General features: G+C 46.1%; 59 protein-coding genes, 6 riboswitches and 1 other annotated feature (2 of these 66 running past the window's edge). Of the genes, 21 read left to right on the top strand and 38 right to left on the bottom strand.

Annotation, left to right across the window (positions count from 1 at the left end; translation table 11 throughout):
* On the top strand, nucleotides 1–294 hold the final stretch of the coding sequence (gene motB, locus ICW23_RS02485) for a flagellar motor protein MotB (protein WP_095240808.1). It extends 492 nt beyond the left edge of the window; only the last 294 of its 786 coding nucleotides appear in the window; its start codon lies beyond the left edge, outside the window; the stop codon is at nucleotides 292–294.
* Between the two features lie 35 nt (nucleotides 295–329).
* On the opposite strand, the gene mhqR is transcribed toward motB, so the two are convergent.
* Nucleotides 330–776, bottom strand: a complete 447-nt coding sequence (mhqR, locus tag ICW23_RS02480) for a MarR family transcriptional regulator MhqR (RefSeq protein ID WP_016936351.1) — start codon at nucleotides 774–776, stop codon at nucleotides 330–332.
* A gap of 200 nt (nucleotides 777–976) precedes the next feature.
* On the opposite strand from mhqR, the gene ICW23_RS02475 reads away from it, so the two are divergent.
* Entirely contained in the window at nucleotides 977–2,494 is a 1,518-nt protein-coding gene (locus ICW23_RS02475) for a sporulation kinase KinD (RefSeq protein WP_188153995.1), read from the top strand.
* A gap of 207 nt (nucleotides 2,495–2,701) precedes the next feature.
* On the opposite strand, the gene spo0E is transcribed toward ICW23_RS02475, so the two are convergent.
* From spo0E to ICW23_RS02445, 6 genes are all read right to left on the bottom strand, one after another.
* Nucleotides 2,702–2,962 (bottom strand): aspartyl-phosphate phosphatase Spo0E, encoded by a 261-nt coding sequence (gene spo0E / locus ICW23_RS02470; RefSeq protein ID WP_188153994.1) that lies wholly within the window; start codon nucleotides 2,960–2,962, stop codon nucleotides 2,702–2,704.
* 270 nt (nucleotides 2,963–3,232) lie between these two features.
* The gene (locus ICW23_RS02465) at nucleotides 3,233–3,772 is read right to left on the bottom strand and encodes a 1,2-dihydroxy-3-keto-5-methylthiopentene dioxygenase (protein WP_188153993.1); all 540 of its coding nucleotides are present in this window, start codon (nucleotides 3,770–3,772) and stop codon (nucleotides 3,233–3,235) included.
* A 15-nt stretch (nucleotides 3,773–3,787) separates the two neighbouring features.
* Nucleotides 3,788–4,417, bottom strand: coding sequence for a methylthioribulose 1-phosphate dehydratase (locus ICW23_RS02460; RefSeq protein WP_188153992.1), 630 nt, complete (start codon nucleotides 4,415–4,417; stop codon nucleotides 3,788–3,790).
* Nucleotides 4,375–5,079, bottom strand: a complete 705-nt coding sequence (gene mtnX / locus ICW23_RS02455) for a 2-hydroxy-3-keto-5-methylthiopentenyl-1-phosphate phosphatase (RefSeq protein WP_064778814.1) — start codon at nucleotides 5,077–5,079, stop codon at nucleotides 4,375–4,377. Before mtnX ends, ICW23_RS02460 begins: the two co-directional genes overlap by 43 nt.
* Nucleotides 5,076–6,290 (bottom strand): 2,3-diketo-5-methylthiopentyl-1-phosphate enolase, encoded by a 1,215-nt coding sequence (mtnW, locus tag ICW23_RS02450; protein ID WP_188153991.1) that lies wholly within the window; start codon nucleotides 6,288–6,290, stop codon nucleotides 5,076–5,078. Before mtnW ends, mtnX begins: the two co-directional genes overlap by 4 nt.
* An 81-nt stretch (nucleotides 6,291–6,371) precedes the next feature.
* A riboswitch (SAM riboswitch) is annotated at nucleotides 6,372–6,471 on the bottom strand.
* A gap of 36 nt (nucleotides 6,472–6,507) precedes the next feature.
* The gene (locus tag ICW23_RS02445) at nucleotides 6,508–7,704 is read right to left on the bottom strand and encodes a pyridoxal phosphate-dependent aminotransferase (protein WP_049628367.1); all 1,197 of its coding nucleotides are present in this window, start codon (nucleotides 7,702–7,704) and stop codon (nucleotides 6,508–6,510) included.
* A gap of 92 nt (nucleotides 7,705–7,796) precedes the next feature.
* Here ICW23_RS02445 and ICW23_RS02440 point away from each other — a divergent pair, with 92 nt between their 5' ends.
* From ICW23_RS02440 to mtnA, 3 genes are all read left to right on the top strand, one after another.
* A complete protein-coding gene (locus ICW23_RS02440) occupies nucleotides 7,797–8,576 on the top strand; it encodes a carbon-nitrogen family hydrolase (RefSeq protein ID WP_188153990.1) in 780 nt (259 codons plus the stop codon).
* Nucleotides 8,577–8,668: 92 nt separating this feature from the next.
* Nucleotides 8,669–8,823, top strand: a riboswitch (SAM riboswitch).
* A gap of 109 nt (nucleotides 8,824–8,932) precedes the next feature.
* Nucleotides 8,933–10,117: an S-methyl-5-thioribose kinase gene (gene mtnK / locus ICW23_RS02435; RefSeq protein WP_016936360.1), complete on the top strand. Its 1,185-nt coding sequence runs from the start codon at nucleotides 8,933–8,935 to the stop codon at nucleotides 10,115–10,117.
* A 6-nt stretch (nucleotides 10,118–10,123) separates the two neighbouring features.
* Complete coding sequence (gene mtnA / locus ICW23_RS02430; protein ID WP_188153989.1) at nucleotides 10,124–11,185, top strand: S-methyl-5-thioribose-1-phosphate isomerase; 1,062 nt, start codon at nucleotides 10,124–10,126, stop codon at nucleotides 11,183–11,185.
* A gap of 241 nt (nucleotides 11,186–11,426) precedes the next feature.
* Here mtnA and ICW23_RS02425 read toward each other — a convergent pair whose 3' ends face one another.
* Together ICW23_RS02425 and ICW23_RS02420 are read right to left on the bottom strand one after the other, a co-directional pair.
* Nucleotides 11,427–11,924: a methylated-DNA--[protein]-cysteine S-methyltransferase gene (locus tag ICW23_RS02425; RefSeq protein WP_188153988.1), complete on the bottom strand. Its 498-nt coding sequence runs from the start codon at nucleotides 11,922–11,924 to the stop codon at nucleotides 11,427–11,429.
* Nucleotides 11,921–14,140, bottom strand: coding sequence for a PAS domain-containing sensor histidine kinase (locus tag ICW23_RS02420; RefSeq protein ID WP_047475326.1), 2,220 nt, complete (start codon nucleotides 14,138–14,140; stop codon nucleotides 11,921–11,923). Before ICW23_RS02420 ends, ICW23_RS02425 begins: the two co-directional genes overlap by 4 nt.
* A 255-nt stretch (nucleotides 14,141–14,395) precedes the next feature.
* On the opposite strand from ICW23_RS02420, the gene ICW23_RS02415 reads away from it, so the two are divergent.
* The gene (locus tag ICW23_RS02415) at nucleotides 14,396–15,418 is read left to right on the top strand and encodes an acyltransferase family protein (RefSeq protein ID WP_188153987.1); all 1,023 of its coding nucleotides are present in this window, start codon (nucleotides 14,396–14,398) and stop codon (nucleotides 15,416–15,418) included.
* Between the two features lie 41 nt (nucleotides 15,419–15,459).
* Here the strand turns inward: ICW23_RS02415 and ICW23_RS02410 are convergent, their stop codons facing one another.
* The 4 genes from ICW23_RS02410 to htpX all read right to left on the bottom strand — a co-directional run bounded on the left by ICW23_RS02410 (nucleotide 15,460) and on the right by htpX (nucleotide 18,807).
* Nucleotides 15,460–15,600, bottom strand: coding sequence for a hypothetical protein (locus ICW23_RS02410; RefSeq protein ID WP_095240833.1), 141 nt, complete (start codon nucleotides 15,598–15,600; stop codon nucleotides 15,460–15,462).
* 31 nt (nucleotides 15,601–15,631) lie between these two features.
* Complete coding sequence (locus ICW23_RS02405) at nucleotides 15,632–16,306, bottom strand: YetF domain-containing protein (RefSeq protein ID WP_188154201.1); 675 nt, start codon at nucleotides 16,304–16,306, stop codon at nucleotides 15,632–15,634.
* A 96-nt stretch (nucleotides 16,307–16,402) separates the two neighbouring features.
* Nucleotides 16,403–17,755 carry a TrkH family potassium uptake protein gene (locus ICW23_RS02400; protein WP_188153986.1) on the bottom strand — a complete coding sequence of 451 codons (1,353 nt, stop codon included), beginning with the start codon at nucleotides 17,753–17,755 and terminating at the stop codon, nucleotides 16,403–16,405.
* 158 nt (nucleotides 17,756–17,913) lie between these two features.
* Nucleotides 17,914–18,807: a protease HtpX gene (gene htpX / locus ICW23_RS02395; RefSeq protein WP_095240815.1), complete on the bottom strand. Its 894-nt coding sequence runs from the start codon at nucleotides 18,805–18,807 to the stop codon at nucleotides 17,914–17,916.
* A gap of 148 nt (nucleotides 18,808–18,955) precedes the next feature.
* On the opposite strand from htpX, the gene ICW23_RS02390 reads away from it, so the two are divergent.
* Nucleotides 18,956–19,657, top strand: a complete 702-nt coding sequence (locus ICW23_RS02390; protein WP_188153985.1) for a DUF1836 domain-containing protein — start codon at nucleotides 18,956–18,958, stop codon at nucleotides 19,655–19,657.
* A gap of 134 nt (nucleotides 19,658–19,791) precedes the next feature.
* Nucleotides 19,792–19,986, top strand: a complete 195-nt coding sequence (locus ICW23_RS02385; RefSeq protein WP_013352019.1) for an alpha/beta-type small acid-soluble spore protein — start codon at nucleotides 19,792–19,794, stop codon at nucleotides 19,984–19,986.
* A 6-nt stretch (nucleotides 19,987–19,992) separates the two neighbouring features.
* Here the strand turns inward: ICW23_RS02385 and ICW23_RS02380 are convergent, their stop codons facing one another.
* The 4 genes from ICW23_RS02380 to ICW23_RS02365 all read right to left on the bottom strand — a co-directional run bounded on the left by ICW23_RS02380 (nucleotide 19,993) and on the right by ICW23_RS02365 (nucleotide 23,852).
* Nucleotides 19,993–21,162 carry an anti-sigma-I factor RsgI family protein gene (locus ICW23_RS02380; protein ID WP_188153984.1) on the bottom strand — a complete coding sequence of 390 codons (1,170 nt, stop codon included), beginning with the start codon at nucleotides 21,160–21,162 and terminating at the stop codon, nucleotides 19,993–19,995.
* Nucleotides 21,159–21,914 carry an RNA polymerase sigma factor SigI gene (sigI, locus tag ICW23_RS02375; RefSeq protein WP_045925670.1) on the bottom strand — a complete coding sequence of 252 codons (756 nt, stop codon included), beginning with the start codon at nucleotides 21,912–21,914 and terminating at the stop codon, nucleotides 21,159–21,161. The genes ICW23_RS02380 and sigI overlap by 4 nt, the downstream gene beginning before the upstream one ends.
* Nucleotides 21,915–22,189: 275 nt before the next feature.
* Nucleotides 22,190–22,972, bottom strand: a complete 783-nt coding sequence (locus ICW23_RS02370) for a TerC family protein (RefSeq protein ID WP_045925671.1) — start codon at nucleotides 22,970–22,972, stop codon at nucleotides 22,190–22,192.
* Nucleotides 22,973–23,216: 244 nt separating this feature from the next.
* Nucleotides 23,217–23,852 carry a DedA family protein gene (locus ICW23_RS02365; RefSeq protein ID WP_395941032.1) on the bottom strand — a complete coding sequence of 212 codons (636 nt, stop codon included), beginning with the start codon at nucleotides 23,850–23,852 and terminating at the stop codon, nucleotides 23,217–23,219.
* A gap of 135 nt (nucleotides 23,853–23,987) precedes the next feature.
* Between ICW23_RS02365 and ICW23_RS02360 the strand changes: the two genes are divergently transcribed.
* Genes ICW23_RS02360 through ICW23_RS02350 form a run of 3 tightly spaced genes read left to right on the top strand, consistent with a single transcriptional unit; the run spans nucleotide 23,988 to nucleotide 29,172 of the window.
* Nucleotides 23,988–26,393, top strand: a complete 2,406-nt coding sequence (locus ICW23_RS02360; RefSeq protein WP_188153983.1) for a bifunctional diguanylate cyclase/phosphodiesterase — start codon at nucleotides 23,988–23,990, stop codon at nucleotides 26,391–26,393.
* 59 nt (nucleotides 26,394–26,452) lie between these two features.
* Complete coding sequence (ku, locus tag ICW23_RS02355) at nucleotides 26,453–27,334, top strand: non-homologous end joining protein Ku (protein ID WP_188153982.1); 882 nt, start codon at nucleotides 26,453–26,455, stop codon at nucleotides 27,332–27,334.
* A gap of 2 nt (nucleotides 27,335–27,336) precedes the next feature.
* Nucleotides 27,337–29,172, top strand: a complete 1,836-nt coding sequence (locus tag ICW23_RS02350; RefSeq protein ID WP_188153981.1) for a DNA ligase D — start codon at nucleotides 27,337–27,339, stop codon at nucleotides 29,170–29,172.
* Between the two features lie 9 nt (nucleotides 29,173–29,181).
* On the opposite strand, the gene ICW23_RS02345 is transcribed toward ICW23_RS02350, so the two are convergent.
* From ICW23_RS02345 to ICW23_RS02330, 4 genes are all read right to left on the bottom strand, one after another.
* A complete protein-coding gene (locus ICW23_RS02345; protein WP_047475340.1) occupies nucleotides 29,182–29,736 on the bottom strand; it encodes a YkoP family protein in 555 nt (184 codons plus the stop codon).
* Nucleotides 29,737–29,912: 176 nt separating this feature from the next.
* On the bottom strand, nucleotides 29,913–30,377 hold the full coding sequence (locus tag ICW23_RS02340; RefSeq protein ID WP_007610911.1) for a MarR family winged helix-turn-helix transcriptional regulator: 465 nt from the start codon (nucleotides 30,375–30,377) through the stop codon (nucleotides 29,913–29,915).
* Between the two features lie 142 nt (nucleotides 30,378–30,519).
* A complete protein-coding gene (gene fbpA, locus ICW23_RS02335) occupies nucleotides 30,520–30,702 on the bottom strand; it encodes a Fur-regulated basic protein FbpA (protein WP_016936380.1) in 183 nt (60 codons plus the stop codon).
* Nucleotides 30,703–30,791: 89 nt separating this feature from the next.
* The gene (locus tag ICW23_RS02330; protein ID WP_101605506.1) at nucleotides 30,792–30,947 is read right to left on the bottom strand and encodes a hypothetical protein; all 156 of its coding nucleotides are present in this window, start codon (nucleotides 30,945–30,947) and stop codon (nucleotides 30,792–30,794) included.
* 192 nt (nucleotides 30,948–31,139) lie between these two features.
* Between ICW23_RS02330 and ICW23_RS02325 the strand changes: the two genes are divergently transcribed.
* Complete coding sequence (locus ICW23_RS02325) at nucleotides 31,140–31,472, top strand: MerR family transcriptional regulator (protein ID WP_003154734.1); 333 nt, start codon at nucleotides 31,140–31,142, stop codon at nucleotides 31,470–31,472.
* 37 nt (nucleotides 31,473–31,509) lie between these two features.
* On the opposite strand, the gene mgtE is transcribed toward ICW23_RS02325, so the two are convergent.
* The 3 genes from mgtE to ICW23_RS02310 form a co-directional block, all read right to left on the bottom strand.
* On the bottom strand, nucleotides 31,510–32,865 hold the full coding sequence (mgtE, locus tag ICW23_RS02320; protein WP_045925675.1) for a magnesium transporter: 1,356 nt from the start codon (nucleotides 32,863–32,865) through the stop codon (nucleotides 31,510–31,512).
* Nucleotides 32,866–33,099: 234 nt separating this feature from the next.
* Nucleotides 33,100–33,265: riboswitch (M-box (ykoK) riboswitch) on the bottom strand.
* A 106-nt stretch (nucleotides 33,266–33,371) separates the two neighbouring features.
* Entirely contained in the window at nucleotides 33,372–33,509 is a 138-nt protein-coding gene (locus ICW23_RS19145; protein WP_116746191.1) for a transcriptional regulator SplA domain-containing protein, read from the bottom strand.
* Nucleotides 33,510–33,600: 91 nt separating this feature from the next.
* Nucleotides 33,601–34,863 (bottom strand): glycosyl hydrolase family 18 protein, encoded by a 1,263-nt coding sequence (locus ICW23_RS02310; protein ID WP_099744331.1) that lies wholly within the window; start codon nucleotides 34,861–34,863, stop codon nucleotides 33,601–33,603.
* A gap of 148 nt (nucleotides 34,864–35,011) precedes the next feature.
* Nucleotides 35,012–35,125: riboswitch (TPP riboswitch) on the top strand.
* Nucleotides 35,126–35,306: 181 nt separating this feature from the next.
* Here ICW23_RS02310 and ICW23_RS02305 point away from each other — a divergent pair.
* Genes ICW23_RS02305 through ICW23_RS02295 form a run of 3 tightly spaced genes read left to right on the top strand, consistent with a single transcriptional unit; the run spans nucleotide 35,307 to nucleotide 38,266 of the window.
* Entirely contained in the window at nucleotides 35,307–35,906 is a 600-nt protein-coding gene (locus ICW23_RS02305) for an ECF transporter S component (RefSeq protein WP_016936385.1), read from the top strand.
* A complete protein-coding gene (locus ICW23_RS02300) occupies nucleotides 35,893–37,530 on the top strand; it encodes an ABC transporter ATP-binding protein (protein ID WP_188153980.1) in 1,638 nt (545 codons plus the stop codon). The genes ICW23_RS02305 and ICW23_RS02300 overlap by 14 nt, the downstream gene beginning before the upstream one ends.
* A complete protein-coding gene (locus ICW23_RS02295) occupies nucleotides 37,505–38,266 on the top strand; it encodes an energy-coupling factor transporter transmembrane component T family protein (protein ID WP_188153979.1) in 762 nt (253 codons plus the stop codon). Before ICW23_RS02300 ends, ICW23_RS02295 begins: the two co-directional genes overlap by 26 nt.
* Nucleotides 38,267–38,311: 45 nt before the next feature.
* Here the strand turns inward: ICW23_RS02295 and ICW23_RS02290 are convergent, their stop codons facing one another.
* The gene (locus tag ICW23_RS02290) at nucleotides 38,312–39,145 is read right to left on the bottom strand and encodes an STAS domain-containing protein (protein ID WP_188153978.1); all 834 of its coding nucleotides are present in this window, start codon (nucleotides 39,143–39,145) and stop codon (nucleotides 38,312–38,314) included.
* Between the two features lie 219 nt (nucleotides 39,146–39,364).
* On the opposite strand from ICW23_RS02290, the gene ICW23_RS02285 reads away from it, so the two are divergent.
* On the top strand, nucleotides 39,365–40,324 hold the full coding sequence (locus ICW23_RS02285) for a S8 family peptidase (protein ID WP_016936389.1): 960 nt from the start codon (nucleotides 39,365–39,367) through the stop codon (nucleotides 40,322–40,324).
* 140 nt (nucleotides 40,325–40,464) lie between these two features.
* Nucleotides 40,465–40,619: riboswitch (SAM riboswitch) on the top strand.
* Between the two features lie 83 nt (nucleotides 40,620–40,702).
* The gene (gene metE, locus ICW23_RS02280; protein WP_188153977.1) at nucleotides 40,703–42,991 is read left to right on the top strand and encodes a 5-methyltetrahydropteroyltriglutamate--homocysteine S-methyltransferase; all 2,289 of its coding nucleotides are present in this window, start codon (nucleotides 40,703–40,705) and stop codon (nucleotides 42,989–42,991) included.
* A gap of 48 nt (nucleotides 42,992–43,039) precedes the next feature.
* Here the strand turns inward: metE and yeiL are convergent, their stop codons facing one another.
* Nucleotides 43,040–43,711, bottom strand: coding sequence for a transcriptional regulator YeiL (yeiL, locus tag ICW23_RS02275; RefSeq protein ID WP_188153976.1), 672 nt, complete (start codon nucleotides 43,709–43,711; stop codon nucleotides 43,040–43,042).
* Nucleotides 43,712–43,793: 82 nt separating this feature from the next.
* Between yeiL and ICW23_RS02270 the strand changes: the two genes are divergently transcribed.
* The 3 genes from ICW23_RS02270 to ICW23_RS02260 all read left to right on the top strand — a co-directional run bounded on the left by ICW23_RS02270 (nucleotide 43,794) and on the right by ICW23_RS02260 (nucleotide 46,625).
* Nucleotides 43,794–44,978 (top strand): MFS transporter, encoded by a 1,185-nt coding sequence (locus tag ICW23_RS02270; protein WP_188153975.1) that lies wholly within the window; start codon nucleotides 43,794–43,796, stop codon nucleotides 44,976–44,978.
* 120 nt (nucleotides 44,979–45,098) lie between these two features.
* A complete protein-coding gene (locus ICW23_RS02265; protein ID WP_188153974.1) occupies nucleotides 45,099–45,569 on the top strand; it encodes a nucleoside deaminase in 471 nt (156 codons plus the stop codon).
* A gap of 183 nt (nucleotides 45,570–45,752) precedes the next feature.
* A complete protein-coding gene (locus tag ICW23_RS02260) occupies nucleotides 45,753–46,625 on the top strand; it encodes a BclA C-terminal domain-containing protein (protein WP_188153973.1) in 873 nt (290 codons plus the stop codon).
* Between the two features lie 16 nt (nucleotides 46,626–46,641).
* On the opposite strand, the gene ICW23_RS02255 is transcribed toward ICW23_RS02260, so the two are convergent.
* The 4 genes from ICW23_RS02255 to ohrB all read right to left on the bottom strand — a co-directional run bounded on the left by ICW23_RS02255 (nucleotide 46,642) and on the right by ohrB (nucleotide 49,413).
* Nucleotides 46,642–47,769: a glycosyltransferase family 2 protein gene (locus ICW23_RS02255; protein WP_188153972.1), complete on the bottom strand. Its 1,128-nt coding sequence runs from the start codon at nucleotides 47,767–47,769 to the stop codon at nucleotides 46,642–46,644.
* Nucleotides 47,770–47,773: 4 nt separating this feature from the next.
* Nucleotides 47,774–48,241, bottom strand: coding sequence for a hypothetical protein (locus ICW23_RS02250; protein WP_188154199.1), 468 nt, complete (start codon nucleotides 48,239–48,241; stop codon nucleotides 47,774–47,776).
* A 21-nt stretch (nucleotides 48,242–48,262) separates the two neighbouring features.
* A complete protein-coding gene (locus ICW23_RS02245; protein WP_188153971.1) occupies nucleotides 48,263–48,862 on the bottom strand; it encodes an alpha-helical endospore appendage domain-containing protein in 600 nt (199 codons plus the stop codon).
* A gap of 140 nt (nucleotides 48,863–49,002) precedes the next feature.
* Complete coding sequence (gene ohrB / locus ICW23_RS02240) at nucleotides 49,003–49,413, bottom strand: organic hydroperoxide resistance protein OhrB (protein ID WP_188153970.1); 411 nt, start codon at nucleotides 49,411–49,413, stop codon at nucleotides 49,003–49,005.
* Between the two features lie 136 nt (nucleotides 49,414–49,549).
* Between ohrB and ICW23_RS02235 the strand changes: the two genes are divergently transcribed.
* Nucleotides 49,550–49,996, top strand: coding sequence for a MarR family winged helix-turn-helix transcriptional regulator (locus ICW23_RS02235; RefSeq protein WP_047475364.1), 447 nt, complete (start codon nucleotides 49,550–49,552; stop codon nucleotides 49,994–49,996).
* Between the two features lie 27 nt (nucleotides 49,997–50,023).
* On the opposite strand, the gene ICW23_RS02230 is transcribed toward ICW23_RS02235, so the two are convergent.
* The 8 genes from ICW23_RS02230 to ICW23_RS02195 all read right to left on the bottom strand — a co-directional run.
* A complete protein-coding gene (locus ICW23_RS02230; protein ID WP_049628340.1) occupies nucleotides 50,024–50,449 on the bottom strand; it encodes an organic hydroperoxide resistance protein in 426 nt (141 codons plus the stop codon).
* Nucleotides 50,450–50,563: 114 nt separating this feature from the next.
* Nucleotides 50,564–51,811, bottom strand: a complete 1,248-nt coding sequence (proA, locus tag ICW23_RS02225; protein ID WP_099744343.1) for a glutamate-5-semialdehyde dehydrogenase — start codon at nucleotides 51,809–51,811, stop codon at nucleotides 50,564–50,566.
* Nucleotides 51,808–52,920 (bottom strand): glutamate 5-kinase, encoded by a 1,113-nt coding sequence (gene proB / locus ICW23_RS02220; protein ID WP_188153969.1) that lies wholly within the window; start codon nucleotides 52,918–52,920, stop codon nucleotides 51,808–51,810. The genes proA and proB overlap by 4 nt, the downstream gene beginning before the upstream one ends.
* Nucleotides 52,921–52,989: 69 nt before the next feature.
* Nucleotides 52,990–53,203, bottom strand: a binding site (T-box leader).
* Nucleotides 53,204–53,288: 85 nt separating this feature from the next.
* A complete protein-coding gene (purU, locus tag ICW23_RS02215) occupies nucleotides 53,289–54,191 on the bottom strand; it encodes a formyltetrahydrofolate deformylase (protein ID WP_016936403.1) in 903 nt (300 codons plus the stop codon).
* 73 nt (nucleotides 54,192–54,264) lie between these two features.
* The gene (locus ICW23_RS02210; protein ID WP_016936404.1) at nucleotides 54,265–54,579 is read right to left on the bottom strand and encodes a DMT family transporter; all 315 of its coding nucleotides are present in this window, start codon (nucleotides 54,577–54,579) and stop codon (nucleotides 54,265–54,267) included.
* Entirely contained in the window at nucleotides 54,579–54,917 is a 339-nt protein-coding gene (locus tag ICW23_RS02205) for a DMT family transporter (protein ID WP_029575216.1), read from the bottom strand. The genes ICW23_RS02210 and ICW23_RS02205 overlap by 1 nt, the downstream gene beginning before the upstream one ends.
* A gap of 66 nt (nucleotides 54,918–54,983) precedes the next feature.
* A riboswitch (guanidine-I (ykkC/yxkD leader) is annotated at nucleotides 54,984–55,093 on the bottom strand.
* A gap of 12 nt (nucleotides 55,094–55,105) precedes the next feature.
* Nucleotides 55,106–55,651: a GNAT family N-acetyltransferase gene (locus ICW23_RS02200; RefSeq protein ID WP_188153968.1), complete on the bottom strand. Its 546-nt coding sequence runs from the start codon at nucleotides 55,649–55,651 to the stop codon at nucleotides 55,106–55,108.
* Between the two features lie 102 nt (nucleotides 55,652–55,753).
* Nucleotides 55,754–55,969 carry the end of an acyl-CoA thioesterase gene (locus tag ICW23_RS02195; RefSeq protein ID WP_016936407.1) on the bottom strand. 303 nt of this gene lie beyond the right edge of the window, so the window shows 216 of its 519 coding nt (coding positions 304–519); its start codon lies off the right edge, out of view; the stop codon is at nucleotides 55,754–55,756.

Here is a 55,969-nt window from a genome sequence, read left to right as displayed (position 1 = left end):
AATCTCCTTGTGCTGAATCCGCCAAGGAACATTATCATCAGCGGGCATACGGACAATGTGCCGATTAAAAACTCACAATTTCAATCAAACTGGCATTTAAGCGTCATGCGGGCTGTCAACTTCATGGCTATTCTTACAGAAAACCCGAAACTTGATGCAAAAGTATTCAGCGCCAAAGGTTTCGGTGAGTATAAGCCGGCTGCGTCGAACAAAACCGCGGAAGGACGCAGCAAAAACAGGCGTGTCGAAGTATTGATACAGCCTAGAAACGCCGCGACTGACCAAAATCAGTAATATAAAAAAGGAAGCCTTTCAAATGGCTTCCTTTTTTATTTCTGATGAAAATGTTTAGCGTTTAATCCCACTCTTTTCAGCATTTCCGTACACATTTCTATCTCCTCATCACTCAGCACACTGATCATTTCTTTAATTTCGGCTGCATGATCAGGGAAAATATCGTCCAAAAGACGGATTCCCTTTTCGGAAATCTGTGCGAAAGTCACCCTCCTGTCAGTCGGCGAGGCTTTTCTGATGAGAAGTTCTTTTTTCTCTAATTTGTCAACAACGTATGTAATACTTCCGCTCGCTAATAAAATTTTGTCGCCGATCTGCTGCAGCGGCTGGTTGCCTTTATGATACAGCAGCTCAAGCACAGCAAATTCTGTCGGATTCAGGCCGTGCTTATGAATATGTTTATTCATATGGTCGTTTATGGACCGGTATGCACGCGACAGTACAATAAATAATTTCAATGAGTTTTCTGTTTTATCCGTCATACATTCAATCATCCTTTTTGCAAAAGAAACCGTTACAGAGAAACATTAATAAACAAAATGAAAAATGTCAACAAAAATCTTTCCAAAATTTCTCTTCTTTTTGACGGACCTTAATAAAATAATTTGTTTTTATAGCATTTTGGTTATTTTTTCTTATTAAAGAAGTATAAACAATGATATAATACCTCTATTCAAGTGTAATGTTGGAGCGATGCAGAGTGAATACATTTAAAGGTGCCCGGGGAAAGATCAAACTTTATCTCATATTGGTGATCATCCCGGCACTTATTATCAGCTTTTTCATATATGAAAAAGAAAAGCAGAAAATAGCCGATAAACACATACAGGAAGCCAGTATGATGCTCAATCTTCACCGCAATAAGCTCAATTATTTAATCGGTGAAACAAAAGCCCGGATGACAACACTTGCGATCGCTGTCGATAAGCCTGTCAATGAAGAAAAGATAAATGAAATTCTCGATCAGGCTTTTGAGGATGAACCCAGATTCAGCGGATTGTATATGCTGAATTCCAAAGGTGACGTCATCGCAAGCACGACCGATCTGAAAACAAAGGTGAATTTGGCCGACAGACCGTATTTTACGAAGGCAAAAAAGACGAAAAAAACGGTCATCACAAACGACTACTCCAGCAGAATTACAGGCCAGCGCATCTTTACGATCTGCGTGCCGGTGTTAGACGCAAACCGGGAGGTCACGGATTATTTCGTGGCCGCCATACAAGTCGATTATTTGAGAAATATGATCAATATGCTGAGCCCCGACGTTTATGTCAAGGCAACCCATGAGGATAAAGTGATATTTGCCAGCGGACGGGCAGATCAGTCAGAAGGCGTGAAACCCGTCAGCGGCTATCTGGATGATATTAATTGGAATATCAATGTTTACCCGAAACCGGTAGAGCTGAACGAGCTGACCAAAAGCGTGCTGCTGCCGATGTCCAGTATTGCCGTGCTGCTGAATATTCTGTTCATCCTCGTTCAATATTATCTGCTTAAGCGCAAGACCGAGCTGGAGCGCGCTCAAAACGAGGCGCAAAAATTGGAGCTGATCGGAACGCTTGCCGCAAGCACCGCTCATGAAATACGCAACCCGCTTACAGGGATCAGCGGCTTCATTCAGCTTTTGCAGAAAAAATATAAAACGGAGGAAGATCAGCTGTATTTCTCAATTATTGAGCAGGAAGTTAAACGGATCAATCAGATTGTCAGTGAGTTTTTAGTGCTCGGCAAACCGACCGCGGAACGATTGGAAGTGAACTCGCTGCAGGATATTCTTGATGAGATTATGCCGATTATTTATTCGGAAGGGAATCTTTATAATGTGGAAGTGAATGTGGAGATTCTCGTCAATCGGCCGCTCAAGGTCAACTGCACGAAAGACCATATTAAACAGGTGATCTTAAATGTCGCGAAAAACGCGCTCGAATCAATGCAGGAAGGCGGCAGGCTGTCCATCTATTTAGAGGCCCTCGACCAAAAAGCAGTCATTAAGGTGGCCGACAACGGAATGGGTATTTCTGAAGATATGCTTGAGCACATTTTCCTTCCGTTTGTCACATCAAAGGAAAAAGGCACCGGCCTCGGTCTTGTCGTATGTAAACGGATCGTGCTGATGTACGGCGGTTCGATTGACATTCAAAGTGAAGTCGATAAAGGCACAGAGGTCACCATTACCCTCCCTGCCGCTTCACGATGAAAAAACACCCTGAAACAGGGTGTTTTTTATATAAGGAGAATATGTGTAAGAGGATATACCGGGGAACGGCAACATAGCCGGCAGATAGATACGAGGCGCTTCGTGAACTGTGCCAGCGGAAAAACCCGCTGACTGCACGCGGTCATCTTTCGGATGCGGCGGTTGATCATGAAGCGCATTCAGTCTTCGTTATCTGTTTATCATCAATCATTTGTTTGCTTCATATGCAGGCATGACGTCACCGCGGGAGAACAAGCCTATTTTCTTCACAAGGCCCTGTATTCCTTGGTGATGTGTGCGTTCATGGTTTATCAGCTGCTGATACGCGTTCATCAGACTGTCCAGTTCCTGGCTGTGTCTGATCGTGTCATATCCTGTAAACCCCTGCCTGTTAGCCGCATCTATCATCATTTTCCTCTTTTCATCAATAGATACTAGCAATTTTTCTTGTTCAGAATAACTGCCCATTCACTTCACCCCTCACCGCTAAAAGAATAGGAAACAAGTTTGATTGGGTTATTGAGCATTATTACAGATTATACTTTATTTGTAAACATTTTTTTACTAAATAACTTAATTTTTCATTTCATATTGGAATCTTTAGTATGATTACGAGAATAATACCCATTCAGGTAATGATATAAACAAAATGCGCCCATTTAATGCATAAAAAAACAGAGATTTTATATTACAATAAAAAACCTCTCATGCGGCTGACCGCATGAGAGGTTCGGACATCTATCCGTTTTGCACACTTTCATTTTCATAAATCGGCACCCATCCTTCAGTCGTCACGAAGATTCGGATTGCGACGACCCGGCGATCCTCCTGAAGCGTAAAGTAGTGGCGGATGTTCTCCGGAACCGAAATCAAATCCCCCGGATTTAAACGGACATCAAAAAAAGTGCCGTCTTTGCCCTGAATGACGAAGATGCCGTGCCCGCTGACGATAAAGCGGACTTCATCATCCGTGTGGTGATGTTCTCTTTGAAAATTGTTCAACAGCTCATCAAGATTGGGTGTTGTATCTGATAAAGAAATGACATCCTGAGACCGATAGCCGCGCCGGGCTGAAATATCCTGAATCTCCTTGTCAAACACCGTGAGAATCCGGTTTTTTTCATCTTCGGTTAGATCGTATTTCTCCGAAAGCTCAGGCGGAAGTTTTTCAATGTTCCACTGCTCATAGATCACCTCTTGTTCGTCTAAAAAGCGCGCTACTTCTTCCTGATGTTCAATGATCGTATTCTTTTCGTCATGAATTCTGATTGTCGCCATTTTGCGTTCCTCCTTTTATTTTACAAGCTGCGGCCGAATTGACAGAAGCTTGATGTGACAGCTGAATAAAAATTCATAGGCTTCCAGCACCCTTTTCGCCTCAAACGCGGTCCGCCCCCATGCTGTAATGCCGTGATTGCGGATTAATACCGCGCCTGATCCGGCGTCTGCATGGCGCGCGAAGCTTTCGGCCAATGCCGGGATGTGCGCCGGATTGTCAATGATCGGAACGGTCACCGACGCGTTTTCCTCCCACAATCCGAGCGCCTTAATCATTTCCTGCCCCTGAAAGGTGATTTGTTTTTCATCCCCGTAGAGCTCTGAGATGACATTATTATTAACGGTATGGACATGCAGACAGCAGCCTGCGTCTGTCTTTTGGTATAAGTACGTATGGAGAAGCGTCTCTGCCGAGGGTTTTAAGGAATGGCCGGTCTCCGTGGGCTCCCCGTTCTCATCGACTAAGAGAAAATCTTCGTCTGTTTCTTTTCGTTTGTCTTTTCCGCTTGCCGTAACAAGAAACGTCAGCGGCCCGTCGGATACTTTGATGGAAAGATTCCCGCTTGTTGCCGGGAACCAGTCTCTTTCAGCCAGCTCGCGCTTTACTTCGGCAAGTTCGCGCCAGCGTTCTTCTTTTGCAGCCATGCTTGCACCTCCCCGATATTTTCGATGCCTGTTTTCACTTCATGAAAATCTTGAAAAGGCTGATGCCGAAGACCAAGCTCTTTGGATTCAGTCAAAAGATAATCTCTCGCAAAACACATATCGGATAACTTTGCAGCCTCGACATCCGTCACCGAATCACCGATCATAATGAGAAATTTCTGCCGGTCGGATAGCTTCCGGATGACTGACGGTTTGCAGCAGCCGCACTGATTCGTGCAGGCTTCGTCACAGGCGTGCGGCCAATTGATATGAATATATTCATTGTCAAAGGATGCATGATTGCAGAAGATCCGCTCTTTTTCTACGATGCCTTCTAAAAGCGGATGCACAAAAAAGTCCATCCCCCCGCTTACGATATAAAACGGGAGATCGTTTGACCGGACAAACGAAACAAAATCCAAAAAGCCGTCCCGTATTTTCGCATCCTCCAGAATAAAGTCCGTCAGCTCATCTTTTAAGCTGCTCGGCAGCAGCCCGAACATCCGGCCGACTCCTTCCTGAATTGATATGCTTTTAGACAGAACACCGTCTTTTAATTCAAGCCACTCAGGGGGCGCGAATTCTTTCATCATGCTGACAATGTTGTCGTTCATGGTGACTGTTCCGTCGAAATCACAAATAATCAGCGGTGTGCGGGTCATACGGATTCCGCCTTTCCCCATTTGTCTAATGCGAGCTGAAGATCTTTGCACGACGCGGCTTTTTCTTCAATCGGCTGTGCTTCAAGCACCGCATCAATAATGGCGCGAAACGCTCTTCCGCCGCCCTCGGCTCCTTTCGGATGGCCGTGAATGCCTCCGCCTGCATTGATGATGTGATCAATACCGAAATCACGCATTAACAATGGCACCATGCCGGGATGAATGCCTGCTGACGGGACGGCAAACGTCGGTTGAAAGACGTCTTCCTTTACACATTCATGATGGATCGCAAGTGCGGACTCCTTCGGAAGAGCGACGGATCCGTATGGTGACGGAAATAAGCTGAAATCGGCGCCGCAATAGCGGTTCAGCTTGCCGAGCAAAAGTGCGTGCGATAAACCGTAAACGGGAGATGATGTAAACGCGCCGCTGACCGCCGGATGCGCCATAATCGGAAGCGGGATTTCCCCATCTTCAGCAAGACTTTGCATGACGTCTAAGCCGTAGGCGAATACATTCAGTAAGAGGGCGTCTGCCCCGAGTTCTGCCGCGCGTCTCGCTTTATCCCGCAATTCAGAAGTCCTCCCCGTCAGGTTTACGGCGTACAGCGTCTTATGCCCCGTCTCCTCCCGCGTTTCCTTCAGGACTTGTTTTCCTTCGATAATGCGGGTTTCAAACGGAGCCAGTTCATTTTCAAAGAAAATTTCGTCATCTTTAATAAGATCCACGCCGCCGAGCGCCTGCTGTCTGAGCTGTTCTTTAATGTCGGCGAGATCCCGTCCGATCACGCCTTTAAAGATGCTCATCAGAAGCGGTCTTTCAAATTCGCCCAGCAGTTTGCGGATGCCGTATATACCGAATTTCGGCCCGGGAAGGGAGCGTTTAAACCCTTCGGAAAATTCCAGATCAGTCAATTTTATTTTTCCGTCCAGTGACAGCTTTCCGAATACCGTCGTCAGGACGGCCGGAATATCTCTTGAAAAATTCGCCTCAGGATAGGCGATGGTGATGACGGATTGTGTTTCGTTTTCTTTGGCCCCTTCTTTTTCCTCAACTTTCACGACCCGGCCTTTATGCTTTCTGAGCTGTTCCTGTTTCACCAGGGGCAGATCCGTCCAGGAGCCTACCGTCAGCCCCGCCGCAATCTGTTCCGCCCGCTTTTCACTGTCCGTTGTGTCTGTCAGAAGATATGTTGCCAATACTTCGCTCATGCGTGAACGCCTCTCTTTCTTTCGCAAAACATAAAAAAGCCTCTTCCTTAAGAGCAGAAAGAGGCTTCGTGTTATGTCCGAATCTTATCTCTCAGCTCCTGCTGCAAGAATTAGCACCGTGCTTTATCAGTCGGTTGCCGGGCTTCATCGGGCTCGTCCCTCTGCCTGCTCTTGATAAGAATAATGATTTTATAAAGTATTTTGAATTATCGCATTGTTATCCTGATATGTCAATGCTTTTTCGGGTGAAAAGATTCAGCTTCCCGATCCGTTCCGCAGCTTCTTTAAGTCTTTCTTCACTTGTCAGAAGACCGACTCTTATATAGCCTTCTCCGAATTTTCCGAACCCGTTTCCGGCTGCGACCGCGACATCCGCTTTTTCCAAAAGCAGATCTGAAAACGACTGCGACGTATATCCGTCCGGCACCGGAAGCCATGCAAAAAAGGAACCCGCCGGAGCCGTCACATCCCAGCCGATATCACGGCAGGCTGCAATCCAGGCATTGCGTCTCGACTCATATCTGTCATTTTGCGCTGCGACGCACGTCTGATCCGCCAAAAGAGCGGCGGCTGCCGCCTGCTGCGCCGCGGGAAACAGGCTGACAAACATATGATCTTGATAAAGATTGATCGCTTCGATGACAGACGCGTTTCCGACGGCAAATCCGACCCGCCAGCCCGCCATGTTATACGTTTTGGACAAAGTATAGATTTCAATCCCCGTTTCTTTTGCGCCTTCCGTCTGCAAAAAGCTCAGCGGTTTATGCCCGTCAAAACCGACGGCCCCGTATGCGAAATCATGAACGACACAAATGCCGTTTTGTTCCGCAAAGCTGACCGTCTCCTCGAAAAACGCCTCTGTTGCCACAGCACCGGTCGGATTATTCGGATAATTGAGATACAGCAGCTTCGCCTCGTTCTGCACCTTTTCAGGAATTGCGCTGTAATCGGGGAGAAACCCTCTATCTTCCGTCAGAGGCATCATTTCCATTTTCGCTTTCGCAAGGGCGACCCCCGACCAGTAGTCAGGATATCCGGGATCAGGCACAAGAATGGTATCTCCCGGGTTCAAAAGACATTGCGGAAGCTCAACAAGCCCCGCCTTGCCTCCGAACAGCACGGCTACTTCCGTTTCCGGGTCAAGCGTCACCCCGTACTCCCTTTCATAAAATTCAGCCGCAGCTTTTTTGAAGCTGTAAGCGCCCCGGAATGATGAGTATTTATGATTTTCCGGCTTTTCGACGGCGCGCTTCATTTCTTCAACGATATGCTGAGGTGTCGGCTGATCGGGATTCCCCTGTCCTAAATTGATGATGTCTTTGCCTTCTTTCAGCTTTTGATTGACCTTTTGCACCAAAGATGCAAAAAATTGTTCCGGCAGCTGTTTGAGTACATCTGAGACTTCAAAGTTCATATTTTCACCTTCTAAAAATGTCTTGAAATGATAGTCCATCATCATATATGGTTAAATAAAAAAAGTAAAGAGAAACTTGAGGTGTATAAAAAATGAAATGGACCGTTTCCTGTTTGCAATTTGATATTTCATACGGAAATCCTTCAGAAAACTTCAAAAAAGCAGAATCTTTGATTGAGCAAGAAAGCCGCCATGCTGATGTCATCGTGCTTCCTGAGCTGTGGACGACCGGCTATGATCTCACACGGCTTGACCAGCTGGCGGATGAAAACGGCGAAGTTTCGGCACAATGGCTTAAAAAAACGGCCAAAGCATACAACGTACACCTCGTTGCCGGATCTTTTGCGGTCAAAGAAGGCGAAAATGTCTATAACACTATGTACATCGCCGATAACAGCGGGCAGATCGTGAAGCGGTATCAGAAAGCCCATCTGTTTCAGCTGATGGATGAACATCTGTATCTGACAGCAGGAAACAGTGACGGTTCCTTTGAGCTTGACGGTGTCAAGTGCGCCGGGCTGATCTGCTATGATATCCGTTTCCCCGAATGGATCAGAAAACATACGTCCCAAGGAGCGAATGTCCTGTTTATCTCTGCGGAATGGCCTCTTCCCCGCCTCGATCATTGGCGGAGTCTGCTTGTCGCCAGAGCCATTGAAAACCAATGTTTTGTCGCAGCCTCTAACTGCACGGGGTCAAATCCCGATAATGAATTTGCCGGCCACAGCCTGATTATTGACCCGTGGGGCCGGATTTTAGCCGAAGGAGATCGGACGGAAGGCGCAGTCCGGGCGGAAATCGATGTTTCAGAAAGCGCGTCCGTACGCGAGACCATCCCGGTTTTCAAAGATTTGCGGCATGATTTATATTAATTTTCAAAAAAACGTTGACAAGAATATTCGGCACCTGCTAATATTTTCATCAACTGATTAATCCGAATTGTGATACAAATCAATATATTTTTCTCTTATCGAGAGTTGGGCGAGGGATTGGCCTTTTGACCCCAACAGCAACCGACCGTAATTCCATTGTGAAATGGGGCGCGTACATTTTGCGCCGAGACGATTGTCTCATAGGGCACGGTGCTAATTCCATCAGATGTTATCTGAGAGATAAGAGGCGGACTGCACTGTTTCGGCCTCCTTCTCTTTCAGAGAAGGAGGCTTTTTTTCGGGCGTATTCTCCGTCACGATCTCTTACTGCCACTACATAATTGGAGGGTAAATCCATGTCTGCAACTAAAACAAGTCTTTATGAACAATTAACGGAAAGCTCCGCCGCAGCGTTAGCTGTGAAGCTCGGCTTATTTCAAAGCAAAAGCACTCTCACATGCCGTGAAATCGGCGACGGCAATTTAAATTACGTCTTTCACGTTTTCGATAAAGAAAACAAAAAGGGACTGATTATCAAACAGGCGATTCCTTATGCGAAAATCGTCGGGGAAAGCTGGCCGCTTACGATTGACCGGGCGAGAATCGAAAGCAGCGCCCTCATCCGCCAGGGCGAACACGTGCCCCATCTCGTTCCGGCCGTTTACTATTCCGATACTGAAATGGCGGTCACGGTAATGGAAGACCTTTCGCATCTGAAGATCTCAAGAAAAGGACTGATGGAAGGAAAACATTATCCGAATTTATCAGCCCATATCGGTGAATTTCTGGGAAAAACGCTCTTTTACTCATCCGATTATGCGCTTGATGCGAAAGTAAAACAGCAGCTCGCAAAGCAGTTTACAAATCCCGAACTTTGCAATATTACAGAAAGGCTTGTGTTTACAGAACCGTTTCTCGACCATGAAACAAACGATTTTGAAGAGGAGCTGCGCCCATACGCAGAAAAAATTTGGAACAATTCCCGCCTGAAAGAAGGCGCTGATGAATTGAAAGCCGTCTTTCTGAATTCCGCGGAAACATTGGTTCACGGCGATCTGCATACGGGAAGCATCTTCGCCAATGAACATGAAACAAAGGTCATTGATCCCGAGTTTGCTTTCTTCGGACCGATCGGCTTTGACATCGGCCAATTTATTGCAAATCTGCTGTTAAACGCCCTCAGCCGGGACGGTGACGACAGACAGCCATTATATGACCACACCTCCGCCGTATGGGACACATTTGTAAAAACATTCAGTGAAGCATGGGAGAAAGACTGCCTGCCTTCCTGCAGACACCTGCTGGAAGATACACTGAAAAACGCGTTTGAGGAAGCGGTCGGTTTTGCGGGATGCGAACTGATCCGGCGCACGATCGGGCTCGCCCATGTGGCTGACTTGGATGAAATCACTCCGTTTGATAAACGAATTGAACGGAAGAAGCTGGCGCTTGAAATCGGCGCCTATTATATCGAAAACAGAAAAGAACTGAAGCATATCACTGAGGTTCTGGATCAATTTAAGCTCCGTGTAAAGGAATGATGCAGCATGACAAATGAATTTGCCATCCCCCGTTCCGTGGAATGGAAAGAAACACACATCCGCATTTTAAATCAGCAAAAGCTCCCTGATGTCACTGAGTATGCGGATCTTGAAACAAAGGAAGATGTATTCGACGCGATTGTCACACTGAAAGTAAGGGGCGCTCCGGCCATCGGTATAACTGCGGCGTTCGGACTCGCGCTTGCCGCCAAATCGTTTGAAACCCGCGATCTTTCTGATTTCCGCCGTCAGCTCGCCGATGTCAAAGCATATTTAAACAGCTCAAGACCGACTGCCGTCAATCTCGCTTGGGCGCTTGACAGACTGACGGATTCAATCAGGAATGCAATCTCAATCAATGAAGCGAAGACAACGCTCGTTCATGAAGCCATTCAAATTCAGGTTGAAGATGAAGAAACATGCCGGATGATCGGCCAAAATGCGCTGCACCTTTTTAAAAAAGGCGACCAGATCATGACCATCTGCAATGCGGGTTCAATTGCCACAAGCCGGTACGGTACGGCGCTTGCTCCCTTTTACTTAGCGAAACAAAAAGACCTCGGCCTTCATATTTACGCATGTGAAACAAGGCCCGTTCTCCAAGGATCGCGGCTGACGGCGTGGGAGCTGATGCAGGGCGGGATTGATGTCACGCTCATTACTGACAGCATGGCCGCCCATACAATGAAGGAAAAACATATTTCAGCGGTCATTGTCGGCGCTGACAGAATTGCTAAAAACGGAGATACGGCCAACAAAATCGGAACGTACGGCCTCGCGATCTTGGCAAACGCCTTTCAGATTCCGTTTTTTGTGGCCGCACCGCTTTCGACCTTTGACTTGCAGATTGAAAACGGCGATCAGATTCCGATTGAAGAAAGAGATCCGGATGAAGTCAGACAAATCTCCGGCATACGCACCGCTCCCGAAGATGTGCCGGTCTTCAATCCGGCCTTTGACATCACACCGGGCAGCCTGATTTCAGGCATTATCACCGAGAGAGGAATTGTGACGGGTTCTTACACGGAAGAAATTGAACAATTATTCGCAGACTGCCAGCTGAGCTGAAAAACCGCTGATGATGTTGCCTCAGGCAATGTCAGCGGTTTTTTTGTCTGCATAATGTCAGCACTTCATCTTTTTGGGCGGCTGAAATCAGATGCATTTTAAAAAACAGCTCTGCATAACCGGCTACCTTTTGCGGACGGCTCATTTTCATCAGGCTTCGTCCTCCTTTTTCATCAGACCAACTTTTTTCACTTAATAAAATGATATGTCGGACGTAAAAAAACGGAACGTGCCATATGCTTTATTTTTCTTTATAGGATATTTGTTCGATGTTCAGCAACGCCGCTTTTACATCCGTCTTCGTGCCCGCGTATCCCGTTAAGGCGCTGTTTTTGCCGATTACCCGATGGCACGGGACAAAAATCGGCAGCCGGTTGCGTTTATTTGCCTGTCCGATGGCGCGCACCGCGTTCGGCTTGCCGATAGCTTCAGCTACATCACCATAGCTTCGTGATTCACCGTAAGGAATCATCGCCAGCGCATTCCATACCTTTTCCTGAAAGAGTGTGCCTTGTTGTTTCAGAGGCAGAGAGAAATGCTTTCTCTCTCCGGAAAAATATGATGTCAGCTGCTGTTTCGCCTCCGACAGCAGATCGGTTTCGCAAAATTTCACGTCGGGCGTATCTTTCCGCCACTCCTCAAAATCTTCCCCGGTGAGAAACAGGCCGGTAATAAAGCCATCTTCCTCCGTCAGGCTGACCGTTCCAAACGGTGCTTTCACACTTGTAAAGCAGATCATTCGCCGCTCCTTCTTTCTTCAGTATTCTGCCGGATCGGAAGCGTCAAATGAAAAACCGTGCCCTTCCCTTCTTCACTTTCCACATGAATGCGGCCCTGATGCTCTTCGATGATTTTATAACTGACCATGAGACCGAGACCCGTCCCCCTGTCTTTTGTCGTGTAGAATGGCTCGCCCAGACGTTTTAATTTGTCTTCAGAAATGCCTGTTCCTTCATCTTGAAGGGATATCAGAATGTGGTCTTTATCAGAAGGCTGGATCGTCACGTAGATATTGCCGCCGCCCGGCATGACTTCAATGGCGTTTTTTAAAATATTGATAAACACCTGTTTTAATTGATTCGGCTCACAATAAATCGGCGGGATGTTCCCGGTCTGGTTCAAATGGATCTGCACATTGACAAGATTGGCCTGGGCATTCAAGAGATCAGCCGTGTCTTTCATAATCTGCGTCACGTCTTTTTCTTCATATAATATTGCCTGAGGTTTCGCTAAAATTAAAAATTCGGTAATGATAGACTCGATGCGTTTTAATTCTGAGGTAATGACGTTAAAGTACAGGGAATATTCGCCTTCAATGCTTCCTTGCAGAAGCTGAATGAACCCTTTCAGCGCCGTCATCGGATTTCTGATTTCGTGGGCGATGCCGGCCGCCAGCTCCCCTACGACGTGAAGAGTGTCAGATTTCCGCAGCCTCTCCTCAAGCTCTTTGGCCTCGGTGACATCTTTAAAGATGGCCAGGTTCATATTTTGAATGATATTCCTTTTGAAGGAAAATTCCAATTTGCGGCTGTCACTGCTGCTTAACAGGAAGGGGATTTCATTATCCATTCCTTCCAGATCGATCTTTTTGGCGGGTACACCCGCGTTTTCAATTTCAAATAAAGAAAGAATATCCGGAACGGTATGCGCTCTCAGCTCATCATCGGGCATTCCGAGTATACGGCTTGCGAGAGGATTCGCATCAATTATGCGGAATTGGTTGTCAAACAAGACTTTTCCGTCCATTGAGCCGTTGAATACTTTTCTGAACTTCAGCTCGCTTTCCCGCAATTCTTTTTCCATCCGCTTACGATCGCTGACATTTCTTAAAATGGTTAAATGCTGACCTTCGAGTATGGTTCGTTTTGATGTGAACTCAAGCTCTTTGTATTGGCCGTTTGCCATTTGAAACAGCATCTCTTCCCGGATTTCCCCGTATTTTTCATATTTCTTCTTAATCTGCTTGTATTTTTTCTGCGGATCAACAATAAACGTACATAAATTCGTCTCCACCAGCTTATCCATCGGCAGCTCGAAAATGCGGCACGCCGACTCGTTTGCTTTGGCGATTTTTCCGTCATCAGACCAAATGACAATCGCGTCCATGGCGTTTTCAAAGATTTCGCGGAAGCGCTCTTCGCTTTTAAAAAGTTTCAATTCCATCGACCGTTTCTCCGTTATGTCTCTCATAATAGACATGTAAAACCCGCTGATTAAGTTGGACGTAATCGTAAACTCAAACAGCTTCTCCTCGCCCGACCGAAGCTTGACCGGCAGTTCTCCTTTGGCGTTTCCTTTTCTCCGGAGGGTGTCCCAGATTTCTTTCAGGTGCTTTTTGTTTTCTCCGTCGGTAAAATGGCGGAGCGACAGATGGGACAGTTCATTCTGGCCGATCTCAAAGCTTTTGCAAAAAGAGAGGTTCGCATCAATAAAACCGCCGTCCTTATCAAACAGCACGATGCCGTCGACAGCTCTGTCAAACAAATCTTTGAACAGCTGCTCGTTCATGGAGAATTCACGCTCTAAGATTTTTTTAGAGGAGATATCCCTCATTACCACAAAAAAATAATCCTCCCCAATTCCGTCTCTGGCGAGGAATTCAATGTATTTCGTCGCGCCGCTGTCAAGCTTAATCGGCACCTCTTTCCACAGATAGCCCTTTTTCAAAAATTTTTTCACGGCCTTATTCAGTTCTTCCTGAGGCACGGAATATAAAAAGTCCAGAACGGAGCGGTTCATGAGGCTCTCTGCCTCAATCTGCATCATCCGGGCCGCGGCCTCGTTCGCCTGGACGATTTTCATTTCCTTATGGCATATAAAAATGGCATCAAGCGTGTTATTCATAATCACATGATACCGGTTCAAATCACTCTTCAGGCGGTCATTTTCCTCCTTCAGCCGCTTCAGCTGCTCTTTCAGCGACTCCTTTGTCTGCAAATCCAGAGTTTCAGCCATTCAGTACACTCCTTCTTCAAAAACCTATCCTTCAATATTTCTACAAAATACCTCATCTTCCTTCATTCGCCCTATACATTTCAGAAAATTTCAATGATATGACAAGTTAGAGTCTTTTTCTACGATCCTTACCTCCCCGTTACATCATCCTAACAATCCCTTTTTTCCTCCTTCAATTTTTTGTTTTTTATTTTAAAATGAACATCATCAGGAAATAATCATGCAGTGGATGATTTTTGAAGAGAAGGTGATGCTATGACAAAATCGCGAGACAGTTATTTTGACAACGCCAAGTTTATCTTGATTTTTCTGGTGGTGTTCGGCCATATCCTCCGGTCATTTATTAACGGAAATGAGTTTATGCTCCATCTCTACAAATTCATTTATACTTTTCATATGCCGGCCTTTATCCTGGTTTCCGGCTATTTCGCAAAAAACTTTAAGCGGAAAGGTTATGTAAAAAAGCTGGCTGTGAAGCTGATTATTCCGTACCTGATTTTTCAGGGCATCTACTCGGTTTTTTACTATTTGATTCAGGATGAAAGCATGACGAGCGTCAATCCGATTGATCCGCAGTGGTCTCTCTGGTTTTTAGTCAGCTTATTCTTTTGGAATCTGCTGCTGTATCCCTTTACGAAGCTGCCGAAAATGTGGGCGCTTGGGGCAAGCTGCGGGCTTGCCGTCATGATCGGGTATCTCGATTTCGTCAGCAGCACGCTGAGTCTTTCACGGACGTTTGTCTTTCTTCCGATGTTCCTCGTCGGGTTTTATTTGAAGAAACAGCACTTTGATTTACTTCGGGCTAAAAGGGGCAGGCAGATTGCCGCGGGCGTACTGGGCATTGTTTTCCTCTTATGCTGGTGCATTGATTTTGATTACTCGTGGCTGTTCGGATCGGAGCCTTATTCTACATTCGGCACAGTGACGCTTTTGAGCGGTCTGTCGCGGATCGGCTGGTATGTATTGGCCTTTGCCGCCACCTTCAGCTTTTTGGCGCTCGTTCCGCAAAAGCGTTATTTCTTTACGAAGTGGGGTACGAGAACGTTTTACGTCTATCTGCTGCATGGATTCATTATAAAAACGCTGCGGCAGATCGGGCTTGAAGATCATCTGTCTGATTACCAGAATTTAGTCATTCTCTTGATTTTAACGGCCGCCCTAACGTCCATTCTCTCCAGCAATGCGGTGAAAACGGCCGCACAGCCGTTTATTGAATTGCGGATTACCGGCTGGCTTCAAGCGATTAAAGGAACAAGGAACGGGGCTTATTCGAAATAATGTGAAATACCTCTTAAGCGTTATCGCCTAAGAGGTATTTTTTATTTTTTGCCGTCTTCTTTTTTCTTTGGCTTCGTCTGTTCAAGCGTTTCAATCCATTTTCCGGCGTTATAATCTCCGAGCTCACTTGAAAATTCTTCTTCAAGCAATTTAGGGTCCATCGGCTTTTTATGATTTTGCATGTCTTTGCTGTGCCGGTTTGTTTTCGTCACATTATTCGCCCCCTTGTCTGCCGTGCTTTGATTTGCGGTTTGCCCCTCTCAGTCCGGGATCGCCGTCATATTGTGTTGTGTATGCATCTTTATCCATGCTCTCAGTGGGTGTATTGTTGTTGGTCAAAGCTTCATTCTTTGCTGCTTTTCGTTTCATTTGATTTCCTCCTTCTGTCTGCAGATCTGTTTTGAATTCATCAAACATTTTTTTAAGGTCGCGCACTGTCACATTTTTGGCATCATCAATGAGCTCATAGCCGATTTGTCCGTTCGGCTCAAGCAGCACATATTTAAAATCCTCTATGTCCCCGAGGCCTTCCTGCCTGATCCGCATGGAGAGCTGCGCCTCGGTGAAACGCATCTTTTTTAAATTTTCCGGGATGACTTTTCCGTCTCTGACAACGGCGACGGTTTTCCCCGAAAACAAAAACTCAAAAAAGTTTGATTTGATTTCTAAATATTCCATCAGAATCAGTACCGCGATAAAAATCGACGCTGCGAAAATGGTTTCCCATAAATTATGTTCAATAAACGGCTGAATAATAATCGAGCCGATGGAAATCATGATGACCGTCTGAGTCACCGACAGCTGGCTGATCGATTTCCGTCCGGCAATTCGCAATAAAAAGGTACCGACAGCTATCATAATCAAAGATTTCCAAAAAACGGCAAGCAATGACGTCACCTCTTTACGAATTAGAATCTCCAAATAAACGGTTTCCACCCATCCATTTTCCGGTAATAAAAAAACACCGCTTTTCAAAAAGCGGTGTCAGCCGATAATGATTCTTTCCTTCGGATAGTGATAATTTGCTTCGATTTCTTTTCTGCCGATTAAATAAAGGAACGTCAAAATACCGATTCGGCCGATAAACATGACCACCATGATCACGCATTTTCCGATGTCGCTTAAATGCGGAGTGATTCCCAGCGAAAGCCCGGTCGTTCCGAAAGCGGAACAAACTTCAAACAGCAGGCCCAGCAGCGTCTGATTTTTCTCCGTCACTGCCAAAATCAGCGTTGACCCAAACACGAGCAGAATCGCCATCATCGTAACAACCAGCGACTTTATGACATCAGCCTGATGAAGCTCGCGCTTAAAGACCTTGACCGCTTTATTTCCGCGGGCAAAATGAAACAGGGCAAGAAGGTTGAGCGCAAATGTCGTCGTACGGATTCCGCCGCCGACCGAGCTCGGCGATGCGCCGATGAACATGAGGGCGCAAATGAAAAATAATGTCGGCGCCGACAGCTGACTGACATCAATCGTCGCAAGCCCGCCGCTTCTCGTAGCGGTTGATTGAAAGAGACATAAAAATAAAACATCATGCCAGCTTTTTCCCTTCATGACATGGCTGGCTTCAAGCGCGTATATTCCGACAGCTCCGAACAAAACGAGCAGTCCGAACGTTACGGTCGTGATTTTCGTGAACAGCGTAAATGAGTATCTGCGCTGTTTTGAAAACAAAAAGTCCTTCACTTCTACGAGCACCGGAAACCCGATCGCACCGAAAACAATCAGAAGCATCGTAATAAACTGCACGAAATAGTCATGCCTGAACGGAACGAGTGAATTTCCCGTAATATCAAAACCGCCGTTTGTCGTGGCGCTGACGCTCGCAAAGAAGCCGTGCAAGTACGCCTGCTCAAACGAATCATAGTACGTTAAAAAATATGTTCCTAAAATGATGCCGCCTAAAAACTCGATTAATAAAATCAAAAACAGCACTTGCTTCATCAAGTTGACGATACCGGAAAACTGCGATTGATTCTGGTCCACCATAATGAGCTTCCGTTCCCGCAAACCGATCCGTTTGCCCATAATGAGCCAGACGAATGTTCCGAGCGTCATAATGCCGATGCCGCCGAATTGCAGCACGAAAGCCAAAATGACAATTCCGGCCGTACTGAACGTGTCAGCCGTGCTGACGACCGTTAAACCGGTGACACTGACTGAGCTGACCGCCGTAAACAGCGCGTCTATAAACGACCAGCTGGCCCCTTGTTTGTGGGCGGCCGGCAGACTTAACAAAATAAATGCCACCGTCACAGCAAGAAAATAATATAACGCGATCAGCTGTGCAGGCGACAAAACCTGTATGAATTTCTTCAGCTTTAATTTCATAAGATAGTTCCTTCTGCCTCTCAAATGTAGTACGTAATTATTCTAATGATATTGGGAGATTTTTTAAAGGGCTTTTTAGAAAGATTTTTCATTACCTTATGTAATTTGCCGATCTTTAAACAAAAAACCTCTGAAATGATTGTCAGAGGTTTTGTTGATTATTTGGCTTCCAGCCTGCGGATGCGCTCATCCAGATCAGGGTGTGTGGAGAACAGTGACGAATGCTTTTTGCCGTTAATTTTTAACGTCTGCACCGCCGTCTGGTCCTCTTCATTCACATGTCCCGTATAAGACTTCAGCGTACGCAGGGCGTGAATCATTTTATCCTTTCCGGCAAGGTCGGCACCGCCGCGGTCAGCGTGGAACTCTCTATGACGCGAATATGCGAAGACGACAAGACTGCCGAGAATGGAAAAAATAATCTGAAACACGATCATCGCGATAAAATGCACGACCGGCGCGAGATCTTCTTTGACAAAGCGGCTCGCAATCCATGCCGCGATACGGGAAAGGAATACGACGAACGTATTGACGATTCCCTGAAGCAGCGTCATCGTGACCATGTCACCGTTTGTAATGTGTGCGACTTCATGGGCAAGAACCCCTTCCACCGCAGCATCATCCATCTGCTGCAATAAACCTGAGGAAACCGCGACAAGCGAGCGGCGCTTAGAAGGCCCGGTCGCAAAGGCATTGACCTCAGGTGAATGATAAATGCCGACTTCAGGCATTTTCGTCATCCCTGCTGCACGGGACAATCTGTGCACACGGTCAACCAATTGCTGCTCTTCATAGCTGAGTGACTGCTTCTTCGGATTTAACACACGGACGCCCATCATCGTTTTTGCCATCCATCTGGACATACCGAGAGAAATAAAAGAACCGACAAAACCGACGACAAGACTGAACACGAGCAATGCCATCAGATCGACGCGGCCATTTTGTATATACGAGCCGACACCGGTAACGCTTGTAATAATCGTAAGCACAATTCCGATTGTCGTAATGACCAAAAGGTTCGTTAAAATAAACAGAAATATTCTTTTCGCCATAATTACCTCCGTCTTTTTTAAGATCAAAAGAACTTATTTAATTAAATTATAAATGATCTGTTTGAAAATGCAACAATTTCGACGTATGATGTTAATGTAATTCTCAGTGATATAAGAAAGTGAACACGTAATCAATCAGAGGTGAATCATGAACACGTTTAAACTGACCCGAACCGATATGGTGCGGCTTCTTTACGCGTTAAAAGGCCAAGGAGACGCAACCCCTCTCCAAATCTTACTGCAATCAGCGGACATGACATTGGATGAAGCGGAAAGCCGGCTGCACATCCCTGAATTTCTGACGAGATTCGAACGAAAAAAAGAGAAAAAGGAATACGGGCTTTCAACAAACGAGATTGTCGAGCTGGGAAACCTGTGCGAGCTGACGTCTTTAAAATCAACCGCTGTTCAAAACTGGGTGAAGCGCGATATTAAAGATTTAATCGGACACCCTTTACTCGGAAAAAAATATACAATTGAACAAGCTGTCATCCTTCTCATTGTACGTGATTTAAAATCAATTTATGACTTCGAACATATACGCGCCATATTAAAAATCGCTTTTAACACGATCACCGACAGATCAGATGACGTCATCAGCCCGATCAGCTATTATGAGAGCTGCGCCCAGGTGATTGATTATCTTCATCATAAGACAAACCCGCCGATGAAGGAAACGAGCCTGCAGGAGCTCGTTGAACAGCAGACGGACAAGCTCAGAGGCTGCTTTCAACAACTCGAAAGCGGGCAATGGAACAATATCAGGTCCATACTCGCGGTTACCGTGCTCTCCGTCTTGACTTTCCATATCCAAGCCTCCGCCTACAAAATGACCAGCCATTTATTATAATTCATTCGTTTTTTGCCCCGGTGTCTGCGCCGGGGTTTTTTCAGGTGCACAACAATTGCCAGCATAATCAATACCGTTCCGTTTGAAACTAAAACGCGTAAAAACATCTTGCCAGAGAAAAGGAGATGAAAAAGATGGCGAGCAGAAATAAACTCTTAGTTCCAGGGGCTGAGCAGGCACTTGACCAATTTAAATACGAAGTGGCTCAAGAATTCGGCGTGAACCTTAGCTCTGATACAGCAGCACGTGCAAACGGCTCTGTAGGCGGGGAAATGACAAAGCGGCTTGTACAGCAGGCTCAATCACAATTAAACGGCAAAACTCAATAATGCAGCTTATTCGCCGGGATTTCTCGGCGAATTTTGATGTTTATCGGCATTCTCCCTTCCGTGCCGGTAGCCGTTCGGGTTCCTTCGGTCTGACGGATCTTCATGGCGCCGATAGGATTCCCAATGTTCATTTCGTTCATGATTCCAGTAATGATTGTTATACCTCTGCTTAGGCTCTTTGTCATTTCCGTTGTCCTGAGGATTTTGTGTTGGGGGCTGCTCTGTTTCCCCATCTTGTTCCTTCTGAGTATTTTCCTCTGATCCGGAAACTGCATTTTTTTCGTTTTGCTGATTGCCGTCTTGACTGTCCGGCTTCGCATCTTCCGTGCCGGGCGTTGTTTCATTGTTTTCCGGCTGCTCTGCTGCCTTTTCTTCATCAGGAGCCGTGTTGTCATCAGCCGCCGGTATTTCTGTGTCCGGCTGCTTATTTTGATCGGTATCTGTTTCAGTGTTTTTCTGTTCGTTTTCACTATCGTCGGTTTTCTTTTCAGGCTGTTTATCTTCTGTTTTCTTTTCGTTTCTTCTTATGTAGCTGCCTGTTGACATCCCTTCCTGTTTTGCTTTTTCCCTTGTTTCCATATCTGATTCAAGAGATTGAAGCTGGTAGGTGCCCTTATATTTTTCAGTCATGTCAGCCAGCTGTTTTTTAACGCCTTTTTTATATGTATTGTCATCTGTATTTTCGTAAACCGTGGAAATTAAAATCTCTTTTGATTCCTTTACATATCCATGCTTGCTGCAATCGGTAATAATATTACTGATGACTTCCTTAAAATCGCTGCTTTTCCAGTCTCCGATGTCACTTATGACCTTTTGGGCGTCATGGTTCAGCGGTGTGAGTTCAATGACTTCGTATTTGCTGTTTAAAGCCATTTCAATGCTTGGATTAATGTCAAGCGTCATATACGCGTAAGCTTTGTTATCAGAAAAAACCGGGAGCATGATTAAAATAAATAGGATAATAGCAGTCATTGTAAACACTCCCAATTTAAAAGGGCGCAGTTTCAGAAAATCAAAAAAGCTGGCCCTTCTTCCCATACGCGTTTCGCCTTCAAACGTAATTTCCTCTCCAATTTCACAAGCACGGTGATCATTTTTTGTTTTCAAAAATTGTCCGTCAGGGGTTAGCAACGTGACGAATTTTTTATTTTTCTCTACTATGATCCCTCTTCTCATGAGTGCAACACCCCTTTAAGATAATCTTTTAAATAAATATAATCACCGGAAATAATAATACTCATGGCGATGATATATTTTCGGTTCCGTTCGATCGTTTTTCTGCTGACCGACACGAGCTGCTCCAGCTGTTTGACCGGAAGCTGTTTCTTCTGGTGCAAAATAGACGCCAGCTCTTCATTTTCCACAAGCGTGTAGGCTACCTTAATCGCATTTTGCCTCGCATCTGTATGCTTCGGCGATTGTTCCAGCAGCTCTTTAAAAGACAGACCGTATTGTTGCAGCTGCTTCTGAAAAAAAAGAATTTCCTCCCGGCGCTGCTCCTGTTCTATCTGTTTGCGGTATTCATCAATGGAAAGCTCCGCTTCAATAAGGCTTTGCGAAGACTCCTGGTCGTCGCCTTCCTGCACATCCATATTGATATGCTGGGCGGCTCTTGCTTCTTTTCTGATATAATCTATTACTTTTCTTTTTATAATCAGCTCTGCAAATGCAAGCAGCGAATTACCTTTTTCAGCCGAATATTTTTCAATGGCTTCGTTAAACGCGATCAGCCCGATGCTGAATTCGTCGTCTTTTTCATCTATATATCGTTTACAAACGGATGAAACCGTCTTCGCGATAAAAGGCTTATATTGCTGTATTAAATCGTTCTGCAGATCTTTGTCGCCTTTTTGTATTTTTTCAACAGATGTTTCAAGCGTTTGCTTCTTTTTTCCCAATTTAAACAAAAGGCTAAGCACTGGTTTCACCTCAGTTCCTCCCTATAACTACTCATAATCATAGCTAATTTAGTAGGGATTCGCAAAGGAAGAAAAAGAGAAATCGATTTCATTTGTCTCAATTATGACAAGCCAATAAGACGTACTATACATGATTTCGTGCGCTCGGGCAGAATTAAGGGGGTTTTCTCTATGTTTTTTGTAACAAGGCTGTTATAAAATTGTTATCATATGTCTTAAATGTAAGCGTTTCAAATAAAAAAGGGAACCTGTTTTTTGAAAAAACAGTCCCTTTAAGATTCCTTTTATGCATGTTCTCTTTCCGCCGATGCCGCGTCCTGCTCTATTTGTTTTCTTCCTGACATAAACCATCCGCAAACCGCAATGGCTGCCAAAACCGTCCAGAAAATGATTTTCCAAGCCGCAGAATGAATAACATCCGCCGGAATGGCGCCGAGTTCCTCATGAGCCAGAGTATAAAGAGCGAGCTTCACGCCTACCCACCCGACAATAACAAATGCCGCCGTTTCAAGGCCCGGCCTGGTTTTTAATAAGGAAACAAACATTGACGCTGCAAAGCGCATGATGATTAAACCGATAACACCGCCGGCTAAAATAACGAGAAACTGACCGCCATCCAAGCCGCCGATGGCAGGAAGCGGCGTTTCCGGAAGCGTTACGGCAAGCGCGACCGCCGCTAAAATGGAGTCAACGGCAAAAGCGATGTCAGCCAGCTCCACTTTCAATACAGTCTGCCAAAACCCGCTCTCTTTCTGCGTTTTCTGCCCTGTGCTATGTTTGAATACATACCGCTTCAGCAAATGACTGACCGCGATGTAAAGGAGATATAAGGCGCCCAGGGCCTGAACCTGCCAGACATTCACCAGAAAAGAAATGGCAAACAGCGACCCGAAACGCAAAATAAATGCGCCCGCCAATCCGTAAAATAAAGCCTTCTTCCTTTGTTTTTCCGGAAGATGCTTCACCATCACAGCCATCACCAGCGCGTTATCCGCCGCTAAAATCCCTTCCAGCCCGATTAAAACGAGAAGAACCCATCCATACTCCAATAATAATGCAAAGTCCAATCCATTCCCTCCGTTTCATTTCTATCATCCGAGCTTATACCGGCGTTTTTTTACGCAAAAAAGACCTTTGCCGATATAAGGCAAAGGTCTTGCTAGACATGAATGATTGGCATGCCAACAAAGCCGATGGATATGATCCATGAATTGACGACTTTGTTTCCGGAACATCCGGACGCTACTCCCCTTTGGGATTTCAAGAAATATTTTGTTTATACGCTCATGATAAAGCCTGTTTCATCATTTGTCAACGCTTAACTTTTTTAACAAATTGAGAAATTTTTTCTGTTTTATCCCGTTGCTTTCCTCTCTTTAAAAACAGATAAAAGACAAGAAGCAAGACAATGAATATACCGAGCGGCAGCATATATTGATCAAGAATGGAACCGACGCTTTTCCAATTTTCCCCGAGCTTCATTCCGAGGTATACGTAAACAAACGTAATCGGAAGCATCGCTGCATATGTATAAAGAGAAAACACCCAGACATTCATTTTCGCGATTCCGCACGGCAGAGAAATCAGCGTCCTGACCCCCGGTATAAAACGGCCGCTGAACGCTACCAAACCTCCGTGTTTCTGAAAGAAATGGTCTGATTTCTGAAGCGATTCAGGTTTTATCCATACATACTTTCCATACTTCAGCAAAAACGGCCGGCCTCCCAGCCTTCCGATTCCATATAAGACCAGCGGACCCGAAACACCGCCGATCGATCCGGCAAACACGGCTCCGGCAAGCGTCATATCCCCTTTTGACACCCAGTAGCCCGCAAGCGGAAGTACAATTTCCGCCGGGATGAATTCTATACTCAGCGCCAAAAAAATTCCGGCGTAGGATAAGCTTTTAAACGCTTCTATTATTGATATGATAAAACCCTCGATGATTTATCACTCCAGGCATTCTGTATTCTGAATCTTAAGAATCATTTTAACACAAAACCTCGAAACTGAAATATTTTTATGCCGCGCCGATATAAATGAGGATCGTTTCAGATCGGTAGTAGTAGGAGGAATCATCTTTTGGAATTACATGTACAATACAATGTCCCGCTTGTCGGGCTATCCATCCTGATTGCTTGTCTGGCGGCGTTTACTTCACTTGAAATTTCCAGAAAAATAACGTTCAAAACAGGGATTCACAGTAAGCTGTGGCTGTTTGCGGGTTCAGTTATCATGGGTTTCGGCATATGGTCAATGCACTTTGTCGGAATGCTTGCCGTTTATATGAACATGCATATGAATTATGAAGCTGTGCCGATGTTCTTTTCTGCAGCCGCCGCGATTTCCGGATCTTTTGCGGCTTTATACATTGTCAGCCGGAGAATCTTAACATTCAGCCGGCTGATTACCGGATCTGTTTTTATGGGCGCGGGAATTTCTCTCATGCATTACATGGGAATGTCGGCCATTTCCCGGGTAATGATTATGTATAATCCCTTTTTGTTCTGTATGTCTATTCTGATTGCCATGGCTTCTTCTTTCATTTCGCTGAAAGTATTTTTCGGTTTGGCAGCGAAAAAACCGACGGAACCTTTTACTTTTCACAAAATCATCGGTTCTGTTTTCATGGGCGCGGCCGTCTCAGGGATGCATTATACCGGAATGATGGCTGCCTCATTTTATGAAGACATGAGCAAGCCGGAAAACGATATGGAAATTCATTCGTTTCATTGGTCTGTTTTTATTACGCTGATCATCTTTTGTTTTCAGATGTTATTGTTTTTCAGCTCACATTTCGATCGTCAATTTTTCCGCCACAATGAACGGATGAAAGACCATGAACAGCGGTTCCAATCATTAATCAATCATAATATTGACCCTATTTTCATCCTATCTCCTGACGGTAAAATTCTTTACTCTAATGAAGCAGGAGCCGAGATGAAACACAATTTCGGACTGGACAGCCAAAATTGGCGCCGGCATATCAGTAGACAGCTGAAAGCCTATTTTAAACAAGTAAAAAAAGAACAGCAGGCCCTGCATATTGATGCTGATCTGAAAACAGACGTCGGCTTATTTTATATTAATGTTACCTTTATCCCTGTTTTGGTCGATAACGGACTGGACAGTGTATATGTCATCTGCAAAGACATGACCAAACAGCGGAAAGCCGAGAAGGACATTCACCGTATGGCGCATTATGATTCTTTGACAGACCTGCCGAACCGCCGGCATGCCGTTCAGCGGTTGACAGAAGTTCTGGAAAGAGATCATTCATTCGGACGCTTGACCGTTGTGTTCTTTCTCGATTTAAATCGGTTTAAAATTATTAACGATGCGCTCGGGCACAATGCCGGAGACGGACTTCTTCAATCAGCGGCTCAGAGGCTCTCCTCCATCATCCCGGATAATGGTTTTATCGCCCGTCTTGGCGGTGATGAATTTATTATTATTTTAACTGACGTCCCTTCTGAGAATGATGACATTGATGATTTAGCAAAACAGATCATCCTGCAGTTCGAAAAACCGTTTACCATTCAGGAGCATGAGCTGATCACCTCCGTCAGCATCGGAATCGCTGTCTCTCCAAAAGACGGGTCGGACGGAATGGAACTGATGAAAAAAGCCGATATGGCGATGTACGCCTGCAAAGACCGAAACAAAAGCAAATACAAATATTATTCTGCCCAAATCGGAGAAAAAGAAGCGAAAAAGCTTCGGCTTGAGATGGAGCTGAGAGAAGCGATTGAGAAAAAAAGGTTCGTCCTTCATTATCAGCCTCAATACAGCTCTTCTGATCAGCTCATCACGGGAGCTGAAGCGCTTCTGAGAGTGGCCGGCGCGGATGGGAAACTGCAGAATCCCGGAGACTTTATTCAGGCCGCCGAAGAAACCGGGCTGATTATTGACCTCGGCAAATGGATCATCACCGAGGCGTGCCGGCAGGCGAAGGAGTGGCATGAAAAAGGATACCATCTTCCAGTCGCCATTAATATTTCGGCCAAACAGTTTCAATCAGAAGAACTGGTTCCGTTTATTCAGAAAACACTTTCCCATTACAAGCTTCCTCCCCGGCTGATTGAAGCAGAAGTGACCGAAAGCATGACAATGGAGGATCACGAGCACAGCAAAAAAGTGCTTACCGCACTAACTGAGCTGGGAATCAGTGTAAGCATCGATGATTTCGGAACGGGTCACAGTTCTCTCAGCTACTTGAAGGACTTTCCGATTCACAGATTGAAAATAGATAAATCATTTATAGATGATCTCCAGACACATCCTAAATCTGCGCAGATCACCGGCGCCATTATTGCCATGGGCCATCAGCTTTCTCTTTTAGTCGTTGCTGAAGGGGTTGAAACGGCGATGCAAAAAAAGATTTTAGATGAAAAAGGATGCGATTTTCTTCAGGGATACTATTTCAGCAGGCCATTGCCTCCTGAGGAGATTGAACGGCTCCTCAATGAAGCGCCGCGCCACCCATAAGTTTCTACACATGGAACGGACCCGATTATCCACAATAAAGAAAAAAGGAGTTTTTATTCATGCACACGATGTGGAAGGGTTCGATCAGTTTCGGCCTCGTCAATATCCCGGTCAAGCTCTTTGCGGCCACTGAAGATAAAGATATAAAATTCCGCAGTCTTCATAAAGAAGATCATGCGCCGATTAAATACGAAAAGATCTGTACCGGGTGTGAAAAGAGTCTGGAGCCGGATGAGATCGTTAAAGGCTATGAGTATGTAAAGGGAAAATACGTCATTTTGACAGACGAAGACCTGAAAGACGTAAAACAGGAACACGAAGAAAAAGCGGTTGAGATTGTTGACTTTGTCCAGTTGCAAGAGATTGATCCGATTTATTTTAACCGGTCTTATTATGTCGGCCCTGGAGACAACGGCACAAAAGCCTATACACTTTTGCGGGAAGCGCTGAGGACGACCGGTAAAATCGGGATTGCCTCTATTACGATCCGTTCTAAGCAGCAGCTTGCGATTCTTCGGGTGTATAACAACTGCATCGTGATGGAATCCATTCATTATCCGGATGAAGTCCGAAACGCCGGACATGTGCCGGGCGTTCCGGAGCAGACAGCCGTTAATGAAAAAGAGCTGCAGACGGCGATTACGTTAATTAATGAGCTGACAACCGAGTTTGAGCCAGAGCAATACGAAGACACATACCGGAAAGCCCTTCTCGCCAAAATTAATGATAAGCTTGAATATGAAGAAGCGGGCGTAACACCGGCTGCTGCCGGCCCGCGCGAAGATGTCATTGATCTTGTCAGCGCCCTTCAGGCAAGCATCGACCGGACGAAGCGGCCGAATCGCGAGCAGGCTGCACCAGCACGGACAAAAGACGTCGCACCTGCAGGCGGCGAAGGCAAAAAGCGGAAGACGACCAGACAAAAAGCCGGAACGTCTTAATCATGGTGCTGACGATGCAGCCGATTTTGACCTCTTCACCGCCCATAGGCAGTGAGTGGCGCTATGAGGTAAAGTATGACGGATTCCGCTGTCTTCTCCGCATAGACGAAAGCGGCGTCACATTGACCAGCAGAAACGGCCAGACGCTGACGAATCAATTTCCGGAAATCACGGCTTTTGCGGCACGGTGTTTTCAGCACATGAAAGACCGGTTCCCCATTACGCTTGACGGAGAGCTTGTCTATTTAATCAATCCGTACAGAGCGGACTTTGAACATATTCAAATCCGCGGGCGTTTAAAACGGGCAGAAGCCATTGAAACCACCGCCAATAGACGGCCGTGCCGCTTTCTGGCATTTGATCTCCTGGTTCTGGAAGGTGCCGGCACCGTCTCATTGCCGTATGTGAAGCGGAAGTGCGCCCTTTTCAAACTGTTTGAAGAAGCAAATCTTCCGAAAAGCCCCCATCACTTAGCGGAGGAAGCGATTCAGTACATTCCGGAGCACACTGACTTTAAAGCGCTCTGGGACAAGGTCGTCCGGCATGACGGAGAAGGAATAGTAGCAAAAAGAGCATCAAGCGGCTGGGCGGAAAATAAACGGTCTCCCGACTGGCAGAAGTATAAACATATGAAAACGGCTCATGTGCTATTAACCGGGTTTAATCCGAAGAACGGGTATGTGACGGCCTCGGTATTAAAAGACGGCACCATTGTCCCGATCGCTTCCGTTTCCCACGGCATGCAGACGGAAGAAAAAAACGCCGTCAGAACCATTATGGAGACTCACGGCAAAAAACAAAAAAGCGGCGAGTATATACTTGAGCCTTCCATCTGTATGACCGTGCAGTATTTAACCATATTGCAGGACACGCTGCGTGAAGTATCTTTTGTTTCTTTTCAGTTTGAAATGGATTGGACTGAATGTACGTATCAGCAGCTTATCCTCCGTTCTAAAACGCTGCCGCCGAAACTGCAGTTCACAAGCCTGGACAAGACCGTTTTTAAGAAGTCTGAACAAAAGAAAAAGGATTTCCTTTGCTATATGGTGAAGATGAGCGATTTTCTTATGCCCTTTCTCAAAGATCGGGCCGTCACGGTGATCCGTTATCCGCATGGGGCGCCGGGCGAATCTTTTTTTCAAAAAAACAAACCGGATTACACGCCTGACTTCGTCTCAAGCGTATTTGACGGAAGCCACGAACACATCGTATGCAGCAGCGTACCGTCTCTTTTATGGCTCGCCAATCAGCTGGCGCTGGAATTTCACGTTCCGTTTCAGACGGTGCATTCTGAAAGGCCCGCAGAAATCGTCATTGACCTTGATCCTCCGTCAAGGAACGATTTTCCTATGGCCGTGGAGGCGGCGCATGTGCTGAAACAGCTGTTTGACTCATTCAGCATTACATCATTCCCGAAGCTCTCCGGGAATAAAGGCATTCAGCTCTACATCCCGCTTTCACCGGAAGCATTCACCTATGAGGAGACCCGTGCGTTCACAATGCTCATCGCCGATTATTGCGTCAGGACGCGTCCGGATCTTTTTACGACAGAGCGGTTTATCAAAAACCGAAACGGGAGGCTCTACCTTGATTATTTGCAGCATGCCGAAGGAAAAACGATCATCGCTCCTTATTCGACCCGGGGCAATGAACTAGGAACGGTTGCCGCCCCTCTTTATTGGAACGAAGTCAACTCCTCTTTAACACCCGATGATTATACGATTGATACAGTGGTGAATCGGGTCAGGACAGAGGGAGATCCGTTTTATGATTTTTACCGGAATCCGCAGGACGGCCCGCTTTCAAACGTGCTTGAGCAAATCAAGAGAAAGAGCTGACGCTTTTCGTCAGCTCTTTTCAGTCTGATACGTGCACATCAGTTTTTCTTTGGAAATGAATAAATAGCAGGAATAAGGAATGTTTTTGAGGGTGAGCTGTTTTTCAGTAAAATATAAAATCGGAATATGTGCCGCTTTTTTAAACAGCCTGTAGCAGCAGCTGGACGGCTTTATCACATCAAATCCGAGTCTTGCCGCCCCTTTATGAAGCATCGTAATGCCGACGACGCCTTTAATCTCGTCTTTCCGTTTATGCTGGTTAATATAATCAGCTAAATGAGGCATGGATTGATAAACCTTCTGATATAGCATAATCCCCCTTCTGACCGCGCTTTCAATAGGCTGCAGCTCTTTCAGGAGTTTGACGTTATGAAGATGAATCTTGACTAACACGTCGTTTTTTTTAATTCTGGTTCCGTCGCTCAGGATGACCTCTTTCCCTCTATATCTTGTCAAACGAACGCGGAATACATTCGATTGCTGTTTATCAATCAGCGTCAGCCGGGTAAAGAAGAAATAAAGCGGATCAAGTAAGTACCATATAGTCAGCAGACAGCTTCTCACACGTTCACCTTCTTTATATTCAAAGCACTTTCATATTTTGGCATGGGGCATGTCACATTATGATTGGTAAATAATGATGCCGCCCTGTATCAGCATATGCAAAATCGGCTTCAGGCTCTACCGTCGGACAGAAAAAAACACTCTCCTTGAAGAAGAGTGTTTGTATCCGCTTTCTTTTAACGGAAAAGCAAGTGCTGGCTGTGAATCCCCGCTTTTTTCAATAAGGCGATCAGCTGTTCCTGTTCCTCAGGCATAAGTCCTGAAAACGCTCTCGCAATTCTCAATGAATGAATCGGATAAATTTTGTCTAAATACTCATTTCCTTTATCAGTTAAATGGGCGTAAACAGACCGTTTGTCCTTCGGGTCTTGTTCTCTGACCAAAAACCCGTTTCTTTCAAGCTTGTCGATGACATAGGTGACATTCCCGCTGACAAGCAAAAGACGCGACCCGATTTGCTGGAGCTTTTGCGGGCCTCTCGTATACAGCAGCTCCAAAACGGCAAATTCAGTCGGATTAAAACCGTGTTCTTTACTGTCGCGGATGCTGTGTTCAGACACACTTTTGAAAGCCCTTGCAAAAACTTTGTACAAATTCATCGAACGCATCACTTCTTCTTCATTAAATGATAATCTCATCATATCTACCCCGTATTTAAGATTTTTATAAAAAAATAATGTAAACCCTTACAATTCATAAGAATCGTTCTTTGTTTTATATTCTATTCGTGCCGTTTTTCAGAATTCCTTCTTTTTTATATAAAAAAATACCCTTATACATCATTTAATTTGTATAAGGGTTTCGTTCTTTATAGGGAATGTTCCGGAAAAAATACGCGTATTCCTTTCTCAGCTCCGTGATTGTCATGGAGTTCAGTATTTCTTTCGTATAGACTCCGATCTGAAGAAGCTTTTTGGAATAATGGTTTCTCTCTTTGTCCAGTGCATTTTGAAACAAATGACTCATGACGCCCTCCTTTGTTTTCCGTTATTCTATGATCAGAATACCGCTTTTATTTCAATGACGTATGAAGCCATTGTAAAACTTATGTGGAATTATGATGTTTTTCGGTAAAGTCCGTTCTGGACGGCTCTGAGCAGCGGAAAAGCGTGTTCCCCGGCAAGCTGCATAAACGTCTCCAGCATTTCATCGCGTTTCATATCTAATTCAATGATTTCTTTTGCCAGCGAAACCGCTTTTTCTTTCTCCATTCATATCCTTCCTCTCATTGTATCTGTAAAGTAAGCATAAAACGGGATACAGAGCCATGCATTAACCTTGTTAATTTTTCTGACGCTTTTTTTCTAAAATCTTCTATTTCACGTCAGAAAACCTGACAAGCGTCAGGTTTTTTCTCTTTTTTTCTTATATAATATGAGTAAAAGACATCCAGGGGTGGAAAAATGACGACAGACGAACAATCTTACAAAGATAAAAAAGTAATCTCGATCGGCATTGTAAGCGAATTAACCGGATTGTCAGTCAGGCAGATCAGATACTATGAAGAACGGAAATTAATTTACCCGCAGCGCTCATCGCGGGGAACGAGAAAATATTCCTTCGCGGACGTTGAGCGGCTGATGGATATCGCCAACAAGCGTGAGGACGGCGTGCAGACGGCTGAGATTTTAAAAGACATGCGCAAAAAAGAGCAGGCCCTCAAAAACGACCCGCAGCTCCGCAAGAAAATGCTGGAAGGACAGCTTAATGCCCATTTTAAATATAAAAACCGCTGACAAAAAAAGTCCGCCTCCTAATGAGACGGACCTTTTTTTATAAAGCATGAAGAAATGCAGTTGCAATGCCGAAATAAATTAATAAGGACAAAATATCGTTCAGCGTCGTAATCAGCGGCCCGGATGCAATCGCCGGGTCTATGTTCAGTTTATGAAGAATAATAGGGACGATCGTTCCGGCCATCGTACCGATAATCAGAGTTGCAAGCAGCGATGAACCGACGACAAAACCGAGCGTTAAGTCTTTCTGCCAGACGGTTGCGACAATCGTAATCGCAATCGCACAGACAATACCGATGTAGATGCCGGCTCTTAATTCCCGGAAAATCAGTTTAAAGATGGTTTTTTTATTCATTTCTTCTTTAGCCAATCCTCTGATAACGACAGCGAGCGACTGTGTGCCTGTATTTCCCGTCGTTCCCGCGATCATCGGCATGAAAAATGCGAGGGCGACCACTTTTTGCAATGTATCTTCAAAATAATTCAGGATGCTTCCGGAAATCAATCCGATAAACAAAAGGAGAATGAGCCACGGCAAGCGGCGGTACGCCGCCACGTACGCTTTCGTATCAAATGTAATCGCCTTACCGGAGGCGGCGAATTTTTCGTAATCTTCATCAGCCTCTTTAATCACGACGTCGATAATATCATCGACAGTGACGATGCCGACAAGCACATTATTTTCTTCAACGATGGGAATGGCTAAAAAGTCATACCGCTGGATCAGCCGGGCGACTTCTTCCTGATCCTGGAGCACCCCGGCCGAGATGACACGCGTAAACATGAGATCCTGCACTTTATCGTCAGGCTCGCCGAGAATTAAATCTCTGTAAGACAGCACCCCGACAAGCTGCTTGCTGTCATTAATCACGTACAAGTAGTTAATTGATTCTGCGATTTCCGCAAAGCTTTTCAGCTTCACGACCGCATCTTTTACTGTATAATGCTGCGGAATCCAGACGAAGCGGTTCGTCATCATCCGGCCCGCGGATTCTTGCGGATAGTTCATCAAAAGCTGTACGGCCTTTGATTCCTCGGCTTCCATGCTGGACAAAAGCTGCTCTTTCAGCTCTTCATCCATCTCTTCCAGCAAAGCGGCGAGATCGTCGTTATCCATTTTATTCATTGCGAGAGTGGCTTTCGTTTTACCGACTTTATGGAGAACGGCAAGCTGAAATTCCCGCTCCAGCTCTCCGATCATGTCGGTGATGTCATCAACCGTCATATATGACAGATAGCGTGCCCGGTGCTTTTCCGGCATTTCTTTAAATAAAAAGGCCATATCATAGGGCTGAAGCTCGTCTATCATGTTTCGGAATTCTTTTATTTTTCCGTCCCGCAATAAAATGATAATGCGTAATATGAGTTCGTCATAGGTCATGTTTTGGACCATCGGGACTCGTACCTCCTTTACGGAGACGCGCCGTCCGTCAAGGGAAGTGCGGCGGTTTGTCTCCTCATCATGTCGTCACTGGTTATCTGGCTGTATATGGGTACTTCTTCTGACATACTCGAATGGGGAGAATCCATACTCCGCACCTCCTTATCATGCTCAGTCATGTACGTTTTGAGGCATAAAAAAAACCTTCCGAAATGAAGGCGAAAACAAGCACGGCAAATAAACGTGCGGGGCCTTCATTCGTAGAGCTTTAGCACTGTATGGCATAGGACAATCATCCAGCTGCGTTAAGAATCACCTTATGTCGATGATTCCTGTTGACCCATTGGCGTCTTTGGACATTTTTGGGCAGCAGCGTATCTCCATACAGGAGCCTCACCTAACGAAGTTGTTATTTGAATTGACACACTGAGATTACAGAAAAAAAAGGAATGTGTCAACCTTTAAATTGTTATTTCAGCATATGCCTATAAAATAAACGGAATAAAGGCATAAAGCCCTTATTCCGGCAAATCGCTTTCATCTTCTTCTGAAAGTAAATGATATGATTCATGCAGCATGAGCGCGTATTCCCCTTCTTTTGTCGGGTGCGGTACATACTCAGCCTCGTTGATATACTGCTCTTCCCTTTTCTTCACAGAACAGACCTCCTTTTCAACTTTAGATTGTCCAAAAGAAGATCCGTTATCATAAGAAAGAAAAACTCTCCGCAAAAGCGGGACAATGCAGTTATATCTTTCGGATGGTGAAAAAGTTCCGCAACAGCCACGGACCCGGTTTGAAGCCGAGCGTTAATTGCCACGCGCCGATCGCCTGCAGTCCGAATTCCCGCACGAGAACCATTTTTTCACTCATGCTCCGCACATCCTCGAACCATACTTCATGCGTTCTTCCATTTTCATCCGTATACCGGAAGTAAGGGGAGCGATCCCTCTGAGAGTAGCGGATCACTGATTGATATTTCATGGCGGTTTCCATGGCGCGCTGATTGGAGATCGCCGATCCGATCGTCCCGGGGCGGTACGGAATCACCCAATCATATCCGTACAGCGGCACACCGAGAATCACCTTTCTTCTCGGCACCCTGCTGATGGCAAAATGGATGGTTTCTCTGACCTCCGTCAAAGGCGCTACGGGTCCCGGCTCACTGCCGGCATGGTGCCAGTCGTACGCCATGATGAACATATAATCGACGACGGCTCCGATTCCGCCGTAATCATATCCCCTCAGCCACGGCACCGCTTCATTTGTTTTCGCCGGAACCGATATCGTTAGCGCGAGCTGATGCTCTGAGAGCCTGGTTTTTAACTGCCGGAGAAATCCTGTAAACAGGTCCCGGTCGGCTTCCCTGATCCGTTCAAAATCAATATTTACACCGCCGTATCCCTTTCTTACGGTCAGGTAGACGATATTATTGACGAGGTTCGTTCTCGCCGTCGGGTTCTGCAGGACTTGATGGGCTAATTCCGGGCTGAACCCTCCTTCTGTCAGATTCGTGATAACCGCAAGCGGCCGCACCCTGTTTTGCCATGTGGTTTCTATCGCGGTTCTGTCGTTTAAATCATTCATGATATCTCCGTTCGGGCCAAAATGATATTCAAACAAAGAAATCGCCGATGAATAGGGTGCAAAATCATTAATGAGCTCTCTGTCCGCTTCAGGTGTCCGAATGACATAAAATTGGAGGGTTCCCGCCAGATAGTTGGAGATATCCGGAATTCTCACTTTCACACCCGGCCGCAGCCGGTTCGGCGGAATATCCGGGTTTGCCTGCATCAGCTGCATCTGCGGCACATAAGTTTTACTTGCGATAACGGCATACGTATCATTCGGCTGAACCGTATATTCATTAAGAGGGATCAAAAGCGCCTGCCCCGGTACGATATTCGTTTCCTCAAGCCCATTGACGCTTCTGATGCTGTCAACAGGGTATCCGTACTTTCTGCTGATGGAAAATAACGAGTCGCCAGACTGCACTGTATGAACAAACATAGATGTCCTCCGTTTCCTTTTGATCAAAAGGGCTCTTCTTATCTTTATGAATGATCTTCCGGTCCGATTCCAAACTCTGTTTAGAGAAAGGCTGTTTACAAATCAGACATGATCAACTATGATGATGTCATCATAAAAAACTGTATAGGAAACGCACTAGGGGTGCTGTTATCGGCTGAGATAAAACATGCGGCAGGCGTGTTTTGATCCCTTATAACCCGATCTGGATAATACCAGCGTGGGGAAGTGCAGATTGACCGGAGCGCAGGGTTTTTTCCATGCGTTTTCGTTCTGCTGCTGCATATTCCCTCGGATATGCAGTTTTTTATTTTTCATTAAAAAACGGGGGAGGACACTGCAATATGAAACTTACGACCAATCGTCTTTCGTAAAATCAACTCTTTCATACATACGACTATCCGATAAGAAAGCAGGAGATCACAATGAAAAATTGGAAAATGAGAGAAATTGTCGTCATGTCCGTCATCAGTGTTGTATTTGCTGTCGTTTATTTATTATCAACTCATGCAAGCAATATAGCGGCAGGGTTTTTCGGCCGGATGAGCTACGAACCGATTTACGGTATTTGGTTTATCGTCTCGGTGATTGCCGCCTACATTATTCAAAAACCGGGAGCGGCGCTCATTTCTGAAATCATCGCCGCGTTTGTGGAGTGTTTACTCGGAAATCCGTCAGGGCCGATGGTGATTCTGATCGGCATCGCGCAGGGAATCGGTGCGGAAGCGGTCTTTTTTGCGACACGCTGGCGGGTGTATACCCTGCCCGTGCTCCTTTTATCAGGTATGGGGTCTTCTGTTGCGAGCTTCATTTATGACTTGTTCATTTCCGGATACTCTGTTTTGAATCCGGGTTTATTAGCCGTCATGCTTCTCATCCGCCTGGTCTCAGGTGCGCTTCTTGCCGGCCTTCTCGGCAAAGCAATCAGTGATGCGCTGGCTTACACAGGGGTGCTGAACGGCATGGCGCTCGGAAAAGAATTCAAGAAGAAAAAGAAACAGGTGAATCAAGATGCAGGCATCTGAACCCCTTCTATCAGCCCGCCGTCTTACCTTTTCTTATGAGCAGGATGAGAAGCCGGTTTTTCAAGACGTGTCATTTCAGCTCCGCAAAGGAGAACGGGTTTTATTGCTCGGGCCGAGCGGATGCGGCAAAAGCTCGCTCGCACTTTGTTTAAACGGTCTGTACCCGGAAGCTTGCGATGCGGTTCAAACGGGAACCGTTTCCTTATACGGAACACCTCTTTCGGACCTGTCAGAACCCGCCGCCCGATCCATCGGCGTCGTGTTTCAAGATCCGGATCAGCAGTTTTGCATGCTGACGGTTGAAGATGAAATCGCCTTCGGTCTGGAAAATTTGCAATATACAAAAGAAGAGATGGACTCAATTATTGAGGACGTTTTGGAAAAATTAGAAATCACTCATCTGAAAACACGGACGATCGCCTCGCTGTCAGGCGGTTCAAAACAAAAGGTCGCGCTCGCCTGTATCATTGCGATGGAACCGGAACTCATTATTTTAGACGAACCGACGGCACAGCTTGATCCATATTCCGTGCGTGAATTGGTGTGGCTGATCAAAGAACTGCAGGCCCAAAAAGGCTTCGGACTTCTTGTTATCGAGCATCAGCTTGATCATTGGGCGCCGTGGATGGACAGGACAATTGTCCTTGACGGAACGGGTCAGAAAGTGATGGACGGAGAGACGGGCGCGATCTTTGAAACAAAACTTGAAGAGCTGACACAGCTCGGCATTCCGATTCCGCGGGTGATCTCATTGCAGGAGCACGTCAGCATTCCTTTTACATTGTGCAAAGAAAGACTGTTTCAAGAACCTGTACCGCCCTTTCCCGGCCCCCGGCCCGCCGCGCTTTCGGCAGAGGACGCGCTGAGTGTTCACGGGCTGTCATTCATAAGAGGAACGGACATCATTTTTCAGGACGTGAGCTTTTCCGTAAAAAAAGGGTCAATCACCGCGATTGCCGGCCCTAACGGAACCGGAAAATCAAGGCTCCTGTCCGCCGCGGCCAAGCTCATCCGTCCTGTGAGCGGAGACATCAAAATAGACGGCAGACCGGTAGATTCCTATTCGGAAAAAGAGCTTCGGCGGCTGATGGGGTATGTTTTCCAAAATCCTGAACACCAGTTTGTCACAGATTCCGTCATTCAAGAGCTGCTGTTCGGCTTTGAAAACGGTCAAGCCGCAAAGGAGAAAGCTCTTCAGCTCTTAACCCGGTTCGGCCTGAGACGCTATGCCTCACAGCATCCATTCTCTTTAAGCCAAGGACAAAAACGCAGGCTCAGCGTCGCCACGATGCTTATGCATCAGGTGAAAGTTTTGCTGCTTGATGAACCGACTTTCGGGCAGGACGCAAAAACGGCGCGTGAGTGCATGCTGATGCTTCAGGAGATCCAAAAGGAAGGAACGGCCGTTTTAATGGTGACACATGATATGGAGCTCGTCTCAGATTATGCCGATACGATCGTTGTGCTCTGCGGCACGAAGCTTGTGTACCGCGGAACGCCCGACTCATTGTTTTCTGATCATATCGGAATCGCGGAGCGGACGCATTTAGCTTTGCCCCTGCGGTATGAATGGATGAAACACGACAGGAGGCGGAGAAATGAACCTGCGGCTGGAGGCTGTTAACCCGTCAATTAAGGCGGCGGCTGTTTTGTTATGCGTCATTATGCTTTCGTTTATTTATAACCCGTACACGCCTGCTTTGTTTTATATTATCATTGCCGGAGGCGTCCTCTTGGCGGGACGTGTGCCGCTGAAAAAATGGCTGCTGTTTACGGTTCCGTTTGTCATTCTTGCCTTCGGTTCTTTATGGACAGCCGCCGTATTCGGAAACGTCCCGACAACCGAAAGCAATCTGCTGTTTAAGCTCGGACCGATTGCCGTCAACAGTGATAATGCGGCGCTCGGGATTTCTATCGCGTTTCGTATTTTATGTTTTTCCGCTTTGTCGATGATGTTTCTTTTCACAACCGATCCGATTCTGTTTATGCTCAGTCTGATTCAGCAATGTAAGCTCCCGCCGAAGCTTGCTTACGGCGTGATCGCCGGGTTCCGGTTTCTTCCTCTTCTGAAAGATGAAATCGTGATTATCAGACAGGCGCACAGAATCAGAGGCGCGGCATCTGATTCCGGGCTGAAAGGAAAGCTCTTTGCCTTCAGGCGCTTTACCATCCCGCTTTTGGCAGGCGCCATCAGAAAGGCGGAACGCACAGCGATCGCAATGGAATCTAAAGGCTTTACAGGGAGCCGAAACCGCACGTTTTACAGAACGGTTACTGTGCGCCGCGCCGACTGGTTCTTTTTCATGCTCGTGCTCCTTTTATTCGGCGCAAGCTGTCTCATTTCACTGTTGTTTGTATAAAAACAGGCCGCCGGAGTGATTCGGCAGCCTGTTCTTATATGTATGTTACTGATGATAATTGAGAGCCTGGGCGAGGTTGGATTTAATCGTAATATCCGAAAAATTAATGCCGAGCTGTACGGCGGTTTGGGCAATTTCCGGCCTGATCCCGGATAAAGTGGACGAAACGCCGATCAGGTTCAGCGCCTCAATTAATTTAAAAATCTGGTGCGCCACCATTGTATCGACAACCACTACGCCCGACAAGTCGATTAACAGATGCTCAATCAGCCGGTTTGCACATGTACTCAGCGTATTTTCAAGAATGTATTTGGCGCGTTCCGTGTCAATATTGCCGACAAGCGGCAGAAGACCCGTCCGTTTGCTCAGCGTAATAACCGGCGAGCTTAATTCTAAAATCATTTCTCTTTGCGCATTCAGCTGCATTTTCGAATTATATTCGGCGTGATCGACAAAGGTGTAAATCGTAAAATCAAATACTTGAACGATTAAATTCTCCCATCTCTTCCTTTCTCCCTCGGCAAACGAAGATTCATGTTTATCGGCAAACGCATCATAATAACTGATGTACAGTCTCCTGTTTCTCATGAATTCACGGACCACATACTGGACCGGGGTATCCAGATGCTTCTGGTCTTTCGCAAGCTCAATCACCCATCGCTCGAACTCTTCTAAAAATTCTTTTTCCGGCATGATATACATTTTATTAATATGCCGGTAAAATTCTTTATCTTGCTCCATCAGCTCTTCTATGATGACGGGATTTGTCAAAGAGTAAATCGAATTCGGATCCGAATCTTCCATCGTTTCAATCCATTCTTTCGCAATTTGATCCACCCGTTCGGAAAAATAGTCGTACAATGCTTCATTTATCTTCATACCTCTTCTCCTTTCCCATTTCCAATTATAGCGTCAGCTGGTGCCGAATCAAAATAAAAGCCGTTGAACCATCCAATTATTTGAAATTATTTAGTGCAATAGATTGCGCCTTTTTTATGAAAATGCTTCAAATGACTCTTTCCGAACGGCATAATCTGCCATAAAATAGTAGCAACACCCTTGAATCCACTCGCAAGCATAAAAAAGGAGGGCTTTTTTATGAATGGTGAAATGCGGTTGATTCCTTATGTCACGGATGAGCAGATCATGGATGTGAACGAGCTTCCTGAGGGTATTAAAGTGATTAAGGCGCCAGAATTGTGGGCAAAAGGGTTTAAAGGAAAGGATATTAAAATCGCGGTGCTTGATACAGGCTGCGACATTAATCATCCTGATTTGAAAGACCGGGTTATCGGCGGAAAAAACTTCACCGATGATGACGAAGGCAAAGAAGACGCGATTTCCGATTACAACGGCCACGGGACACATGTTTCCGGAACGATTGCCGCCAATGATTCAAACGGCGGAATTTCAGGTGTTGCGCCGGAAGCGAGCCTTTTAATCGTTAAAGTTCTCGGCGGTCAAAACGGCAGCGGCAAATACGAATGGATCATTAACGGCATCAACTACGCCGTTGAACAAAAGGCGGACATTATTTCCATGTCACTCGGCGGACCGAACGATGTGCCTGAACTGAAAGAAGCCGTCTCAAATGCGGTAAAAAGCGGTGTACTGGTCGTTTGCGCAGCAGGAAATGAAGGTGACGGAGACGAGCGGACAGAAGAACTGTCGTATCCGGCCGCTTACAACGAAGTGATCGCCGTCGGATCAGTCTCAATCGCCCGTAAATCGTCAGAATTTTCAAACGCAAATAAAGAAATTGACCTCGTGGCGCCCGGAGAAAACATTCTCTCCACCCTTCCCAACCATAAATACGGGAAGCTGACGGGCACTTCAATGGCCGCCCCGCACGTGAGCGGAGCGCTGGCCTTAATAAAAGGGCTTGAACAGGACTCGTTTCAGCGGACGCTTTCTGAAGCCGAAATTTATGCCCAGCTTGTGCGGCGTACTCTTCCTTTGAACATCTCTAAAACATTGGCCGGGAACGGGTTTCTGTATTTAGACGCGCCTGATGTGCTCATGGAAAGAGCCGAACAGGCACAGCTGCTGTCTTTCTGATATTTTTCTCATATAATGATTGATCCGCTTGTCAAAATCACCAATTTTTAAAATGTGAGATTTTCTATTGACAGTGATCTGAATAAGCTGATAAGATAACCAACAAATGATGTAACTTTTCAAAAAAATTGAAATATTTTCTCTTATCGAGAGTTGGGCGAGGGATTGGCCTTTTGACCCCAACAGCAACCGACCGTAATTCCATTGTGAAATGGGGCGCGTGATTTTTGCGCCGAGACGATTGTCTCATAAGGCACGGTGCTAATTCCATCAGACGTGATCTGAGAGATAAGAGAGGCTTAAATTTTGATGTTAAAGCCTCTTTCTCTCATGAGAAAGAGGCTTTTTTGTTACATCTCACTTAAAGGAGGAGACTTAATGACTACAATCAAAACTTCAAATCTCGGTTTTCCGAGAATCGGCTTGAACAGAGAATGGAAAAAAGCGCTTGAGGCTTATTGGAAAGGAAACACTGATAAAGAAACGTTTCTTAAAGAGCTTGACGGTTTATTCTTATCAGCTGTCAAAACACAGCTTGACCAACATATCGATATCGTGCCGGTCTCTGATTTTACTCATTATGACCATGTGCTTGATACAGCCGTCAGCTTTAACTGGATTCCGGAAAGATTCCGCAGCATCACGGATCCCGTTGATACATATTTCGCGATTGCCCGCGGTGTTAAAGACGCCGTTTCCAGTGAAATGACAAAATGGTTCAATACCAACTACCATTACATCGTTCCTGAATATGACGAAAGCATTGAATTCCGTCTGACGAGAAACAAACAGCTTGACGACTACCGCCGGATCAAAGAAGAATTCGGAGCGGAAACGAAACCTGTCATTGTCGGTCCGTACACATTCGTCACGCTTGCGAAAGGATACGAAGAATCAGAGGCGAAAGCGATTCAAAAGCGCCTTGTTCCTCTTTATGTGCAGCTGCTGAAAGAGCTTGAAGCTGAAGGCGTCAAATGGGTTCAGATTGATGAGCCAGCCCTTGTGACAGCCTCTGCTGAAGATGTCCGCGCCGCAAAAGAACTCTATGAATCTATTACAAAAGAGCTTTCAGGGCTGAATGTCCTCCTGCAGACATACTTCGATTCGGTTGATGCATATGAAGAACTCGTTTCGTATCCTGTACAGGGAATCGGGCTTGATTTCGTGCATGATAAAGGCAGAAACCTTGAGCAATTGAAAAAGCACGGCTTCCCGAAAGATAAAGTGCTGGCAGCCGGTGTGATCGACGGCCGAAACATTTGGAAAATCGATGTTGAAGAACGCCTTGATGCGGCTTTGGATATCCTCAGCCACGCTGATGTTGAGGAGTTATGGATTCAGCCTTCAAGCAGCCTTCTGCACGTGCCGGTGGCGAAACACCCTGACGAGCATCTTGAAAAGGATTTGCTGAACGGCCTGTCATACGCTAAAGAAAAACTGGCGGAACTCGACGTCTTAAAAGAAGGGCTTCTGTCCGGCAAAGCGGCTGTCAGTGAGCAGATCGAAGAGTCAAAAGCGGCACTTAAAGCTTTGAAAGCATTCGCAACAGGAGCGAACTCAGCTCAAAAAGAAGAATTGAATCAGCTGACAGAAAAAGATTTCTCCCGCCCTGCAAGCTTTGAAGAACGATTGGCGCTGCAAAATGAATCACTCGGTCTTCCCCTTCTGCCGACGACGACGATCGGAAGCTTCCCTCAATCTGCAGAAGTGCGGAGCGCACGGCAAAAATGGCGGAAAAAAGATTGGACGGATGAACAGTATCAAGCGTTTATTAATGCGGAAACGAAGCGCTGGGTTGACATTCAGGAAGAAATCGGCTTAGACGTGCTCGTTCACGGAGAATTTGAACGGACGGACATGGTCGAATACTTTGGTGAAAAACTGGCCGGGTTCGCCTTTACGAAATATGCATGGGTGCAGTCTTACGGTTCACGCTGCGTACGTCCGCCTGTCATTTTCGGAGATGTCGAATTTATCGAACCGATGACGGTAAAAGATACGGTCTATGCCCAATCGCTGACAGAAAAGCACATGAAAGGCATGCTGACGGGACCTGTCACCATTTTAAACTGGTCATTCCCGCGCGTGGATATTTCAAGAAAAGAAATCGCCTTCCAGATCGGGCTTGCCCTCAGAAAAGAAGTAAAAGCGCTTGAAGATGCCGGTATTCAGATTATCCAAGTGGATGAACCCGCGCTCCGCGAAGGACTGCCGTTAAAAACGCAGGATTGGGATGAATATTTAACTTGGGCCGCAGAAGCTTTCCGATTAACGACGTCTTCTGTGAAAAATGAGACGCAGATTCATACGCATATGTGTTACAGCAACTTTGAAGATATTGTCGATACGATCAATGACCTTGATGCGGATGTCATCACAATCGAACACAGCCGAAGCCACGGAGGGTTTTTAGAATATCTGAAAGATCATCCTTACGTGAAAGGCCTCGGACTCGGTGTATACGACATTCACAGCCCGCGCGTGCCGGCTACTGAAGAAATCTATCAAATTATCGATGATGCGCTTGAAGTGTGTCCGACAGACCGCTTCTGGGTAAACCCGGATTGCGGGCTGAAAACAAGACAGCAGGAAGAAACCGTTGCGGCATTAAAAAATATGGTCGACGCTGCGAAACAGGCGCGAAAAAAACAAGCTCAGCTTGTATAATAAAAAAACAGTCATCCCTAATGTGCGGATGGCTGTTTTTTGGGTTTGCTACTTATTCTTCAGCGCCTCTGCAAGTTCACTTAGTGAATCATGCTGCTTAATTTGATAGCCCCGCCCTTCTTTCTGCAAATACCCTTTTTGGCAGAATTGCGTCAGCACATGCAAGAGATGACGGTAAGATACACCTAAATAATCACAAACCGTTATGTGCTTCTCTTTATAAAATCCTTCATAAGCCGTCTGCAAAATAAAATCAGCAAGCCGGTTTTCAACCGGGAACGCCAGACTTTGTGAATACTTTGAAGCCATAAGCGTTGCTTTATCACTTAAAAACTTAGCCAATTCACGCAGAAAATTCGCATCCTGCAGCAATTGCGCGCGGCAGCGGCAAATCGGCAGAGCGAAACACACAGTCTTCGCTGAGGCCTGAATGCCTTTTGTGTAATATACTTCATGTAATAGTTCCATCTCTCCGATGTAATCATTTTTGTTGATAAAATTAATTAACGATACTTTTCCGTTTTGATGGGTTACATATATTTTCGCTTTTCCTTCAATTACGTAAAACAGGAAGTCCGGCCTCATGCCCTCTTGAATCATCCATTCATCCCGCTGATATTCCCGCACTTCCATATACTCTTCAGCGGGAAAAGAAAATAAATGCGCGATTGAGTGTTTTTCTATCTGATGCCGTTTTTTCTCACCTTTATAAATTTCCATCGTCCACCCCGAAATATATGAGATATCTCATATTATCTTTACGTTTTACATGATAACATGCCAATGAAAAGGAGGAACGGGAATGAACGCATATCGCTGGATGAGTCTGCATTTTTTTAGCTTTTTTATGACATGGGGGATTTTTCTGCCCTATTGGACGGGATGGATGGTCCATATAAAAGGAGTTTCCGTATCCGAAGCCAGTTTCATTATGAGCTTAGGTCTGGCGGCAAGAGGAATTTCCACATTGCTTTTCTTTCCTTATTTATCCGGAAAATTCAGCAGCAGAGCCATATTGAACGGAGCCAGAATCGGTACATTTCTTGCGCTTTTATGTTATATTCCGGCTGACTCTTTTCTAAGCCTGCTTCTTGTCACATTAGGGCTGCATGTGTTTTATCCGGCTTTGATGCCTGCTTTGGACAGCGCTTGCGGCGTTTTGGTACAGCATAATGAATTAAGAGATTACGGGACCAGCCGGCAATGGGGGTCCGCCGGATTTGTTTCAGCCGGCGTCATCCTGTCCGTCTTTACAGGTATATTTGGAGATCAAGTGATTTTATGGGCACTGCTTTTGGGCACTCTGATATTCGTATGCCTCAGCTTTATGCATGCGCCCGCTGTTCTTTCAAAACGGCCGGAAACAGATTGTACAAAAAAAGAGGGCATGCTTGCCTTATTCCGCATCAAACATTTCGGTCTGGTGCTCGCAATCGTTATCTTGCTGCAGGCGGCACATGCGTCTTACTACAATTACGGTTATCTCTTTTTGCAGGAAATTCATGCACCCGCATATGCAATCGGAATCATCATCAACATCGCCGTTATTGCGGAAATCATTTTCTTCGCAATCGCTGACCGATGCTTTCATCAATTTACAGCTGGTGCTTTACTCGCTTTGGCGGCGCTTGGTGCTACCGTACGCTGGGTACTCGTCTTTGCCTTTCCGCATGTCATCATTTTCTGCATCGCGCAGACGCTGCACGCCTGCTCATTCGCGATGGGACACTATGCATTTATGAAATACTTAATTAAACATATTTCCCCTGCGCAAGTCCCGAAAGCCCAAGGCATATATTCAGCGCTTGCGCTCAGCTGGAGCACTGCGGTATTTACTATTTTCGGAGGTTTTTTATATGAAATTGAACCCCGGTATGCCTTTATCGGAATGATTGTTTGTACGATCCCGTCTATGCTTCTTGCCCTTTTATACAGAAAACTGGAAATGAAAAAGAGAGTTTTTGCAGGACATGCACAAGATATATAGACAAAGCTTTCTTTATATATATGATCCCATTTCCAGCTGTTATTTTGACCGATTTGCCAATGTTTTGCGATGTATCTTCCGCTATAGTTAAAGTATTCGATCAACCGAGGGGGACTTGAGATGAATCAGCATACTTCATTTTTGAAGCGGGCGGTCACGCTGGGAGTTGAGAGCGTGGATGAAGGAGGAGGGCCTTTTGGCTGCGTCATCGTTAAAAACGGCGTCATTATCGCCGAAGGGCAGAACAATGTGACATCCAGCAACGATCCGACAGCCCATGCTGAAGTAACGGCGATCCGGAATGCGTGCCGGACGCTTCAAACATATCAGCTTGACGAGTGTGTGATTTACACAAGCTGTGAACCCTGCCCTATGTGTTTAGGCGCCATTTATTGGGCGAGGCCAAAAGCGGTATATTACGCATCCAGCCACTCAGATGCCTCTGACGCAGGCTTTGATGACACCTTCATATATGATGAAATCAAGAAACAGCGGACGGAGAGATCAATTCCTTTTTATCATCTCAGCTTCTCCGATCATACCGCCCCCTTTGACGTCTGGAAAACTTCCGCCCGCAAAAAAGTATATTAATCCAGAATAACCTGCTTACAACGCAGGTTTATTTTTCGTGAACGCAATTGAGTAATTAAGGTCATTCATTCAGAAAAATGGACAGCACAAGTGAATATATTGATACAGTACTGCTTTACGCTTTTTTTCGGGGACTTTATACGTAATGAAGACATTTTCTGTCAACACATAAGGAGGGACATTGTGTCACAGCCTAATGTACCTAACATCACCCCTGTCGTGATCCATTCCAGAGACGATACCATTGACCTTCTTCTTTCATCAATTGCGATGGAAGAGCTGGGAATGGCCCATATTCTGGATGCAGAAGGAGAAAAAATCCAATATGCGCTCGGAACGATTCCAGGATTAACAGGGCCGCAGTCAAGTCTTGCGGATATTTTGAACTTGAATGAGAGCGTCCGTCATACGCTTGACAGCTTAATGAAACAGGAACTTCTTCTCGGTTCGAAATTGGACAGTATCTCAAATGTTCCTTCACTGGCGGGGCCGACTGGACCGACCGGGCCCACAGGCATCACTGGTGCTGCCGGAGCCATCGGACCGCCCGGAGGCACAGGTACTACTGGGGCCACTGGAGTGGCAGGGCCGACTGGACCCACTGGTATCACTGGAGCCACCGGCGCTGCGGGTGTCACCGGAACAAGTTTAACGGCGACTTCCGGATTTGCAAGTAATACGGGCGGCGGTGTTGTCGCTGTTGTTATCGGCGGCACAGCCATTTCCTTGCCGAATGATCAAAACCTTTCCGCAGATATTACGGCTAATGCTGCTAATACTGTGTTTACCGTTGCACCGGCAGGACGGTACTATATCTCCTACCAGATTAATTTAGCAGCCGGCCTGCTTGTAAGTTCACGGGTCCTGATTAACGGCACCCCGCCTGCAAGTTCAATTATTGCACCTGCCGTGTCATTAGCAAACTTCAACAACTCCTTCATTGTGAATTTGTCAGCAGGCAGCACCATCCAGCTTCAGCTGTTCGGATTATTAGGTGCGGTGACATTGCTTGGAGGAAGTGCCGGTGCGGCGTTGAGCATTATTCGATTATCTTAACGGAACAAAAAAAGGATCAGGCGTTTGTCCGCTGATCCTTTTTTAATTGTGTCAGAAGTTCTTGTGCAGGTTTAAATTGAGGATTAGATTTCATGGATTTTTTGGCGTAAGCGACGGCCGTCATATCATGGTTTAATGCAGCATGGCATTTCGCCATATGATAAAAAGCTCTGAAATCGCCGGCACCTTTTAAATGTAAGTGGCCAGCATTTTCTTCTTCAATCTTCGTTCCGTTTTCAAATGCTTTAATAGCCGCTCTATACTTTTCCAAATGATATAATATAAGGCCCTTATAATAATGAAGATTGCTGTAATCAGGATAAAGCCTGAGCACCTTGTCAATCCCTTGCTCCGCTTCTTCATACCGTTTGAGTTCAAGCAACATTGTATATTTTAAATGATACAAGAGAGACGGAGGCATTCGTTTTTCGCTTAAAAATTGAAAAATTGATCCGTTGACAAGATGTAATGCTTTTTCATAGTCTTTTATTCTGCAGCATTCGCTTGCCAAATGATAAATAAGCCACGGATCCGGATTCTCCTCTGAAAGCTCTTCATTTAAAATGCTGATATTCCGTTTATGTTTTTGTTTGATCTTTTCTTCCTGCTCCAAATAACCGTAGTGATGAATCACACAAGGAAGCGTAAAAAAAGTATTGTTTTCTTCCTCATTGGAAGAGGTGATATTTTCGTGAATTCTGCCTTGGTACAGAAGGCCTTCACGATTGCGGAACAATCTCGGCTGCATGCTTTCAAACGCTTCATTTTCATCCAGCTGCTTCCCAGTGTAATTGATGATTTTTAAAAGACCCCGGCTCGGTAATTCATCATGAAGCAGCGAAGTGATAAAGCGGCCGCTCTCCTGATCGAGCTCTTCATCAGCGTCAAGCATTAAAATCCAATCCCCATTGGCATGCTGCAGGCCGTAATTTCTCGCCTTGGCGAAATTATTCTCCCATTCTAAATCAAACACTCTGGCCTGAAAACTTTTGCAGATATCTTTTGTATTATCTTGTGACCCGGTGTCTACAATGACGATCTCGTCCGCAATATCTTGTACACTTGATAAACACCGGGAGATATATCTCTCCTCGTTTTTTACAATCATGCAAAGCGTCAGTTTACATTCAGCATTTCCGCTCATGTTCTCACCTTTCCCGCTTTTGGAGTTGTTGATTGAACCAAGGCTTTTCAGGAGTGCCGTTCATCGTTACGAAAACAGGCCGCGCCCATCTGACGGCAGGTTCGGCAGATGATGATTCCGGATCCCATTCCCGAAGCTGCCTGACCGCCCGTTTCGTAATGGGATGCGTCCGGAATTCTGGCGGGCTTTCAGAAATGAATTTTTTTGTTCGTTCCGTCACTGTCTTCATTTCATGAAAGTGCCGCTCATACATCCGCTTCTGCTCTCTTTCCATGCTGATCATTAAAAACAGCCGCCCGCCTGTTTCCGCCTGCCAGCGGCACAATGCGGAGAACAGCCTGATTTCTTCTTTGTAATTTGAATCCTTTCTTTTTTCAACGGTCACAGCTAATATATGTAACAGCGCAATCGTGAGACAATGCATCGCTTCAAAAGATGTCTGTTTCGCTTTTGAGAGGCTTGGATACGGCATATGCTTCACCCATCTCTTCCTTTATGAACGCTCCCCGCCTTTCCTCCTCCATTCGCATTCCTCACAGTCCTCGCACTCACAGCAGCCAATGCGGCCGTAAAACAGACCGTCGCACGGATCTTCGGGCGGAGGATTCGGAAAGCGCGGACCACATGAGTCGCTTGGATTGTCGCACGGGTCATCCGGATCATCACGATCGCACGGTTCATCTGGATCCCACGGGTCATCCGGGTCATCACGATCGCAGGGTTCATCTGGGTCCCACGGGTCATCCGGGTCATCAGGATCGTCCGGGTCACTCGGATCGCTTCGGTCATCAGGATCCATGCAGGCTTCAGAATCCTGTAAGTAGATAATGTCCTCAAGCTTTGTCTGCAAAAGGAGCTGGGATTTCATGACTGTGCGCAGAAGCCGTTCGGTGCTTCGATTGATTGCTGACAATTCCCCCAGAGAAGGATCGCCGGAAGCGCTGAGAAACGTTTGAATTCGATCTGCTTCCGCCTGCAGAATATGGGATAGTCCGATTTCTTCCATAGCCACAGATGAAAGAAGGAAGTTCAAAGTCTCACATTTGGAGAGTGTAATGTCGGGGGTGATGTTCGGAATATTTGGAAGAGACATCGATTTCTCCCTCGTTTCTCTTGGTGTCATTATGCAAAAGTGCTATATCGTATTCTTATTCCGGGAGAGAAGAGTTCATTACTGATGTTTCGTTAATAAAATATCCCGGATCTTATATATCCGGGATATTCGTTCTTTATTTATTTGAGTTCAAGTTTGACGTCAACATTTCCTCTTGTTGCTTTTGAATACGGGCAGAACTCGTGAGCGGCGTGTACAAGCTTTTCCGCCGTTTCTTTATCAAGGTCTTTTGTATCAATGACGAGCGTTACGCCGATTTTGTATCCCCCGTCACTCTCATCTTTTAAAAGGCTGACCTGCCCTTCAATTTCAGAAGTCAGGTCGATACTCTGTTTTTTGGCAGCGAGCTCAAGCGCTCCCCCGAAGCAGGCAGCATATCCTGCCGCAAAAAGCTGTTCAGGGTTTGTGCCCGTTTCTCCGTCTTTTTTTGCATTCGGCATGATGATGTCAAAATCCAGCACTCCGTCTTCGGATTTAATATGTCCTGACCGTCCGCCGACTGCGGTCGCTTTTGCAGTAAATAATGCCATAATTATCAGCCTCCTCATTGTACTTATTGTTTATATTACCCATGCTCATATTTTTAAACATATTAGAATAGGAAATGGGCCGTTTTTCGGCTACAATAGGGGTAACGTTAACAAACAAAGAGTTGGTGAAGAAGTTATGGCAGAAAAAGAATTTGAACATATGAAACTGGAGAATCAGCTTTGCTTTTTGCTGTATGCAAGCTCAAGGGAAATGACGAAACGGTACAAGCCGCTGCTTGATAAGCTCAATGTGACCTATCCGCAATATTTGGCGCTTCTTTTATTATGGGAGCATGAAGAACTGAATGTAAAACGGATGGGTGAGCTTTTGCACCTGGATTCAGGAACGCTGACACCGATGCTGAAACGGATGGAGCAGCGCGGAATCATTATAAGAAGGCGGTCGCCTGAAGATGAGCGCTCCGTGACGATCAGGCTGACAGATGAAGGATGGGCCATGCAGAAAACGGCGGCGGATATTCCCATTGCCATGCTGGAACAGACGGGACTGTCAAAAGAGGAATTAAAGCAGGTAAAGCAGTCGCTTTATGAGGTTTTGAAAACGCTGCACGGCGTAAAATAAGGATGCCCCGAATGGGCATCCTTATTTTTATTCTGCTGCCAGAAGCTTTACTTCTATATTTCCCGCCGTCGCCTTTGAATACGGGCAGACACCGTGCGCTTTTTGGATAAGTGCTTCCAGCTCCTGTTTCTCAATGCCGGATGCTTTAACCTCAAGCGTAACGCCGAGTTTATATCCTTGATCTGCTTCATCTTTCAGCAGACTGACATGCGCAGTGACCTCTGTTTCAATACTCAGGCGCTCTTTTCTCGCTACAAGCTGAAGGGCGCTGTCAAAGCAGGCTGAGTACCCTGCAGCAAACAGCTGTTCAGGGTTTGTGGCGTGTTCGAGACGTTTCGCTCTTGGCGTTCCCGGCATGGCAACATCAAGATTCAGCACACCGTCAGAAGACGTGACTTTCCCCTCCCGTCCGCCGGCGGCTGATACTGTTGCTGTAAATAATGGTTTTGTCATGTGAATTCACCTCTATTATATTTTGTGCAATTTAATTTTACACAATATAAAGTAACTCGTCAATCTTTCTGTATAAAAAAAAGCCTACCCCTTTTTCAGGATAAGCTTAATAGACTATACTCGGATTTGTCCGTTTCCTTTGATGATGATTTTTGTAGAGGTTAACGCCGGAAGCCCCATCGGCCCTCTCGCGTGAAGCTTTTGCGTGCTGATGCCGATTTCGGCTCCGTATCCGAATTCAAAGCCGTCTGTAAACCGGGTTGAAGCATTATGATACACGGCAGCGGCGTCTACGGCCGTCTGGAAGTATGCGGCATGCTCGCCGTTTTCCGTCAGAATGGCTTCTGAATGGTTTGTGCCGTACTGCTGAATATGGCGGACCGCCTCCTGTACATCCTGCACCGTTTTTACACTGAGAATCGGCGCCAGGTATTCAGCTCCCCAATCGGCCTCTTCGGCTTGTTTCGCTGCAGGCTCCAGTCCGCAAATCACCTGATCTCCGCGAAGCTCCACCCCTTTTTCTGTCAGCTGACGCAGCAGTTTTCGCCCGTGTTCTTGCGCCCATTTTTCATGAATCAAAAGAGATTCAATCGCATTGCAGACGGAAGGGCGCTGTGTTTTGGCGTTGATGACGACTTCGCTTGCCATATCTGGATCTGCGGACTCATCTATGTACACGTGGCAGTTTCCAGCTCCGGTTTCTAACACGGGTACGGTGGATTCCCTAACCACAAGATCAATTAAATTTTTGCCGCCGCGCGGGATCAATACATCCAGACCGTCATTTAATGTAAAGAGCTGTTTCGCGGTTTCTTTGCTTGTATCTTCTATGAGCTGAACGGCATCGATCGGAAGCTTTGACAGCCCGAGTGCGCGTTTCATCACACTGACAAGCGCTATGTTGCTGTGGATGGCTGAAGAACTTCCTCTGAGGACAACCGCGTTTCCGGTTTTCAGGCAGAGTGTGGCAGCATCTACGGTAACGTTCGGTCTGGCTTCATAGATCATGCCCACTACTCCGAGGGGCACGCGGATTTTTTCAATGAATAATCCATTCTCTTTTTGAATGGTCTCCAATGATTCACCGACGGGATCTTCAAGACCGATTAACAGTTCCACAGCGTCCGCGATATCGAGCAGGCGTTTTTCATCAAGAGTCAGCCTGTCAATAATGTCAGGTGTCAATCCTCTTTTCTGTCCTGCTTCAATGTCTTTCTGATTCTCTGTTAAAATCAGCTGCCGTTCATTTCTGAGTCCGTCTGCGATACATTGGAGCGCTTCGTTTTTCTCAGCCGTCGTTTTCATGACCATTTCAGCAGCGGCTTCTTTTGCCAAGGCTGCTTTTTGCAATACTTCACTCATTTGTTTTCCCCCTCGTCAAATAAATTCACCCAATCATCTCTGTGAATCACTTCCACCTGCTTCGTGCCCGGAAGCTGATCGCTCCGCTTCCCTTTAGCTTCTAAAATCTCATCGGATGAGTAAAGCGTCTGGCCTTTTCCGATGATGCCGCCGGGCCCTCTGACTTCCACCACAGCCCCTTTCGGAAAACTGCCGCAGACATCGGCGACACCGGCCGGGAGCAGACTTGACCCGTTATGGATCATCGCCTGCTCCGCTCCCCCATCAATGATGATTTCCCCTGATATCGGAGAATGAAACATGATCCATTGCCGTGTATTATTCACTGAGGACAGCTCTTTATCGCCGATATATGTGCCGTCACCTTTTCCGTCTAAAATCACCCTCAGTTTTTCCCGTCCGGAGCCGGTTCCGATAAACACCTTCACTCCGAGCGACAATGCGGTCTGGGCGGCGAGAAGTTTTGACTTCATGCCGCCTGTGCCGACCTTTGAGCCTGTTGATCCGGCATACCCGAGCAATTCAGGTGTGATGTCATTCAGATAGTCAAACCGCTTTGCGTCCGGGTTTTCATTCGGATTGGCATCGTACAGGCCGTTAATGTCTGTGAGAATCATTAATTGGTCTGCATGAATCAAACCGCTCACAAGCGCCGACAGCATGTCGTTATCACCGAACGTCAGCTCTTCGACAGATGTGGAATCATTTTCATTGATAATCGGCACGACTCCCCGCTCCAGCAGCTCCATTACCGTAGCGTACGCATTTCTGTACCGCTCTCTTTTTGAGAAATCATTTCTTGTTAATAAAATTTGCGCCGGCGTCAGTCCGTATCTTTTTAAATGGTCCATGTATTGCTGCATTAAAAGCGTCTGGCCGACCGCGGCAGCCGCCTGCTTTCCTTTTATCGTAACGGGGCGCGACGGATAGCCGAGAGCGGAAAAACCCGCGGCCACAGCGCCTGAGGTAATGAGAATGACTTCATGCCCGTCTTCTTTTAATAATGAAATGGCTTCCGTATGCTCTTTGATTTTGGTTGCATCAATGCTTCCGTTACTGTTGGTGAGCGAGCTGCTCCCGATTTTCACAACAATTCTTTGCTTTTTCATCGTTTCTCCTCCGTGGCAATCAATCCAAACCGGCTTTCTTCAATAAAAAAAGCCCATTCCGTCCTGAAAAATAAGGACGAAATGGGCTTTCCGTGGTACCACCTTGTTTGAACGCGTTTTGCACGCGTCCCGCTTTCCTGTAACGCCAGGTTATCGCGCCTGAGTTTTCCCCTCAGGACTCCAAGGCAGGTTCGGCAGGTTTCATGCGGCAAAATGTTTCAGCGGGCCATTTTGCTCTCTGTCACAGAAATTTCTGCGTACTGATCCTCTTCAACGCTCAATGATTTTTTTATATTATGCAAAGAAAAAAGGTTCTTGTCAAGACATTTTTATCCATAAAAACAGCCCGCCTCCCCGGCGGACCGTCATTAATTAAATACGATGGTTTTGTTTCCGTGAACGATGACGCGGTCTTCCAAGTGCCATTTTACGGCTCTCGCCAACACGCTGCGCTCAATGGTTCTGCCGATATTCTTCAGATCCTCCGCGTGGTCTCTGTGATCGACGCGTTCGATATCCTGTTCAATAATCGGACCTTCGTCAAGATCGTCCGTCACATAGTGAGATGTCGCCCCGATTAATTTCACTCCGCGCTCATAAGCCCGTTTATACGGATTGGCGCCGATAAAGGCCGGCAGGAATGAATGGTGGATATTAATAATCCGATTCGGATGGGCAGATACAAAATCAGACGTCAAAATCTGCATGTAGCGGGCAAGAACGATCACATCAATCTCATATCGCTCCAGCAGCTCAAGCTGGCGCCGCTCCACTTCGGCGCGGATGTCTTTGTTAGCTTTCATGTAATGGAACGGAATATTCAGCGGCTCGACCACTTCTTTCGCCTCTTCATGGTTGCTGATGACGACAGCAATTTCGGCCATCATATTGCCGCTTTGCCACTCCCAAATGAGTTCATGAAGGCAGTGCAGCTCTTTGGATACAAAGATCGCCACGCGCTTCAGCTCACTTGCCAGAGAGAGGCTCCATGTCATGCCGAATGTCTGGGCGATTGAAGCGAACGCCTGCTTTAAATCCTCTTTTTTCTCACGAATGCCCTTGCAGTCGAATTCAATCCTGAGAAAAAAACGTCCGCCTTCAGGGTCAGTCGTATATTGATTTGATTCAATAATATTTGCACCGTGGTCAAACAAAAACGCGGACACAGCCGATACAATTCCCGGCTGATCGGGGCAGCTGACAAGCAGGCGCCCTTTTTCCTCATTCCCGTCGCGGTATTCTTTCAGCCGCTGTGTCATATATGAATTCATATGCTTTAATCCCTCGTATCTTCATAATTCGTAACTTATTATAGATTATACTGAAAATTTGATAAAAATCAATTTACGAAAGAATTTTCAGCCCTGCGGCTGCGCACAAAATAAGCGCAATGAAAAAGATGCGCTTCGCATCCTTCTGCTCGCCGTAGAAAAGAATGCCGGCTAAAGCGCCGCCCGCCGTGCCGATACCGGTCCAGATCGCATAGGCCGTTCCCATCGCAATCGTCTCCATCGCATAAGAAAGCAAGGAAAAAGAAGCCGCAAAGCCTGCGATAATGAAAAGAATCCATTTGACTTTCTTTTCTTTTTGAAATTGATTCATCAAAATGACCCCGAGCATTTCACAAAGGCCCGCGGCTATCAGGCTGATCCAATGCATTACGCCTTCTCCTCCTTCGTCTCAGGCTTATCCTGCGTCACCAGCTTTAATCCGATAACACCGATCAGCAAAACGCCGATCAGCACGATTTTCACCGGATCGGCCTGCTCTTTGAAAAGCAGAATTTCACTGAGCACGGTGCCGGCTGTTCCGAGCCCGGTAAAGACCGCATATACCGTTCCTACGGGCAGGCTGTCTGTCGCCTTGATTAATAGATAAAAACTGATGATGATTCCTGTAATCGTGGCGCTCCACGCCAGTGCCGAATCAGCATGTTTCAGGCCGGTGACCCATACCACTTCAAATACGGCGGCTATGACCACTAAACCCCATTTCATGTTCTTCACCCTTTCTTGTTCCGGACAATACAAAAAAGCCCGGATAGTCGTCTCACATGAGATTGACTCTCCCGGGCTTTTTTCCCTCCGTGTGCATATGCGGGAATATGTCCGCATATGTGTTTTCTCTCGGACCAGGCCATGTATGAACATGCGGAACCCTAGAAAACATGTCTGTTCGTATCATACTACACTTCGCTGAAACGTTCAATGTCAGATGTAATGTCAAAAACCGTCAGCTGCCTTTCCCATTTGTTAACGGTCTCGCCCGGCACCATGCCGATTTTTTCCGCGACGCGGACGGAAGCAAGATTATCCGGGTCAATCAGCGCCGCGATGCGTCCGTATTGTTTCGTTTGAAAACCATACTTCAGACAGGCTTTCGCAGCTTCTGTCGCATAACCGCATCCCCAGCGGCTGCGGGCAACCATATAGCCGATTTCCATCAATGTGTTTCCTTTTACCGTCTGCGGAACGATTCCGCATTGACCGAGAAATGCGCCCGTCTCTTTATCCTCTGCGATCCAAAGACTGACGCCGTATCCTTTGGCCAGCCGTTTGTTCCAGGCGATCCATTCCTTTGTTTCACGCCTGCTTTTAAGAGAAGGATAATATTTCATGACCTCTTTGTCGGTAAACAGCCCGTACAAATTTTCTTCATCGTCATCCCGCATGGTCCGCAGGCGGATACGCCCGGTTGTCAGGATGGTGCCGGAAGATTTATGTTTCATCATACACGCCACGCTCCTTTCCCTGTAATAGATTATGGATCCGGCGGGAAAAGTCCTTTTTCAGCGTAAAAAACCGCTTTTAAAAAAAAGCGGTTTGGCGATTGATTACCAAGGCTTATCTGTTCCGAGCGCCTCAGCCAGGGCCTTGCTGTGTTTTAAGCGGTTTTTTCGTTCTCCGGCGCGCTGAACGGCCGTCTTGTGAAGCATGATTTCTTCCTCGGTTTCCGGCACGATCCGCGGAACGGGCACCGATTTCCCGTTTGAATCAAGCGCGACGAATGTCAGAAACGACGTTGCCGCAAGCTCGCGTTCACCCGTCAT

The sequence above is a fragment of the Bacillus sp. 1021 genome (genome assembly GCF_014534735.1).
GTDB classification, from domain to species: Bacteria; Bacillota; Bacilli; order Bacillales; family Bacillaceae; genus Bacillus; species Bacillus siamensis.
This window is presented reverse-complemented; position numbering and strand designations above follow the sequence as displayed.

Coding starts and splice junctions, on each gene's coding strand:
- mhqR (WP_016936351.1), bottom strand. CDS start 776: ATGACGGATAAAACAGAAAACTCATTGAAATTATTTATTGTACTGTCG.
- ICW23_RS02475 (WP_188153995.1), top strand. CDS start 977: ATGTTGGAGCGATGCAGAGTGAATACATTTAAAGGTGCCCGGGGAAAG.
- spo0E (WP_188153994.1), bottom strand. CDS start 2,962: ATGGGCAGTTATTCTGAACAAGAAAAATTGCTAGTATCTATTGATGAA.
- ICW23_RS02465 (WP_188153993.1), bottom strand. CDS start 3,772: ATGGCGACAATCAGAATTCATGACGAAAAGAATACGATCATTGAACAT.
- ICW23_RS02460 (WP_188153992.1), bottom strand. CDS start 4,417: ATGGCTGCAAAAGAAGAACGCTGGCGCGAACTTGCCGAAGTAAAGCGC.
- mtnX (WP_064778814.1), bottom strand. CDS start 5,079: ATGACCCGCACACCGCTGATTATTTGTGATTTCGACGGAACAGTCACC.
- mtnW (WP_188153991.1), bottom strand. CDS start 6,290: ATGAGCGAAGTATTGGCAACATATCTTCTGACAGACACAACGGACAGT.
- ICW23_RS02445 (WP_049628367.1), bottom strand. CDS start 7,704: ATGAACTTTGAAGTCTCAGATGTACTCAAACAGCTGCCGGAACAATTT.
- ICW23_RS02440 (WP_188153990.1), top strand. CDS start 7,797: ATGAAATGGACCGTTTCCTGTTTGCAATTTGATATTTCATACGGAAAT.
- mtnK (WP_016936360.1), top strand. CDS start 8,933: ATGTCTGCAACTAAAACAAGTCTTTATGAACAATTAACGGAAAGCTCC.
- mtnA (WP_188153989.1), top strand. CDS start 10,124: ATGACAAATGAATTTGCCATCCCCCGTTCCGTGGAATGGAAAGAAACA.
- ICW23_RS02425 (WP_188153988.1), bottom strand. CDS start 11,924: ATGATCTGCTTTACAAGTGTGAAAGCACCGTTTGGAACGGTCAGCCTG.
- ICW23_RS02420 (WP_047475326.1), bottom strand. CDS start 14,140: ATGGCTGAAACTCTGGATTTGCAGACAAAGGAGTCGCTGAAAGAGCAG.
- ICW23_RS02415 (WP_188153987.1), top strand. CDS start 14,396: ATGACAAAATCGCGAGACAGTTATTTTGACAACGCCAAGTTTATCTTG.
- ICW23_RS02410 (WP_095240833.1), bottom strand. CDS start 15,600: ATGCAAAATCATAAAAAGCCGATGGACCCTAAATTGCTTGAAGAAGAA.
- ICW23_RS02400 (WP_188153986.1), bottom strand. CDS start 17,755: ATGAAATTAAAGCTGAAGAAATTCATACAGGTTTTGTCGCCTGCACAG.
- htpX (WP_095240815.1), bottom strand. CDS start 18,807: ATGGCGAAAAGAATATTTCTGTTTATTTTAACGAACCTTTTGGTCATT.
- ICW23_RS02390 (WP_188153985.1), top strand. CDS start 18,956: ATGAACACGTTTAAACTGACCCGAACCGATATGGTGCGGCTTCTTTAC.
- ICW23_RS02385 (WP_013352019.1), top strand. CDS start 19,792: ATGGCGAGCAGAAATAAACTCTTAGTTCCAGGGGCTGAGCAGGCACTT.
- ICW23_RS02380 (WP_188153984.1), bottom strand. CDS start 21,162: ATGAGAAGAGGGATCATAGTAGAGAAAAATAAAAAATTCGTCACGTTG.
- ku (WP_188153982.1), top strand. CDS start 26,453: ATGCACACGATGTGGAAGGGTTCGATCAGTTTCGGCCTCGTCAATATC.
- ICW23_RS02350 (WP_188153981.1), top strand. CDS start 27,337: ATGGTGCTGACGATGCAGCCGATTTTGACCTCTTCACCGCCCATAGGC.
- ICW23_RS02340 (WP_007610911.1), bottom strand. CDS start 30,377: ATGATGAGATTATCATTTAATGAAGAAGAAGTGATGCGTTCGATGAAT.
- fbpA (WP_016936380.1), bottom strand. CDS start 30,702: ATGAGTCATTTGTTTCAAAATGCACTGGACAAAGAGAGAAACCATTAT.
- ICW23_RS02330 (WP_101605506.1), bottom strand. CDS start 30,947: ATGGAGAAAGAAAAAGCGGTTTCGCTGGCAAAAGAAATCATTGAATTA.
- ICW23_RS02325 (WP_003154734.1), top strand. CDS start 31,140: ATGACGACAGACGAACAATCTTACAAAGATAAAAAAGTAATCTCGATC.
- mgtE (WP_045925675.1), bottom strand. CDS start 32,865: ATGGTCCAAAACATGACCTATGACGAACTCATATTACGCATTATCATT.
- ICW23_RS02310 (WP_099744331.1), bottom strand. CDS start 34,863: ATGTTTGTTCATACAGTGCAGTCTGGCGACTCGTTATTTTCCATCAGC.
- ICW23_RS02305 (WP_016936385.1), top strand. CDS start 35,307: ATGAAAAATTGGAAAATGAGAGAAATTGTCGTCATGTCCGTCATCAGT.
- ICW23_RS02300 (WP_188153980.1), top strand. CDS start 35,893: ATGCAGGCATCTGAACCCCTTCTATCAGCCCGCCGTCTTACCTTTTCT.
- ICW23_RS02295 (WP_188153979.1), top strand. CDS start 37,505: ATGAACCTGCGGCTGGAGGCTGTTAACCCGTCAATTAAGGCGGCGGCT.
- ICW23_RS02290 (WP_188153978.1), bottom strand. CDS start 39,145: ATGAAGATAAATGAAGCATTGTACGACTATTTTTCCGAACGGGTGGAT.
- ICW23_RS02285 (WP_016936389.1), top strand. CDS start 39,365: ATGAATGGTGAAATGCGGTTGATTCCTTATGTCACGGATGAGCAGATC.
- metE (WP_188153977.1), top strand. CDS start 40,703: ATGACTACAATCAAAACTTCAAATCTCGGTTTTCCGAGAATCGGCTTG.
- yeiL (WP_188153976.1), bottom strand. CDS start 43,711: ATGGAAATTTATAAAGGTGAGAAAAAACGGCATCAGATAGAAAAACAC.
- ICW23_RS02270 (WP_188153975.1), top strand. CDS start 43,794: ATGAACGCATATCGCTGGATGAGTCTGCATTTTTTTAGCTTTTTTATG.
- ICW23_RS02265 (WP_188153974.1), top strand. CDS start 45,099: ATGAATCAGCATACTTCATTTTTGAAGCGGGCGGTCACGCTGGGAGTT.
- ICW23_RS02255 (WP_188153972.1), bottom strand. CDS start 47,769: ATGAGCGGAAATGCTGAATGTAAACTGACGCTTTGCATGATTGTAAAA.
- ICW23_RS02250 (WP_188154199.1), bottom strand. CDS start 48,241: ATGCCGTATCCAAGCCTCTCAAAAGCGAAACAGACATCTTTTGAAGCG.
- ICW23_RS02245 (WP_188153971.1), bottom strand. CDS start 48,862: ATGTCTCTTCCAAATATTCCGAACATCACCCCCGACATTACACTCTCC.
- ohrB (WP_188153970.1), bottom strand. CDS start 49,413: ATGGCATTATTTACTGCAAAAGCGACCGCAGTCGGCGGACGGTCAGGA.
- ICW23_RS02235 (WP_047475364.1), top strand. CDS start 49,550: ATGGCAGAAAAAGAATTTGAACATATGAAACTGGAGAATCAGCTTTGC.
- ICW23_RS02230 (WP_049628340.1), bottom strand. CDS start 50,449: ATGACAAAACCATTATTTACAGCAACAGTATCAGCCGCCGGCGGACGG.
- proA (WP_099744343.1), bottom strand. CDS start 51,811: ATGAGTGAAGTATTGCAAAAAGCAGCCTTGGCAAAAGAAGCCGCTGCT.
- proB (WP_188153969.1), bottom strand. CDS start 52,920: ATGAAAAAGCAAAGAATTGTTGTGAAAATCGGGAGCAGCTCGCTCACC.
- purU (WP_016936403.1), bottom strand. CDS start 54,191: ATGAATTCATATATGACACAGCGGCTGAAAGAATACCGCGACGGGAAT.
- ICW23_RS02210 (WP_016936404.1), bottom strand. CDS start 54,579: ATGCATTGGATCAGCCTGATAGCCGCGGGCCTTTGTGAAATGCTCGGG.
- ICW23_RS02205 (WP_029575216.1), bottom strand. CDS start 54,917: ATGAAATGGGGTTTAGTGGTCATAGCCGCCGTATTTGAAGTGGTATGG.
- ICW23_RS02200 (WP_188153968.1), bottom strand. CDS start 55,651: ATGATGAAACATAAATCTTCCGGCACCATCCTGACAACCGGGCGTATC.